Source organism: Rhodococcus sp. C26F (genome assembly GCF_053345925.1).
On sequence record NZ_JBKFBA010000011.1, the window covers coordinates 70,900 to 127,098 of the forward strand.

A 56,199-nucleotide genomic window follows, 5' to 3' on the forward strand; every position below is an offset into this window, starting at 1 on the left:
CGCTCGCAGGATCGGTTGTCGCTCGCAGGATCAGTAATCGTCCTCGCCGTAGAGGACGAGGCCGCGGAGGTTCTTGCCGGCGTGCATGTCGGCGTAGCCCTCGTTGATGTCCTCGAGCTTGTACGTCTTGGTGACGAGGTTGTCGAGGTCGAGCTGCCCGTTCCGGTACAGCTCGAGCAGCTTCGGGATCTGCGAGCGCGGGCCGGTGCCACCGAAGATGGCCCCCTGCAAGCGCTTCTGCAGCAGCGTCAGTTCGAACAGGCTCATCGTCACCTGCGTGTCGGTGGCGTGGCCCATGCCGACGACCACGACCTGGCCACCCTTGGCGGTGAGACCGAGTGCGGGGCCGATGATGTCGCCGGTGATCTCACCGACGGTGATGACGGTGACGTTGGCCATCTGGCCCCAGGTGATGTCGCCGATCACCGGTGCAGCCTCCTCGATCGACGCGAAGACGTGCGTCGCGCCGAACTCCTTGGCCTTCTGCCGCTTGAATTCGACCGGGTCGATCGCGACGACGAACCGCGCCCCGGCGTGTGCCGCGCCCTGGACGGAGTTGATGCCGACACCGCCGACACCGATGACGACCACGGTGTCGCCGAGCTTGGTGCCGCCGATCTCGGTGGCCGAACCCCAGCCGGTCGCGACACCGCATCCGAGCAGTGCCGCCTTCTCGAGCGGGATGTCCTTCTCGATCTTGATGACCGACGCCTCGTTGACCGTGACGTACGGCGCGAACGTGCCGAGCAGGCACATCTGCAGCACCGGGTCGCCGTTCAGCGTCGCGCGGTAGGTCTTGTCGGAGATCGCCTGGCCGGTGAGCAGGCCGGCGCCCTCGTCGCAGATGTTCTGCATGCCCTTGGCGCAGGCCCGACAGCGGCCACAGGCGGGGATGAACGCGAGGACGACGTGGTCGCCCTCCTCGAGACCCCGCACTCCCGGACCCACCTTGGTGACCACGCCCGCGCCCTCGTGACCACCGAGGACCGGGAAGGACGGAAGCGGTGTCGCCCCCGAGCGCAGATGCTCGTCGGAATGGCACAGACCCGAGGCCGCGAGGCGGATCTGCACCTCACCTGCGACGGGATCGCCGAGATCGATCTCCTCGATCTCCCACGGCTGGTTGATTCCCTTGACGACTGCTGCCTTCGTCTTCACCCGAGCCTCCTGAACCGAAAGTGTGTGACTTGCGTCACGGCATTCAAACACTTATCGGACGTTAGAGCAACGGGTTCGAACCTCTTCCGGAGCGCGCAGTTACCCGCTACATTGAGTAACAGACAACTTCTCGTGAAGGGCTCCAGCCATGATTCACGTCCGCCACAGCGCCGTCGCAGACATCCCTGTCGACCTCGCGTTCTCCTACGTCGACGACTACCGGAACGTCCCCGACTGGATGTTCGGGGTGGCCCGCTTCCAACCCGTGGGCGAGCAGGTCTCCGGCCTCGGTGCCATCTACGACTCGACCATGCGGATCGGCCCCAAGGATCTCGACTCGCGCGTGGAAGTCGTCGAATGGGAACGCAATCGCGTGATCGTCCTCGACTCGATCGCCGGATTCCGCGCCGCGTCGTCGTGGACCTTCACGGACCTCGGCGACGCGACGCGGCTCGACGTCGACTTCGGCTACCGGCTGCCCGGCGGGATCGCCGGCCGCACACTCGGCATGCTCATCGAACCGATTGTGGGAACGGCGATCCGGCAGACCGAACACGCGTTGTGCACGCGGCTCGGTCAGCTCGTCTAGGACCGCAATCAGAAGTTGCCGCGCGCGGCCTGCTCCCGCTCGATCGCCTCGAACAGCGCCTTGAAGTTGCCTTTGCCGAAGCCGAGCGAGCCGTGGCGCTCGATCAGCTCGAAGAAGACGGTCGGACGGTCACCGACGGGCTTGGTGAAGATCTGCAGCAGGTAGCCGTCCTCGTCGCGGTCGACCAGGATGCCCCGCTTCTTCAGCTCCTCGATCGGCACCCGGACCTCACCGATGCGGGCGCGCAGCTCCGGATCGTCGTAGTACGCATCGGGAGTCGCGAGGAACTCGACGCCCTCCTCGCGCAACTGGTCGACCGCCGTGAGGATGTCGTTGGTGGCCAGCGCGAGGTGCTGTGCACCCGGTCCGCGGTAGAAGTCGAGGTACTCGTCGATCTGCGAACGCTTCTTCGCGATGGCGGGCTCGTTGAGCGGGAACTTCACGCGGTGGTTGCCGTTGCACACCACCTTGCTCATGAGCGCCGAGTAGTCGGTGGCGATGTCGTCGCCGATGAACTCCGCCATGTTCGTGAAACCCATGACGCGGTTGTAGAAGTCGACCCACTCGTCCATGCGCCCGAGTTCGACGTTGCCGACGACGTGGTCGAGCGCCTGGAAGATGCGCTTGGGCGCACCCTCACGCTTGCGGTAGGTCGAGGTGCGCTCGATGTAGCCGGGCAGGTACGGGCCGTTGTAGCGCGACCGGTCGACGAGCGTGTGCCGCGTGTCGCCGTAGGTCGCGATGGCGCCGATGCGGACGGTGCCGTTCTCGTCGCTGATCTCGTAGGGTTCCTCGAGGACGGTCGCCCCCTGCTTGCGGGCGTGCTCGATGCACTTGTCGACGTCCGGAACCTGGAGCGCGATGTCGACGACGCCGTCACCGTGGAGGCGGTGGTGCTCGATCAGCGGGCTGTCCGGATCCACCGCACCCTTGATCACGAATCGCACGGCGCCGCTGCGCAGTACGTAGGCGTGATGGTCGCGGTTGCCGGTGGTGGGTCCGGAATAGGCGATGAGTTCCATGCCGTAGGCGGACTGGTAGTAGTGCGCCGTCTGCGTGGCGTTTCCGACCACCCACACCACGGCGTCCCAGCCGCTGACGGGGAAGGGGTCCCGTTCGCTGTCGTACTCCACGAGACCGACCAGGCGCCGGAGCTCCTCGGCGTCGAGCTGAGCGAGTCGTTCGCTGTCGGTCAGGGTGTATTCCAGAGTCATCGCTGCAACCTCCTGCCGCTCACTGCGGCACAGTCGTTGTGTCGTGTGTCACCAGGAGAAACCCACCCGTCGGTGCGACGCAACGTCGCCTTCGGCAACTGGTCCGACTGACTGGAATCTGCCGGAATCCGCGCGTTCACCTATACAATCGGGCTAGTTTTCGGCGCTCGATGGGAAGGAACCGCGATGCGCGAGCCCGTGCAGCTGGACGAATTGGATTTCGCTCTCCTCGAGGCCCTGCACGCCGACCCGAAGATCGGCGCGCTCGAACTGTCCCGTCGACTGAAGGTCGCGCGTGCCACCGTCTCGGCCCGACTGCGACGCCTCGAGGACACCGGGGTGATCGCCGGCTACGAACCCCGGATCAACCTCGCCGCAGCAGGTTTCGATGTACAGGCGTTCGTGACGATGGAGATCGTGCAGGGCGCGCTCGAAGACGTCACCGAGGTCCTCGAACGCATCCCCGGCGTCCTCGAGGCGTTCGCCACCACCGGCGCGGGTGACGTCCTGTGCCGGATCGGGGCCGAATCGCATCTCGGTCTCCAACAGACCCTCATCGAGCTGAACCGCTCCTCGATCGTCGCGCGGTCGACGAGCGTGATGGTGCTGTCGGAAGTGGTGCACTACCGGGCGATGCCGCTGCTCCGCACCCTCGAGCCGGAACGATCCGCGAAGGCACCGGCCTACCGCCGCTGAACCGATCACGTCCACAATCCGTCTCCGACTAGCCGGATTGCACAGAAAAAAGCGCTTCGGGCATCCGGACCCTCCGCACGCTGCACAGTTCGACGAAGCACAGTTGCGCGGCATTTGTTACTGCCGTCACAGTCTTTCGCCATGAAGAACCTGCTGACGCGATTCGAAGAAAAAGCCCCCGAGATCGTCTTCGAGTGGCACGACACCGAGACCACCGCCCGGGGCTGGGTCGTCATCAACTCGCTGCGGGGCGGCGCGGCCGGCGGCGGCACCCGCATGCGCCGCGGCCTCGACCGGCGCGAGGTCGAGTCGCTGGCGAAGACCATGGAGATCAAGTTCACCGTCTCCGGACCTGCAATCGGCGGTGCCAAGTCCGGCATCGATTTCGATCCGTCCGACCCCCGCAAGGAAGGCGTGCTGCGCCGCTGGTTCGCGGGCGTCACTCCCCTGCTGCGCGCCTACTACGGCACCGGCGGCGACCTCAACGTCGACGAGATGAACGAGGTCGTTCCCCTCACCGAGTCCAACGGCCTGTGGCACCCGCAGGAAGGTGTCGTCAACGGACACTTCGGCAAGGACGAGCGCCAGCGCATCCAGCGGGTGGGCCAGCTGCGACTCGGCGTCGCGAAGGTCGTCGAGGACGCGCGGTTCACCCCTGCCACCAGCACGAAATACACTGTCGCCGATCTGATCACCGGTTACGGCGTCGCCGAGTCGGTCCGTCACCACCAGCTCGTCTATCGGGGCACCGACCTCGCCGGCAAGCGCGTCGTGGTGCAGGGCTGGGGCAATGTCGGCGCTGCCGCTGCCTACTATCTCGCCCAGGCCGGCGCCTCGATCGTGGGCATCATCGACCGCGACGGCGGCATCCTCGCACCCGAGGGTCTCTCCTTCGACGAGGTCCGCACCCTGCTGCTCGAGCGCGACGGCAACGCCCTGCGCAGCGACCGCATGATCCCCTTCGACGAGGTGAACGCCCGCATCTGGGATCTCGGAGCCGAGATCTTCCTGCCCTGCGCCGCGAGCCGCCTCGTCACCCGCGAGCAGGTCGACCGCATGGTCGCCGCAGGACTCGAGTCGATCGCCTCCGGCGCCAACGTCCCGTTCGCCGACGACGAGATCTTCTACGGCCCCACCTACGAGCACGCCGACAAGTCCGTCGCCGTGATCCCCGACTTCATCGCCAACTGCGGTATGGCCCGGGCCTTCGCCCAGCTCATGGAGGGCGACGTGGAGGTCTCTGACGCCGCCATCTTCGGCGATGTGTCCACCACCATCGAGACGGCACTGCGCCGCTGCCACGACCGGTCGACCGAGCTCACCGGGCTCGCCGCGACCGCCTTCGAGATCGCACTGGACCAGCTGGTCCCGGCCGGGGAGCGCATCGATGACTGACACCCTGGCGACGACGACCGGCGCCCAGGGCACCGCCGCGACGACGACCGGCGCCCAGAGCACCGCCGGGACGACGACCGGCGCCCAGAACACCGCCGGCCTGCATCGCGCCATGCGGCCCCGCCAGCTCGTCATGATGAGCCTCGGTGGCGCCATCGGGGCCGGCCTGTTCGTCGGGTCGGGGGCGGGTATCGCCGTCGCCGGCCCGGCGATCCTGATCTCGTTCCTGGTGGCGGCCGTTCTCGTCGTGTTCGTGATGCGCATGATGGGCGAGATGGCCGCGGCCAACCCCGCCAGCGGTGCGTTCTCCGAGCACACCGAGAACGCGCTGGGCCCTGTCGCGGGACGGACCATCGGGTGGTTGTACTGGGTGCAGGTCATCATCGTGATCGCCGCGGAGGCCACCGGCGCCGCCGCGATCACCGCGGTGGCGCTGCCCGGCATCCCCCAGTGGGCGTCCGCGCTGTTCTACATGGTCGTGCTGACGGGCGTGAACCTCGTCGGCGTGCGCCGCTTCGGTGAGGTCGAATTCTGGTTCGCCGCAATCAAGATCGCTGCCATCCTCGGCTTCCTGGTGATCGGTGTCGCGATGATCGCCGGGTGGATGCCCACCTTCGAGACGACCGGTTTCTCCAACCTCACCGCGCACGGCGGGTTCGCTCCCACCGGCATCGCGGGTATCGCCGCCGGCCTGCTCATCGTGGTCTTCGCTTTCGGTGGCACCGAGATCATCGCGATCGCCGCCGCGGAGACCGCCGATCCCCGGCGCAACGTGGGCCGCGCGGTGCGCACCCTGGTGTGGCGCATCCTCGTGTTCTACATCGGGTCGGTGCTCGTGATGGTGACGATCCTGCCGTGGACCTCCGAGGATCTCGCGACCGGTCCGTTCGTCGCCGTGCTGCAGGCCGGGGCCGTCCCGGGCGCCGCCGCGGTGATGACCGTGATCGTCGTGGTCGCGCTGCTCTCGTCGCTCAACGCGATGCTGTTCAGCGCTTCCCGGATGATCTTCTCGCTGTCGCACCGCGGATCGGCGCACCCCGTCTTCGGGCGGCTGTCGTCCAACGGCGTTCCCCGCAATGCGGTGCTCGCCTCGGTGGCGTTCGGCTTCGTCACGGTCGGACTGAACTATCTCTACCCCGACCGGGTGCTGCCGCTGCTGCTCAACGCCGTCGGCTCCACGATCCTGGTGCTGTGGACGTTCGTCGCGGTCTCGCACCTCGTGCTCCGTCGTCGCGCACGCCGCAACGGCACCGAGGATGCACTGCCGCTGAAGATGTGGGGCTTCCCGTACCTGTCGTACGCGACGCTCGGTCTGCTCGCCGGCATCGCGGTGCTCGCCCTGTTCGACACCGCTGCCCGCACGCAGCTGCTCGCGACCGGCGCGTTGACCGCAGCGATCGCCGGTACCTGCACGGTGCTGGCACGGCGACGCGCTACGGCCGGGACGGCTCGGGTCGAGACGGTTCAGGAGCGCCAACCGTAGGGACGCGTGATTATCTCCATGAAGTGATCGGCGGGGTCGAGGAAGTAGGTTCCTCGACCCCCGTCGTTTCTGTTGATGCCGTGCGCCGACTGTCGGGGATCGGCCCAGTGTTCGATCTTCTGCTCGAGGATCCGGGCGTAGATCTCGTCGAACTCCTCCTCCGACACCAGGAATGCGTAGTGCTGCGGCGGATACTCCACATCCGGTGGCGGTTCGGCGAAATCGAGGGTGACGCCGTTGGCGAGTTCGACGGCGAGGAAGTGCCCGGCGGGCACCGGATCGGGCAGCCCGAACAGGGTGGTGAGGAAGTAGGCCGAATGCTGCTTGTCGTCGGCCGCGACGATGGTGTGGTTGAACGCAATACTCAAGGAGAACTCCTTGTGGTCCCGCGCCTCCATGCCTGACGCAGTCCGTCATCGACACGCGACGCTGCGTCCAGAGATACCTTCCGTGCCGGAGGGATGCAAGCGATGAGTTCTCCGCGCTTCCCGGGTCTGTACTCGGCGACAACCTTCGAAAGGGGACGACGATGAAGCTCACGGTGACGACCTTCGTATCGGCCGACGGTGTGGCCCAGGGACCGGGTGGCCCCGACGAGGACCGCAGCGACGGCTTCGACCGCGGCGGTTGGGTGGTGCCGCTGTTCGACGAGGACACCGGCAAGTTCATCGACGAGGTGTTCTCGAAGGTCGACGCATTCCTGCTGGGCCGGAACACCTACGACGTCTTCGCTGCGTCGTGGCCGAACTCGACCGATCCCGACGATCCGGTCGCCCGTGCACTCAACACCCTCCCGAAGTACGTCGCCTCCACGACGCTCACCGCCCCCGAGTGGCAGAACACGACGGTCCTCGAGGGCGACGTGCCCACCGCGGTCGCGGAACTGAAGAAGCAGCCGGGACGGGAACTGCAGGTGCACGGCAGCATCCGTCTGGTCCACACCCTCTTCGAACACGATCTCGTCGACGAGTACCGCCTCATCACGTTCCCGGTCGTCCTCGGTCAGGGGCGGCGGCTGTTCCCCGTCGGGGGTCGCGACACGAAGTTCGATCTCGTCGAATCGCGCACCACCTCGACCGGTGTCGTCATCACCGTGTATCGGCCTGCCGGACGACCCGAGTACGGACTCGCCGAAGTCGAGTGACCCGAAGTACGAGCCGATCTGTATCGAGAGCTGCTCCGGCTCGCCTGCCGCATCATCTGTTCGAGACGGCTACGGACCTCGTTCCGGAACGGTCGGCCGGGGCCCGCTCTTGGGGGCCGGTCAAGATAGCATCGGGGCGGGAACTAGGTCAGGACTGGAGATGCCCCGCAACAGACGTCCGCAGGATCGGGAAGAGAAACGCGCAGAGATCGTGGTGGCCGCCCGGCGGTTGTTCGTCGAGGAAGGATACGACGCGGCATCGATGACGCGGATCGCCCGTGACGCCGGAGTCGTGTCGAACACGCTGTACTGGTACTTCCAGGACAAGGACTCGATATTGATCGCGGTCCTGGATGCGGTTCTGGCCGACTCGATGGCCTCCTACAGCAAGATGCTGGGCTCGGGGCTGGCCGATCGACTCTTGTGGTTGGTCGAAGAATTGGAACAGCTGGGTCGGTTGGTGAGCACGGTGCACACACGCGCCGAGAAGTCCGCGTCCGTTCAGCAATGGCACCAGCAGTTCCACACGCTGGCCGAAGGGTTGTTCCGGGCAGAGCTGATCGCGCTCGGTGTGCCCGCAGACGAAGTCGATCCGCTGGTCTCGATCGGCGTTTTCGTGGTCGAGGGCTTGCTGATGCACCCGACGGATCAGGCTCAGCGGCGCGCGGTGATCGAGACGTTGCTCAACAGCGCTCGCAGTCGTGCCGCAGCCACCGGCTGAGCACCCGGTCTTCGTCCGCGAACTCGGAGCGACCTACTGTGTGGTGTGGTCGAATTGCCTTTCCAGGAAGGAGAGTTGGTCACACACGGCGCGTTCGAAGTGTTCACCGACGTAGATGTCGAAGTGGTCGCACACGTAGCTCTGAACCTGCACGTGTGCCAGGCCCTGTGCGTGACGCTTCGTGGTCTTCGCGGGCGCGGCCGCGTCGTTGTCGCAGACACACAGCAACGTCGGAGTGCTGAAACGAGCCAGCGCGCGACCAGGTCGATCGAGCGGAAGACTCAGCGCCAGCCGGGCAGCGAGGGCGTTGGCAGCCTCGAATTCGCCGTTCGGACCGCGCAGTACACCCCAGATGCTGTCGCGGCCGACCCCGGTCTCGGGTTCTTCCCTACCGTCGATCTCCGTCGGCTCGATGTTCTTCGACAGCTGAGCCCGCACCGACGGAAGCCGTTTCAACACCGTGCTGGTGCGCCGCGAGAGACGGGTCCCCGCGGGCAGGAGTGCGGAAGCGCCGGCGAGGGCGTCGGGTGAGGCCACGAACGCGGGCATCCAGGACGTCCCCGCCATCGGCAACAGGATCGGCTTCGCACCGAACCACGACCCGACCGTGTCGAGGATGCCCGCCACTGTCAGTGCCACCACGCTCAGCGGGCCGGTCCGTATCCGCGCGCGCAACGACGCCGGACCGTCGGTGAAGGGACACTGCGCCACGACCGCCGCGATACGGGTGTCCTCGGAGGCGACCTGAAGGACATGCCCTCCACCGAATGAGCTGCCCCACAAGGCAATCCGGTTGACATCGACCTCCGGGAGTGTGCGCACGAAGGCCAGGGCGGCGCGCCAATCGGCGCGTTGCCGGCCGATGTCGAGGATCTGGCGCGGCGCTCCGCCGCTGGCCCCGAGGTGACGGTAGTCGAACACCAGCACCGACCACCCCGCGGCGGCGAACCGTTCCGCGTAGGCATCCAGGCGCATCTCCCGCACCGCTCCGAGCCCGTGCCCCATGATCACCATCGGGCGCGGACCGTTCAGGTCGGGTGCGGTGTACAGCCATGCCGCGCACTCGTCCTGGCCGGAGACGAACGAGACCTCGCGCCGCTGCACCGCTACGGCCTCGCGCCGCTCGGCAGACCCACCGATTTCCATGACTTGCGCCCTCCCCGCTTCTCCACCACATTTCTTGGACGCCATTCAAGAAGGCGTCACGACTACGGTAAGGGCGTCTTGGATACCAGTCAAGAAGACGACAGGGGTACGAGTCCGCAGTTAGGCGCCCTGACCGCGCTCGCGTTGCGTGGCCTCGTACCCCGTGGTCAGCCAGTACACCGCGCGATCGATCGTCGGCATGATCTCGGCGAGTTCGATCCGCCCTTCGAGGCAGCGGCCGACGAGTCCGAATACGACGCTCGACAGGATCGACATCGACTCCTCGACGAAGACTGGGTCGGCATCCTCCAGAACGGCCATGCCGACGGGAATCACCTCGTCGAAGCCTCGCATGTGCAGCCCTTCCCAACCGGGTGCCGTTCGCACTCTGAAGTAGGCGAGGAGCATCGCGGGGTTCTTCTCCCACGGTTCGAAGATGGCGCGGATGACGCGCATCATCGCCGGATGCAGGCGCTCACCCGGCGCGCGCGGCTGCTCGACGAGGCCGGCATGGTTCTCCTTCATCCAGTGCTCGATGGCGGCGAGGATCAGTTCCTCGCGTGTCGCGAACCGTTTGTAGACGGTGGACAGCGACATGCGCGTCCGGCGCGCGACCTCGCGCAGCTGGACGGCGTCGTAGCCGCCTTCCTCCAGGAGTTCGATCACGGTCTCGAGCAGGCGTGATCGCGCCTCGTCCGCTTCGTTCGGGATAGCGGTACCACTCATTCCGAAAACATCCTTGCCGTCAAGCGGTAACCACGTTATCGTGACCCAGGTAACGCGGTTACACCCTACCCCGGTAGCGGCCACCCAGCCCGGCCGCACCGCCACCGTTCGAGCCCACATCCCCCTCCTGGAGCGCCGATGACGGGATCACCGAAGCGCCTGTACATCGATCGAGACCTGTGCGAAGCGCACGCGTTGTGCCTCGAGATCGCACCCGAGATCTTCGATCTTCCCGACGACGACATCGCGACCTGCGACGAGAACCCTCCGGAAAGCCTCTGGCCCAAGGCCTATTCCGCCGCCAGCGCCTGCCCTCGGCAGGCCATCGGCATCGTCGAGAACCTCCCTTCTTCCCCGAAAGGTCCGTGATCCGATGACCGATCTCGCATCCTCCGACTACTTCACCGACGGAGAGATCGCACAGAGTCCGTTCGAGTACTTCGACCACATGCGCAGTCGCAACCCGGTGTACCGGGAACCTCACTACGGCGTCGTGGTGGTCACCGGCTACCAGGAGGTGGTCGAAGGATTCAAGAACAGCGAGGCACTGTCGGCGGTCAACTCGATCGGAGGTCCGTTCCCGCCGTTGCCCTTCGAACCCGAAGGCGACGACATCACCGAACAGATCGAGGCCCACCGTCACCAGTTCCCGATCTTCGAGCACATGGTGACGATGGACCCACCCGACCACACGCGTGCCCGGTCGCTGCTCGGACGACTCCTCACCCCGAAACGACTGAAAGAGAACGAGGAGTACCTCTGGGGACTGGCCGACGACGTCATCGACGAGTTTATCGGCGAGGGCCGATGCGAGTTCCTCGGTGATTACGCAAAACCCTTCGCCACCATGGCGATCACCGACCTGCTCGGTGTGCCGGAAGAGGATCGCGAGGAGTTCCGGTGGGTGCTCGGCGCAGGTGAACGGCCCGGCACGCGGGTCGGCGCACTCGATCACGAACCCGTCGGGATCAACCCCCTCGAATTCCTCGACGGACGTTTCGAGAAGTATCTCGCCGACCGTCGTCGCGAACCCCGCAACGACATCCTCAGCGGTCTGGCCGCAGCGACCTATCCGGACGGCTCGATACCGGAATTGCTCGAGGTCGTCCGACCTGCGACGTTCCTGTTCGCAGCCGGCCAGGAGACGGTGACGAAACTCCTCAGTTCGTCGCTGCGGGTGCTCTGCGAACGCCCCGAGTACCAGAAGATCCTGCGCGAGGACCGCAGTCTCATCAAACCGTTCATGGAGGAATCACTGCGCTTCGACAGTCCCACGAAGGTGGACTTCCGACTCGCTCGCAAGACCACGACCATCGGCAACGTCGAGGTGCCGGCTGGGACGATCGTGATGCTGAGTCTCGCCGCCGCGAACCGTGATCCGCGTAAGTTCGAGGACCCGAACGAGTTCCGGCTCGATCGGAAGAACTCGCACGATCACATCGCATTCGGCCGCGGCCTGCACACCTGCGCCGGCGCCCCGCTCGCGCGCATCGAAGGGCACGTCACCCTCAACCGTCTGCTCGATCGGATGGAGGACATCCGTCTCAGCGAGCAGGCACACGGCCCGGAGGACGACCGTGTGTTCGCCTACGAACCCACCTTCCTCCTTCGTGGGCTCGTCGATCTGCACATCGAGTTCACCCACAGCACGCAGTAACCCGACAATCCCATGGCTCTGCATCGCCCGAACGGACGGTGCACGAAGTGAGAGGTGTTCAATGGCAGGAAGAGTCGAAGGCAAGGTCGCGTTCATCACCGGAGCCGCACGCGGACAGGGCCGCAGTCACGCGATCCGGTTGGCACAGGAGGGTGCCGACATCATCGCACTCGACATCTGCGGCCCGATCCGGGAGAACGCGCAGATCGAACCGTCCACCCCGGAAGACATGGCCGAAACGGTCGAAGCCGTCAAGAGTCTCAACCGACGGATCGTCACGGCCGAGGCCGACGTCCGCGACTTCGACGCGGTGAAGGCCGCCGTCGACAACGGCGTCGAACAACTGGGCCGTCTCGACATCATCGTCGCCAACGCCGGAATCGGCACGGGTGGCGCGATGCTGCACGAGACCGACGAGTTCGATTGGCAGGAGATGCTCGACATCAACCTGTCCGGCGTGTGGAAGTCGATCAAAGCCGGAGTGCCGCACATCATTGCGGGTGGGAATGGTGGATCGATCGTCCTGACCAGTTCGGTCGGCGGATTGAAGGCTTACCCCACCATGGGCCCATATATTTCCGCGAAGCACGGGATGGTCGGCATGATGCGCACCTTCGCCGTCGAACTGGGGCAGCACTCCATCCGGGTCAACACCGTGCACCCCACCAACGTGAACACACCGATGTTCATGAACGAGGGCGCCATGAAGATGTTCCGTCCCGACCTCGAGAACCCGGGACCGGAGGACATGAAGGCGGCCACGCAGTTCATGCACGTCCTGCCGGTGGGATGGGTGGAACCGGAAGACATCAGTAATGCCGTTCTGTTCCTGGCGTCCGACGAGTCCCGTTACGTCACCGGTCTCACGCTCACTGTTGACGCCGGTAGTACGCTCAAGTGATCGGGCAAGTGGCCGAGTGGGTTCTGTCGGGGAATCCGCTCGGCCACTCCGTTATTCCTCGTCGGGTACGAAGATGTCCTCGATGCGACGCCCGAACAGGCGCGCGATGCGGAACGCCAACGGAAGGGACGGGTCGAATCGTCCCTTCTCGATCGAGATGATCGTCTGTCGCGAGACGCCGAGTTCGTCGGCGAGCCTCTGCTGCGACCATCCGTTCTCCGCGCGCAGGGCCGCGAGCGAGTTCCGCACCCTCAGCCCTTCCGGCGCTGCACGCCGTAGCGCACACCGAACGACGCGAACGCCACGAGAATGACCGCCATCAGCGCGTGCAGGCCCTCGACCTCGATCGGAGCGAACGCCAGAGCGGTGCACCCCAGGCCCGTGACGAGAAGGATGTCGGTGAAAGCGCCCGAGGCGGCTTTCTCATACCAGGACGCCTCGACCGAATCCTCGGGGCGATCCGTGGCGCCTTCGAGGGTCGACCGATCCACGAGGAGCACCCACGACAAGGCCGACAGCGAGGGTGCGGTCGCCAGCGCGACCGCCACGCCGGCGGCCACGGGATAGTCGGGCACCAGCCCCAGAGCGGCTACCACCGCTGCCAGAACGGCTGTGGCCAGGATTCCGAGGGCGATCGCCGGCGGTACTGCGCTGATCCACCGCGACCCCACCCGCACCTTGCCCCACTTGCACCGCTCCACCGCCGATCCGGCACCCCCGCTGTCCATCACCGCTCCCTTCGCCGTAAAGCACGCTTTACATGTAAAGGTAACTTAACAGCGCTCTCGGCATAGCGGAAACAAGGGGTTCCGTTCGGCCGGGCAGGTGTCATGATGGATCGAGCAGATCGACACGCCACGAGGCGAAGGGACTGCCATGGGCCTCTACAACGATCACGTCGTACCGCGACTGGTGAACATCGCCTGTGCGCCGTCGTTCACCGAAGCGAACCGCAAACGAGTGTGCGCCGGCTTGAGCGGCCGCGTCGTCGAGATCGGGTTCGGATCCGGACTCAACGTTCCCTACTACCCCACCACCGTCGAATCGGTCAGTGCCGTCGAACCCGCCGACCTCGGATGGAAGCTCGCACGTTCGCGCATCGACGACTCTCCCGTGCGCATCGAACGATCGGGTCTGGACGGTCAGTCACTCCCGTTCGAGGACAACACCTTCGACAGCGCGCTGTCGACGTGGACGCTGTGCACCATCCCCGATGCCGACGCGGCTCTGCGCGAGGTACGTCGTGTCCTCGCACCGGGTGGCACCCTGCACTTCGTCGAACACGGACTCGCCCCGGACGAGAACGTCCGGCGGTGGCAGCACCGGCTCGAACCGATTCAGAAGCGCGTCGCGGGTGGCTGCCATCTGACACGACAAATCGCCGACCTCGTCCGCGGGGCGGGGTTCGAGATCCGCGAACTCGACACCTTCTACGAGGAGAAGACGCCGAAGTTCTTCGGCGCGCTGTCGCTGGGGGTGGCGGCACCGGCCGCGTGAAGGCTGATAACTGCACAGCAACGTTTGCACACCTCCGCGGACAGATGCGCGGTGTCGACATCGAGCATGTGTCCGCTATCTCCGCAAAGATTGCATACATGCCCTCGGACACCCTGCCACTCGCCACGCGCACGTTGCTGAAGCAACTCGACCTGGTCTGGCTCTTCGCGGAACAACACGTGCTGTCGCGGATCGACGAAGCTGCCGTGCACTGGGAGCCGTCGTCGAACTGCGTGGGCGTTCGACGGGTCGACGGTCGCCTCGTCGCCGACTGGCCGGACGAGACGGCCGAGGCCCTTCCCGAGCCTACGATCGCGTGGCTGCTCTGGCACATCGAGTGGTGGTGGACGAACACCGTGGCGGTCTGCAGTGGGGAAACTGCGGTCGGGCCGGACGCCTACGAGTGGTCCGGCTCGACCGACCGCATCCGGACTCTTCGGACCGAATGGGCTGCCCTTCTCGAGACTGCCGACATCGAGAAGACGATCGTCGGACTCATGCCCGAACCTTCACCTCTGTGGGAAGTAGCCGGGTGGGTCAACTTCGAACTGGCGAAGAATGTTTCGGAGATCAGTCAGGTACTGACGCGGAAGACGAACACGCCGGGCTGAGAATTCCGGCGCTTACGCTGCGACGATGCCCGCGACCGGAATACGCGCGTCGACCGCCTGCCGGAAGTTGATCATCGCGCGTTCGAGGTGGTCGCGGTTCGTCACGAGCACAGCGCCCGTCGCTCGCCGTTCAAGCAGAACGTCGTTGGTGAAGCGTGCGTTCTCGACGGTGGAAGTCGACTGCGATTCCTCGGTGATGCGCTCCGGCGGAATGCCCCGCGCGACCAGCCAGTCCTTCATGGCCTGAGCTTCGGTGACGCCGTTGCGCGGCACACCACCGGTGACGACGATCGGCGACTCCGGATAGCGTTGCGCTGCACGAAGAGCCGCTTCGAGCCGTTCTTCGAGCACCGGCCGGATCTTGCCGTCATCGGTGAGTCCGGCCCCGAGCACGACGAGATGTGTACCCCGCGGATTCAGGTCGAGCATCAGCGGGAAGTGTGGTGTCAGCTTCTCGAGCTCGGTGCACGCGATGATCAGCGCGTCGATGGTTCCCTGGCACAGCGGGGTGACGGACAGTGCACCGTTCACAACGGTGTCGATTGCAGGAGTCGCCGCTGCCTGCCCCGTCGATACACCTACCGCGGCTGTGGCCGCGACTGCGGTCGCCACCACCGTGCGTCGCACAGCTCCCACGCGAGTCCCCTTCTTCCCGGATGTCGGCCGTGCCGCACTGTGCCATCTCGAGGCGCACTTGTGGGAAGTTGGGACTCGACGCGAAGAAGTCTCACCATAGGCGGCGCCGGATTCGATGACGGCTGACAATCGGTTTTACATCCGAACCACTGGTCTATCCATGAACAAGCGCGACAATCGTTGTAAGAAACGCTATTCGGATGAATCGCTACGCTTCCCATGATCCCAGGGCAGGCAAGGGCAGAACGTGTGTTCGAGTTGACGACTTCGCACACCCGTGCGACCATCCCTCCACCGACCTGAATACAGGTCGACCCCGGCAGGTGCGCCAACACCGGACCGGGGTCTGGGCACACGACAGAAGGAACCTGTCATGCACCGTAGGGTGGAGTCTATCCACACGCCTTCGAGAGGCGTATTCCAGCAACGAGCCGCGAGCGCGTTCTTCCGCGCCGGCCGACACACACCCGCTCCCCCGGGTTCACACCTGACGTTCTGACTCCCCAGCCCTCCGATCCACCGTGATCGGAGGGCTCGAGGCGTTTCACCTGCATCGTCGCGTACGAGGGCCGTTCCGGTAGCCGAGGCGCGTCGACGCAGCTCGTCGCTCGTCTCCCACAGTCCGACGTCAGCGCGCCGACGCTGCGAGCCGGGGCCGTTCCCTGTCTCGAAACCGACTGGGCACCAGTATCCCTCGTCTCCACAGCTGGTGGTGGAGCACCCGATCGTGCGGGTCGACACGAACGACCGGGTCCAGTGCGAGCCGCACGTCCTCCGCGACGTGGGGCTATCCGTGCTGGCCGAGACGGTCTATCGGGGCATGGCGACCGGGCAGCCTTGGGGAAGGGGACGACGACTCAGGGACCCGAAGGGTCTCCGATCGGTCGAGGGCAGCCGCCCGCAGGGCGCCCGCTTCGTTCCTGATCGAATTCATCCTCGTTGCGCGAACCCCGTGTGGAGTGCTGTGATCGGAGCACGGGTCTACGGGAGGGGCCGACGTGACCGGCGTCGAAGAGTTCGAGAACCTGCGTCCTCTGTTGTTCGCCATCGCCTACCGCATCCTCGGGAGCGTGACCGAAGCCGAGGACGCGGTGCAGGACACCTGGGTGCGGTACGAAGCCTCCGGCGTCGAACCGGATTCGGCCAGAGCCTTCCTGTCCACCGTCGTCACCCGGGTATCGATCAACATGCTCGAATCGGCGCGGGCGCGGCGCGAACGATATGTGGGCGAGTGGCTGCCGGAACCGATACTCGAGGAGTCCTACGACGATCCGGCGCGCTCGGCCGAACTGCGAGAATCGATCTCGACAGCGGCGCTCGTGCTGCTCGAACGCCTCAGTCCGCTCGAACGAGCCGTCTTCGTGTTGCGCGAAGCACTCGGTTTCGGCTTCTCGGAGATCGCCGAAATCGTCGATCGCTCCGAAGCAGCGTGTCGACAACTCGCGGTGCGGGCGCGGCGCCACGTCGATCAAGGTTCGGCGCGGTTCGACACCGACCCGCAGGCCCACGAACAGCTCACCGCACGATTCCTCACGGCGTTCCAGGACGGCGACGTCGACGCCCTGCGCGACCTGCTGGCCGCCGATGTGCAGCTCGTCGCCGACAGCGGTGGCAAGGCACCCGCCATCCGCAAGGTCGTGGTCGGCGGCGAGAAGGTCATGCGGTTGCTGGCCTCGTTCGTCTCGCCCATGGGTCAGCTCGGCATGTCGCTCGAACTCCGCGAGATCAACAGGCTCCCCGGCCTGATCGTGCGGGACGCCGACGGCGCCATCGTGCAGGTCATGACATTCGACGTCACGGACGGGAAGATCGGCGCGGTCAGGGTGCTGATCAACCCGGACAAGCTCGCCCACCTGGGACGAGTGGCCGATGTGCGCGTACTCGCCCAGAAGCTCCGCGACCTGCAACGCCCCTGAATTCTGCCGATTGTTCGGCGCGGCATGTCACAAACGACGTGGCTGTCCGGTCCTAGATGACGAGGGCTCACCACAGAGCCAACGAACGGATCGGAGAAGCCATGTTCAATACACGCCCCCGTGTCGTCGTCATCGGCGGTGGATATGCCGGAACGGTCGCTGCCAACCGCATGAGCAGGAAGGCTGCGGTCACCTGCGTCAATCCCCGGCCGCACTTCGTCCAGCGAACCCGGTTGCACCAGTTCGCGGTCGGCAACCACCATGCATCCGGCGACTACCGCAAACTTCTGGCGAAAGGAGTCGACCTTCTGGTCGATACCGTGATCCGCATCGAACCCGGTACGCGCACCGTCCATCTCGCATCCGGCGGAACGGTCGGCTACGACTACCTCGTCTACGCCGTCGGAAGTACCGCCACGAGACGGTCCACCGTTCCTGGCGTCGAGGAATTCGCTTTCCCGGTGGCCGAATTCGAGTATGCCGAACGCCTGCAGTACGCGTTGAACAGCCTCGAACCCGATGCCATCGTCACGGTCGTCGGGGCTGGGCTCACCGGGCTCGAAACAGCCGGCGAGCTGGCCGAACAGGGACGTCGCGTGCGCCTCGTGTGCAGCGGCATCATCGGTCCGTTGCTTTCCGAGAAGGCCCGTGCCGCAACCTACGAACGGCTCGCGGACCTGCAGGTCGAGATCATCGAGAACGCGCGCGTCACCCGCGTCGGACCCGACGGCTTCACGCTCGACGACGACACCGTCCTCGAGAGTGCGATCACCGTCTGGACCGCCGGATTCGGCGTTCCCGAACTGGCCCGCTCCAGCGGCTTCAGGACGGATGAACTCGGCCGGATCCTCACCGACGAAACGATGACCAGCATCGACGACGAGCGCGTGATCGCCGCCGGTGACTGCGCGGCACCGTCGGGAGAGCCGGTGCGGATGGCATGCCAGTCCGCCCTGCCCACCGGCCTGGCTGCGGCCGATACGGTTCTCAGCCGTATCGCCGGTGAAGAACCCGCGAACCTCGATTTCGGGTTCAACGGCGTCGGTGTGAGCCTGGGCCGACGCGTCGGTGTCGTCCAGTTCCACGAACGGGACGACAACCCGAAGGAACAGGCGTATGCCGGCCGAATCGCCTCGACCATCAAGGATCTCGGACTGAAGGCCGCGATGGCGGGCCTGCGGGTCGAGGCCCTACGGCCGGGATCGGTGGGATTCCCGAGGGGCGGCCGACATCCGTCGAACACCGCCACCACCGAGGACCTCTCCCGCATGGAGCAGCCGATGGCCTAACACCCGCTGAATTCGTCCTCTTTCAGAACCGACAGCACTGGGTCGCCTTCACCGATCGATGCTCCCACCGAGGGAGTCTGGTCGACGACGACCCAGTTCCTGTCCCATACCTGCGCGCGTCCCTGACCGGTCGCGTCGACGCTCGTGGAGTAGAACACGCCCACAGCCTGGATAGCATCCTGTGCCGCTTGGAGATCCATGCACACGACATTCGGCATCACCGCGGTGGACGCGACCGCCGCGACCTGCGTGGTGGAGATCCTCGTCGCGGGAGTGGTTTCCGGAGCGACGGTCCGTGCGGTGGTGGCAGCCGACGTTGTGTACGGCGTGGTGGTCGTCGGTGCGGCAGCGCGAGGCGTGGTACTGGCGTCGTCCTTCGTGGGTGAGTCCAGCCCGTCCGAGATGTCGCCGATGATTCCCATGAGGACGATCAGTCCGGCGACGGCAGCGGCGATGATCACCCCACGGCGGATCCGCGGAGGCTTCGGCGGCTCGGGCGGCGGTGCCATCGCGGCCCGCACGTCCCCCGCGAGGAACGCACGGTGGCCGGCTTCGGCGCGTGCGGCGATCGCGTCCTGCTCGGTCTTGATGCGCTTGCGGCGGTCGCGCAGGGGCTTGCCGATCGCGAGATATCCCAGGCCGGCCGCGAATGCCACGAACAGGATCGCGTCGGCCCCGTTGCCGTTGACTACTTCCACGATCGCCAGCCACAGCGTGATGGCGGCGAACATCCCCGCTACGACGCGCAGGTAGGGGACGACGAACTTCATGTTTCTCCTTCAACCCGACACCAGGCCCCGTGTGCTGCTTTCCCGACCACACACGTGCTGAGCGCCTTCCTGAACTGGTGTCGGAGTACCACCCCGCGTCGTTACGACGCACGGATGCCGATTTCGGTGGATTCACCCCCGGAATCCGGGGTCAGATCCACCCAAGTCGCCGAAGCACCCATGTGACGGTTGACACACCCCTTTCGTGAATGTAGCTTCATGAGAAATGAATAGTCATTCACCCGCAGGGAATGGCTGTTCGATCAGGCTCCTACCTGCAGCGATGAAGGGGATCCCATGACCGACTTCGAGGACATCACCTACGAGATCGACGGCGCAGCCGGCATCATCACGATCAATCGGCCCGAGCGCTACAACGCCTTCCGGGGCAAGACCGTCGAGGAACTGATCAAGGCGTTCCGATCGGCCTGGGCCGACAGCCGGGTCTCGGCCATCATCCTCACCGGCGCCGGCGAGAAGGCCTTCTGCACCGGCGGCGACGTCAAGCAGCGCGCCGAGACCGGCGACTACGGGCCCACCGAGAGCGGCATGTTCGAGATCGGCTACCTCCACAAGCTGATCCGCGACATCCCCAAGCCGGTCATCGCCGCCGTCAACGGTGTCGCCGTCGGCGGCGGACACGTCCTCCACGTGCTTTGCGATCTCTCCATCGCGTCGGAGAACGCCCGGTTCGGCCAGGCCGGACCCAAGGTCGGTTCGTTCGACGCCGGTTTCGGCTCCGCCTTCCTCGCCCGCGTCGTCGGCGAGAAGCGCGCCCGCGAGATGTGGTACCTGTGCCGCCAGTACGATGCCGCCACCGCCGAGCGCTGGGGACTCGTCAACTGGGTTGTCCCGCAGGAGAAGCTGCTCGATGAAGCCAAGGCCGTCGCCGCCGAGATTGCCGAGAAGAGCCCCACTGCGATCAAATTCCTCAAGCAGTCCTTCAACGCCGACACCGACCACCAGGCCGGTCTGAGCAACCTCGCGATGTCGGCGCTCGACCTGTTCGGCAAGTCCGACGAAGGGCTCGAAGGCGCCAAGGCTTTCGCGGAGAAGCGGCCAGCCGACTTCGCGAAGTACGTCAAGGCCTGACCCGAGTTCCCTCAGACCGTAAGGACCTCCCATGAGCAACATCGCACTGGTCACCGGCGCCGGTTCCGGCATCGGCAAGGCCATCGCTCTCGGCTTCGCCGCGCAGGGTGATCGCGTCGTCGCCGCCGATCTCGATCTCGCGGCCGCCGAGGCCACCGCCAAGGAGTACCCCCAGCTGATCACGGCACTCCCGGTCGACATCTCCGACCGCGCGCAGGTCGACGAACTCCGCGACCGCACCCATGCCGAGGTGGGCGTGCCCAACGTGATCGTCAACGCCGCCGGCTGGGACCGCACCGATCAGTTCCTCAACGCCACACCGGAGTTCGCCCAGAAGGTCGTCGCGATCAACTATCTCGGCCCGGTGAACATCTGCAGCGCCTTCCTGCCCGGCATCATCGACGCCGGAAACGGCGGTCGCGTGATCAACCTCGCCAGCGATGCAGGTCGTGTCGGCAGTTCCGGCGAATCCATCTATGCGGGAGCAAAGGGCGGCGTCATCGCCCTCACCAAGTCGCTCGCCCGCGAGATGGCCCGGCACAACATCAACGTCAACTGCGTGTGCCCCGGCCCCACCGACACCCCGCTGTTCCAGGCCCAGGAAGAGAAGCTCAAAGCTGCTCTCATCAAGGCCATTCCGTTCCGGCGGCTCGCGCGACCCGAAGAGGTCGCCGCACCGGTCCTGTTCTTCGCATCCGAGTCCGCATCGTTCATCACGGGTCAGGTGATCAGCGTCAGCGGCGGCCTCACCATGGCCGGCTGACCGACATCGTCAGGGGAGATCGAATCATGAGCGCGTCGTACAACGCCCGGGCCTACCGGGAGTACTTCGAGAACGACTTCACGTATCTCAACGGCTTCCGGCGCAACCTGGGACGGTACGGGAACCGCGTTGCCATCACCGATCCCGACACCGGGACCCGGTTGACCTACGCCGAACTCGGCGAGCGCGTCGACCGGGTCGCCACGGGTCTGGCCGATGCAGGTGTGCAGGCCGGGGATGTCGTCGCCTATCAGCTGTTCAACAGTGTCGAGTTCGCCGAGCTGTATCTCGCCACCCAGGCCGTCGGCGCGGTGGGTTCGCCGATCAACTTCCGGCTCGCCTCCGGCGAAACGTCGTTCATCCTCGACAAGTCCGCACCCACGGTCTTCGTCTACGACACCGAGCTCACCCCGATGGTGACGGAGGCGCTGGAACGCTCGGCGCACACACCGAAGGTGATCGTCGCGGTGGGCGACGGCGACCCTGTCTCCGTTCCCGGCGCCACCGTCGTGCGGTACCGGCACCTGGCGGCCGATCGGGTCGCGCTCCCGCCGCTGCACCGGACGGTGTGGGACGAGACCACCCGCCTCTATACCTCGGGCACGACCGGCATGCCGAAGGGTGTGCCGCTCAACAGCATGATCGAGATCTTCAGCGCGCACGACGTCATCATGCACTTCCCGTTGAGCCCCGAGGACAAGACGCTCAACATGACGCCGTGGTTCCACCGGGGCGGCCTGTACTCCGGAGGACCCAACCCGGTCTTCTACATCGGCGGAGAAGTGGTGCCCCTGCGCACCTTCGACGCCGACCGTGTCCTCGACCTCGTCGCCGAGCACGGCCTCACCTTCCTCATCGGAGCGCCCACCAACCTCGCGATGCTCGCCGCCGCGCAGGAGGCCCGTCCGCGCGACCTGTCGTCGCTGCGCGGCATCGTCACGATGGGTGCGCCGCTCGAACGTGAAGCGGCACTGCGATACCAACAGGTCCTCAACCCGCGGATCTTCAACGGCTACGGCAGCACCGAAGGGTTCTGGAACACCTTCCTGCGCCCCACCGATCTGCCCGAACATGCCGGCACCGCGGGTCGCGCTTGCACCGACGACGACGTGCGCGTGGTCCACATCTACGAGGACCGGCTCGCCCACCACGACGACGTCGTCGCCAAGGACGGCGAAGAGGTCGGAGAAGTGATCGTCCGCTCCCCCAAGGGTTCGAACGCCTACTTCGACTCCCCCGACCAGGAGAAGGCCAAGTTCAACAACGGATGGCTGCACATCGGCGACCTCGCCACGTGGGACGCCGGGGAGTTCGTCACCATCGTCGGGCGCAAGGACGACATGCTCGTCTGCGGTGGTGAGAACGTCCATCCGGTGCAGGTCGAGGAAGCGCTCAACTCGCATCCGGATGTGTCCGACTGCCTCGTCGTCGGCGTGCCCGACGACCGGTGGGGACGCATCGTCGTCGCGTACATCGTCGCCGGCAGCCCGGACGTCACGGCCGACGTCCTCGACGCGCATTGTCGCGAGCACCCGATGCTGTCGACCTTCAAGCGGCCGCGGGCATATCGCTTCGTCGAGTCACTGCCGGTCTCGGCCACCGGAAAGAAACTGCACTACAAGGCAACCCGAACGGCAGCCGACGAATTCGCCGCAGGGTTGTTCACCGCACCCACCGACTCGAGGATCACACGATGAACGCACGCCTCGAATACGAGACCGAGCACCAGCAGTTCCGGGAGGTCGCTCGCGACTTCGTCCGCGACAAGATCACGCCCGTGCACGAGGACTGGGAGCACGCGAGCTGCCTCGACCGGTCGTTGTTCACCGAAGCCGGCAAGCTCGGACTGCTCGCCTTCTCCGTCGACGAGAAGTACGGCGGACCCGGAGTGGACGACTTCCGGTACAACGCCATCCTCATCGAGGAGGTCAACCGCGCCGGCAACGCCGCGGCAGGCATCGCGTTCTCCCTGCAGAACGACGTGGTGCTGCCCTACCTGACCGAGCTGACCGACGACGAACAGAAGGCACGCTGGCTGCCCGGCGTCGTCAGTGGCGAGACCGTGCTGGGTATCGCCATGACCGAACCCGGCACCGGCAGCGACCTCACCGGCATCCGCACCTCCGCGGTGCGCGACGGCGATCACTACGTCGTCAACGGAGCCAAGACGTTCATCTCCAACGGTCAGAACGGCGACCTGTTCGTCGTCGCGACCCGCACCTCCGACGACCCGCACAAGGGACTGACGCTGCTGGTCGTCGAGGCCGACACCCCCGGCTTCTCCCGCGGACGCAATCTCGAGAAGATCGGCCTGCACGCCCAGGACACCAGCGAGCTGACGTTCACCGACATGCGGGTGCCGGTCGCGAACCGCCTCGGCGACGAAGGTCGCGGCTTCTACCAGCTGGTGCACAACCTCCCGCAGGAACGGTTGTCGCTGTCGATCGGTGCGGTCGCCGCAGCCGAGGGGGTCCTCGCGCAGACCCTCGACTACGTCCGCGAACGGAAGGCCTTCGGGAAGCCGGTGTCGAGCTTCCAGAACACCCAGTTCGTGCTCGCCGAGCTGGCCACCGAGCTCGACATCGCCCGCACCTACCTCGACGACTGCATCGCCGAACACGTCGCCGGGCAGCTCACCGCCGCCCGCGCCGCCCGCCTGAAGTGGTGGGCCACCGAACTTCAGGTGCGTGTCGCCGACCGGTGCCTGCAACTGCACGGTGGCTACGGCTACATGCGCGAATACGGCGTCGCACGCGCTTTCGTCGATGCCCGCATCCAGACGATCTACGGCGGAACCACCGAGATCATGAAGACGATCGTCGCGAAGGATCTCGGGATCTGACGACCGTCCCAGCTGCACGATTCACACCGCTGAGCACTCGGTACTGTGAATCGGACCGAAAAGCGACGAGGAGCCCCTATGACCACCGACCACGATGCACTTCCCGTGGAAGAGGCCGTGCGGGCAGTTCGCACCAGTTCCCGCCGCAAGCAGGTCCTCGACGCCGCCGTGCAGGTCATGCAGCGCACCGGTTTCCACCAGATGTCCATGCAGGCGCTGGCCGACGAGGCCGGCGTCAGCGTCGGACTGATCTACAAGTACTTCGGCGGCAAGGAGGAGATCCTTCTCGCCACCATCGTCTCGATCCTCGACACCTTCCGCGACCAGATCGAACCTGCGATGGAGGCCGCCGGCGACGNGCTCGCCGCCGGCATCCGCCGCTACATCGAGATCGTCGACGAGAACCTCGACGCCACCGTCCTCACCTACCGAGAAAGTCGCACGCTCGACACTGCCGGTCGTGCCCGGATCAAGGAGCTGGAGGTCGAGACGTCGGCACCGCTGCGCTCCGCCCTCGACGACGGCATCTCCGCCGGAATCATGGAGCCCATCGACGTCGACCTGATGGTGTTCGACATCCTGTTGCTCGCCCACGGGTGGGCGCTCAAGCACTGGCACTTCGGATCCATCTACACCCTCGACGACTACATCCGCCTCCAGACCCGCCTGGTGCTCAACACGACGCTGAAGGCGGAGCGGCGCGGAAAGTACGCGCACTTCCTCCGGTAACCACCCTCGACCGAAAACAGCGGAGCGCGAAGTGGTCATAGGTGCGCGTTATTGCGCGCTCTGCTGACCGTTTCGCGCTCCGCTGTCGGGGAGACTGAAACCGAGTGGCGTCAGGCGGTGACCCGCGCCGCCGCGCCGGCGTCGACGGACATCACGGTTCCGGTGATGTGTGCACTCGCCTCGGCCGCGAGGAACAGCACGGCGTGGGTCATCTCTTCCGGCTCCAGGAACGGCACGGGCTGTCCGTGGAGACTCGCGAAGATCGGTTCGATGTCGGCGCGCGTCGGGTTCTCGAGATCGGGACGCATCATCCGGTACAGCGCGTCGTTGTGCACCATCGGGGTCGAGATATTGCCGGGAGCAACGGCGTTGACGGTGATGCCGTGCGGGGCCAGGTCGAGCGCCGCGCTCTTGGTCATCCCGATGACACCCCACTTCGACGCACAATAGGCGGCCTGGGCCGGAGCTGCTGCACGGCCGAGCATCGACGCGATCGTCACGATCCGTCCGTATCCACGCTCGATCATCCCGGGCGCGACGGCGGCCACGGTGTGGAACACACCCGTCAGATTCGTGCCGATGACCTCGGACCACTGGCTGTCGGGAAGGTCCTGGACGGGAGCGGCCGCCGAGACCCCGGCGTTCGCGATGGCGATGTCGATTCTTCCGAGTTCCTCCTCGGCCCGACGGACCAGAGCCTCGACGGCCGATCGGTCTGCGGTGTCGGCCTGAACCGAGATGCACCGCCGGCCGGTCGCTTCGACCAGGCGCACGGTCTCCTCGAGATCGTCCTTGGTGCTCAACGGGTATGCGACCGCGTCACTGTCCTCGCAGCGATCGCAGATGACGATGTCGGCCCCGCGTTCGGCGAGCGCGACGGCATGCGAGCGGCCCTGTCCTCGCGCAGCGCCGGTCACCAGGGCAACCCGGTTCGTGAAGTCGGTCATCTCGTCTCCTCAGTTAGCTGAATGTGGACTGCTCATCTGCACGTGCCCGCACGAACCGGGCGCACGACTCGATCGACGCGACGGAGACGCTGTGATCGGGCTGGATCAGCGGCCACGTGTGTCCTTGCTCCGCAACCACTTCCAGCGTGCAGGTGACGTTCGCGTTCGCGAGCGATTCGGCCAGGCCGAGAGCGTCGCCGACCAGCGCCTCGTTGCCGCCGACCTGGATCAGCGTGGGTGGGAATCCCGCGTGGTCGGCCAGCAACGGCGAGGCCAGCGGGTCGCTTGCAGGGGCACCCTGCAGGTAGTCCTCGCGCGCCGACTCCGCCGTCGCCAGCGGGAAGAAGACATCGGGGGCGGTCTCGTAGAACGGCGACGAGCAGTGCAGGTCGAGCCACGGTGACAGCAGCATCAATCCGTCCGGCCGCCGGATGTCGCCGGCGGCGGCTGCGACGATCACCGCCGCGGCCATCCCGGCGCCGGCCGAGTCACCGGCAAGGACGATCGGCGCGTCGGTGCTCGACGCGAGCTCCTCGTAGACCGCCACCGCGTCGCGCAGCCCGGCCGGGAACGGGTTCTCCGGCGCGAGCCGGTAGCGGGGCAGGACGACCGTGGCGTCGGCGCCCGCCGCGATCTTCCCGGCGTAGGCGTTGTACGCCTCGGGGCTGCCCATCCGGTAGCCGCCGCCGTGCAGGTACAGGACGGTGGCGGTGTCTCCGGCACGGATGGTGCGGCAGGGCACACCAGCGAGATCCGTCGCGTCGGCGGTGACCCCGAGGGCGGGGTCGATGTCGGTCGCGGAGAACAGCGCGCGTTTCTGCTGCAGCTCCGGGCCGGCGGGGGTGCCGGTCCGTTCGGTGGGCAGCGCGGTGTGCAGTGTCGTCGTCATGTGGTCTCCCTGATGGCGGTCTACGAGGGGATGCTCACGAGTGGGCGGGCTCGACGAGCTTGTCCGGATGGCGAACGGCGATCGTCCGACGGATGCCCTCACGCCAATCCACCGTGCACGGTCCGGTGATGGAGGCACGCAGCGTGGTGTCCGCAATGGATCCGCGCAGCGTTCCCTCGATCGGAGCCACGTCGACGACGGGCTCGACCCCCATCAACTCGCCGGCGTAGGCCGCCCACTCCTGCACGCTCACCGGTTCGTCGCCTCCCCAGTTGACGATGAGCGCAGGTGTGGACGCCGCCTCGAGCAGAGCACCGACCTGGGCGTTGATGTCGTCCTCGTAGATCGGGCTGTACATGCACGGATCCCAGCGGGTGGTGATGGGCCGGCCGTCGGCGATGGCGTCGACGTGCATGGCCGGCAGTCCCCCGTTGGGGCCGTACGAGGCGTTCATCCGAGCGATCGTCACCGGGACACCGAAGGCGCGTGCAGCGAACCGCGCGGTGGCTTCCTGGCTGATCTTCGACATCGAGTAGGTCGGGGTGTGGGTGCTGTTGCACTCGCCCAGCGGCGACTGTTCGGTGAACACGTACATCGGGTCGTCCTGCGGGCGGTAGACCGAATGGGTCGACATCACGAGGACGCCCTTGGCGGACCGGCAGTGCTGCAGGAGAAGTCCGGTACCTTCCGCGTTGGCGCGGATCGCGGCGTCGTAATCCCATCCCGGAGCCAGGCTCGCCGCCAGATGCACGACGTACGTAAAATCGTCCGGTACACCGTCGAAGTCGCCGTTTCCGAGATCACAGGTGATCGGGACGATTCCCGCGTCGGTCACCCGCTGCCGGTCGTCGGGGCGGCTGTATCGCGCCAGCCCCCACACTTCGTTCTCGGCCGCGAGTGTCCTCGCGATCGGGAACGCGATCTGACCGGTCACGCCGGTCACCAGGATCTTCTCACCGCTCAACACGGGTCTCACCACAATTCGTCGGTGTACTTGTCCGTACCGACGACGGTCGGAATGAACGGCGAGGCGAAGGTGACGTGACCGGCACCCGAGTTCTCTATGTTCTCGGCGTAGTCGACGATGTGCTGCCAGCTCTCGGCGGGATTGCCCTCGAGGAAGCACATCTGCAGGATGCGCTCGGTGGATCCGCCGTCGTTACCCATCTTCATCGGCACGTTGTGGTCGGCGGGCCACGGCTTCATGCGCCAGTTGCTCACGAGATCGACGGCACCGGTGGCGAGGAGCTTCTCGACCGGACCGCTGTTGATGGTGTCGAGCGCGGACGCGCGGTCGACGCCCTCGGCCGGCTCGATCATGACGGTGACGAGTCCGCCGTAGTGATGATCGTGTGCGAGCTCGAGCGGGACACCGTCCTCGTGTGCCGAGATGGTCGAGTCCGGCAGGTACTGGCCGGTGTGGACGTGCTCACGCTCGGCGAAACCACGTCCGGCAGCGTAGAGTTCGCCGACCTGCTTCTGGGCCCAGGCGTCGGCGACCTCCGCATCGGGCTCGTGAACCCAGTAGATCGCCAGATACGAACCGTCCTCGGTCCTGGTCGCGACCGGTCCGGTCTCGGGGAAGCGCAGGTCCTTCAGAGCCTTCGTGGCGACCCAGCGGCTACCGGCGAACCAACCCGGACCGACCATGCAGCCCGAGTAGCGGTGGTCGCGTTCGTACCAGCGGTTGTACTCGGCCTCGTGGCCGCGCGACGGATCCACCATGGTGAACAGTGCGTAACCGAGTCGCACCGGAGTCAACGTCATTACTCTCTCCTACTTTCGTGAACCGGACGCGCGGGCAGCCGGAAGGTCGGCTGCCCGCGGTCCTCGAGAATTCATGCCGGTATGCCGCAGGCTCAGCGAGTCGTGGCGATGCCGTCGAAAGTGTCGTCCTCACGCCACTTCTCGAGCATCTCGAAGTACTCGTAGCCGGGCCCGTACAGACCGCCGACGAGCGTGCTGCGCTTGTCGTCGACACGGCCCTCGTTGTTGTAGTGGCCCGGCGTGCACGTCAGGTTCCAGTCCCGTCGCATCTCCGCATGCTCGGCGAGGACGGCGTTCCAACCGGCCTCGGCCTCGGCAGTCGGCTCGATGGCCCGGATGTCTTCCTTCAGGCACTTGCCGACCATGTAGACCATGTGCCGGGCCTGGTTGTCGATGAGGTTCGAGATGTTCGAAACCTGCGTCGACTGAACGAATCCCAGGAAGAACAGGTTCGGGAAGTCCTTACTGAGGAAGCCGTGGTAGGTGCTGGCACCCTCGGCGAACTTCTTCGACAGCCGGTTGCCGTTGCGGCCCAGCACGTCGTAACCGGCCTTGTCGGTCCAGGTGCGTCCCTGCTGGAAGCCGGTCGCGTAGATGATGAGATCGACCTCGTACTCGCGGTCGCCGACGACGATCCCCTTTTCGGTGATCCGGTCGATCGGCGTGGAGGAGGTGTCGACGATGTCGACGGACTCCTTGTTGAAGACCGGAAGGAAGTCGTCGCTGAAGCCGGGCCGCTTGCACATGGTGCGGTAGTAGGTCTTCAGCTTCTCGGCCTTGACCGGATCCTTGACGATGGCGTCGACTCGGTCGCGGAGCATCTCGTTCCACTCGTAGTCCGAGCGCTCCATGGCGTCCATGTACTGCTCGAGGGTCGGCTCCATACCGCCGGCCTCGTAGATGGCGCGCAGCTGGTACTTGGCGAACTTGATCCAGCCGTCGTCGACGTCGCAGTCGGCGGTGGCGCGGTCCATCGCGCACTTGTCGAAGGAGACACGACGCTCCTTCTGCCATCCCTCGGGAAGGGACTTGAACCAGTCGACGTCGGTCGGCGCGTTCTCACGGGGCGCGATCTGGCTGGGGGTGCGCTGGAAGACGACCAGCGACTTCGCATGCTCGGCGAGGTGCGGGATTGCCTGGATACCGGTGGCGCCGGTGCCGATGATGGCCACACGCTTGTCGCGGAGCCCGGACAGGTTTCCGGTGGTGTCACCGCCGGTGTAGTCGTAGTCCCACCGGCTGGTGTGGAAGCTGTGGCCGGCAAACTTCTCGATGCCGGGGATGCCGGGCAGCTGGGGGCGGCTGAACAGACCGCTCTGGGTGGAGACGAAGCGGGCACGGAAGACGTCGCCGCCGTCGGTGCGCACCGTCCACCGCGCGGTGTCCTCGTCCCATTCCATCTCGGTGACCCGGGTCTGGAAGAGGGCGTTCTCGTACAGGCCGAACTGCTTGCAGAGGGACTGCGTGTAGGCGAAGATCTCGCTGCCGCGGGTGTACCGCTCGGTGGGGACGTAGCCCGTCTCCTCGAGATACGGCAGGTAGATGTACGACTCGATGTCGCAGCGCACGCCCGGGTAGCGGTTCCAGTACCAGGTACCGCCGAAATCTGCTGCGACGTCGAGGATCTTGAAGTTCGTGACGCCGATCTTCTTCAGCTCGATGCCGGTGCTGATACCCATGAAGCCGGCGCCGATGACGAGCATGTCGAGATCGGCGCTCTGCGGCGGCGTGGTGCGCGGGCCCTCGGCGTGGGGGTCGGCGTCGAAGTCCGCGAACCTGCCTTCGAAGTCGATCGCCTGGAAGGTGTCGGCACCGGTGTTCGGCAGACGCTTGTCGCGCTCTTCGGCGTACTTCTTGCGGAACCATTCGAGGTCGTCGACCTTGCGCTGGGGTTCCCAGAGGTGTGGATCGCGTGTGGTGTCGGGGGCGGTCATGAAAGTCCTTTGGTCGTCACTGCGTCGGAATGTGCGGTCCGGCGACGGAGGGGATTCGTCGGCCGTGACGCATTCAGCGATGTATCGAGGGGATGCCGTGATCCGGCGCAGGTCCGGTCACCAGGGGGTGCCGGCAGGGATGTACATGAGCTCGACGCGGTTGCCGTCGGGGTCGGCGACGAACACGAACTGCGGTGCGGTCGGGTCGCCCAGGCCGGCGCGGGTTTCCGGCACCAGGGTGCCGCCGTATTCGCACAGCGCGTCGGCTGCGGCGTCGATGTCGTCGGCGAAGAACGACAGGTGGGTCATGCCCAGATGGTTACGACGGGTGGGCGGGGTGCCGATTACGCCGGGCTGCCGGTAGGACAGCAGTTCGATGCGCAGGCCGTCCTTCTCCAGGAAGGAGGAGGTGAGGCTGCACGGAGCATCAACCTCGGGGATCTGCTCGTCGATGTCGTATTCCATGATCTTGGTGAAACCCAGTCCGTCGCAGTAGAAGCGAAGGCTCTTGGCGAGATCGGAGACACACAGTCCGACATGGGAGGTGCGGTACGTGTGTACGGCAGCTTCGGTGTTCGCAGTCATCCGGGGGTCCTGTTCGTGTGAGGGGGGTTCGGTCAGCCGACGGCGACGGGGGTGACCGGGCTCGCCGTGCCGCCGGTAATCTTCAGCGCGCCGATGGTCAGCAGGAACTCGTAGCACCGGTCGGCGGCGAGTTCTGCGAGGTTCATGTTCTCGACCAGGTAGATGCCGTGCTCGACGAGCAGGATGATGTGTCCACCGAGGTAGACGTTCTGGTCGAACGGGATGGGCTCGATCGCGGCGTTGTCGGAGCCGACCAGCGCGACGTCCTTCTCGGCGAGGAACGCGGCAGCTTCGAGGCCGATGCCCGGCTGCGGCATCATCTCGCCCTGGTTGGCCAGGTAGTCCTCGAGCCATCCGGTGCGGATGAGCACCAGGTCGCCGGTCTGCAGTTCGACACCCTGGTCGTCCAGGGCCTTCTGCAGGTCGGCGACGGTGATGACGTAACCGGGCTCGAGCAGGTCGACACCCTTCGACGCCGCGACGTCGATGAGGACGCCACGGCCGGCGATGCCACCGACCTTGTCGATGCTGCACTTGGCCGCACCCGAGTACGGGGTGACCTGGTCGGCGGGGTAACCGTTGTAGATCTTGTTCTCGGAGTACACATGACACAGTGCATCCATGTGCGTCGAGGTGTGCGACGGCATGACGAGCTGGTCCTCGTTGGCGCCGACGCCGGGGACACCGCCGTTGGCGAGGGCCATCGCCTCGTCCTGATGGTTGGTGAGGGTGAGACGCTGCGGAATGCCGCGGTATTCGAGGTTCGGCACGCCCGATCGCTGGATCGGAATGCTGAGGCTGTAGGTCTTGCCCGTCTTGGGCAGACGGAGGGCGGCGAGGACCCGCTCCGGCGTGAGGTGGTTGAGGGCGCCCAGCTCGTCCGCTTCGCCCCAACGGCCCCAGTTCGACTTACGCGTGCTCAACATCGACTCCTCAACATCAGGTCCTCGGTAACGAGGTGCGGGGGTGGTTGTCGGTCGTTCTCGGGACATGCCGGACGACGAGCGAATCGGATTCGTGAACGACAACATCTACCCGTACGACTTGTGACCGGACTCACTGTAGCCATCGGCTACGTTTGCGTCAACAACTCTGCCGAATTTTCGGTTGCATTCGATCCGGTCCTGGAAGTGACGATCAACCCGCGGTACGGGCCCGCGAAATCGCGACGGCAGGTGAGCATTTAGGAACCATCCGGTTTCATCGAGTGAAAATTTTCCATTGACAATGCCGGATCGGCGTGAGCACGTCGGACCGGTCGGGAACGCTCGACGTCGGCCACCGGCGTCAACCCGCCGGCACACAATCGGCGTCAACCCCACAGCGGCCGGAGGATCTGCTCCCCGAATCCCGCGACGAATTCCGACGCGGCCTCGAGCGACCGGGCATCGGCATGCACACACAGGTTCGTGACACCGACCTCCGCCAGTTCGTCGGCGCGTTCGACGAACCGCATCACGGAGCGGGAGTCGGCGACATCGACCGGCGGGGCCTCCACCTGGATCGAGATCTGCGCCGGGTCCCGGCCGGCACGCAACAGTTCGTCCCGCAGGCGCCCCACGGCGCGACGCAGGTCGTCGACGCCCGTCATCGATGCCGTCCGAACGGAGGAGGTCATCTGCTCGGAGCCGACGACCGGGCACCATCCCTCCCCCGCCGTCACCACCCGCCGGATCGCCGCACGGCTGTTCCCACCGATCCACAGTGGTGGATGCGGTTGCTGCACAGGGGCGTACAGACGCATCTCCCCTGTCCCACCGAATCTTTCGCCGGTCACCGGTGTGGACGGCGACATCCAGATCCGGCGCAGGGCGTCGATCGCTTCGTCGAACAGTGCGGCGCGGTCGTCGAAGTTCACGCCCAGTGCTGCGAACTCCGACCGCAGGTATCCCGCCCCTACCCCGACGACCAGGCGTCCCCCGGACAGCAGATCCAAGGTCGTCAACGCCTTGGCGGCGAGATACGGATTGCGGAAGGGCAACACGTAGAGGTTGGTCATCAACTTCAGCGACGTGGTGGTCGCCGCCGCGTACGCCAGCGCGACCGCAGGCTCGAAGCTGTCGTGTCCGCCGGCGTCGAACCACTTCGCGCACGGTGCCGGATGATCGGCGAGACACAGTGCTTCGAAACCGTGATCCTCTGCGTCCCTTGCGATCCGAGCGAGCGCGGCGCCCTCCCGGAAGCAGGGCGCCGCACCCGCGACGTCGCCGGGATACTCCAGAGTGAACTTCACTTCGGAGGAGAGTGCGTTACTGCGCGTCGGTGAAGTCGTAGTGCGACTCGTCCGGCTTCTCGCACAGCTCGTAGTACTTCTCGCCGTTCCACGGCGCGTTCATCTGCAGCCGACCGAACTCGTTGACGTAGTAGTTCTTCTCCATCGCCGAGTTCGGCATCAGGTAGATGAGCTTCTTGGCCTCTTCGTGCAGCTGCTCGTTGTACTCGTCGAAGGCGTCCTTGCGTATGACCATCGACGCCCGGCCCTTCTCGAGCATCCCCACGATGCACTCGGCGATGTAGCCGGTCCAGACCTCGAACCACACCGGCAAACCCGCACCGCTGGCCACCGGTTGCGAGTTGGGGCCGTACAGCATGAACATGTTCGGGAAACCGGGCACCGTCATGCCGAGGTGCGCCTGCGCGCCCTGCGCGGTCCAGACGTCCTCGAGGGTCACACCACCGAGGCCGAAGTACTGCGTCGGCCAGATGTACTTCTCGGTCTGGAAACCGACCGCGGCGATGACCAGTTCCGTCTCGCGGGCCTCCCCGTCCGCGGTGACGATCGCGGTGTCGGTCATCCGCTCGATCGGAGTCGTGACGAGTTCGACGTTGTTCCTGGTCAGCGAGGCGTACCAGTTGTTGTCGACCACCGGGCGTCGCGTCATCGGCGGGTAGTCGGGGATCAGCTTGTCGATGAGATCCTGCCGGCCGTCGACCTGTGCCGAGATATAACCGACGAGGATCTCGCGCAGCATGTCGTTGCGCTTGCTGACCTGCCCGCCGTTCGCGATCCACTCCTCATCCGGCATGAGCACGTTGCGCAGGTCGATGGTGGCCAGGCCGGCAACGTACTTGTTCCAGTTCCAGTAGAACGGCATCTTCTGGATCAGCCACTGCAGCTCGTCGGAGATCGGCACGCCGTAATTGGTTCGCGGCGAGATCCACTGCGGCGTGCGCTGATACACCGTCACGGATTCGGCCTTCTCGGCGATCTTCGACAGCAGCTGCACGCCGGTCGAGCCGTTGCCGATTACAGCGACCTTCTTGCCGGCGTACTCGACGTCCTCGTTCCACCGGGCGGTGTGCACGACCTGGCCGGTGAAGTCGGAGACGCCCTCCACCGAGAGCTCACGCGGTGTCGCGAACACACCGCTGGCGGCGACGACCACGTTCGCCTCGACCTCGGTGACGGACTCCTCGCCCTGCACGGTCAGCGTCCAGCGCTGCGTCGGCTCGTCGAAACGAGCCTCGGTGACGTCGGAGCCGAACCGGATGTGCTCGTACACACCGTACTTGCGCGCCACGTGATCAAGGTACGCGCGCACGTCGGACTGACGGGCGAAGTACTCGGTCCACGGGTACTTCTTCTCGAAGGCGTACTCGTAGGTGAAGCTCACCGTGTCGACGCGCACGTCGGGGTAGGTGTTGATGCTCCACACCCCGCCGACCTCGGCGCGACGCTCGTAGATCGTGAAGGGGACACCGAGAGTTGCCAGTTGCACACCCATGGCGATACCGGCGAAGCCGGCACCGACGATCGCGACGTGGTAGCCCTCCGGAATCACCTTCTCCCCGTGCCATTGTGCCTGATAGGGCAGGTCGGGGAAGGCCGGGAGCTTGTGCCGCATGATCAGATCGTCGGGTCCGAGAGTGCGGGCTTCCGCCACCTCCAGCAGCTCGATGATCTCGTCTCGCGACGGGACCGGCAGCGTCGACTCGTCCGGCTCCGAGAGCAGGTATTCGACGGCCTTCGCCCGGATGAGCGCGGTGTCCTCGTCGGAGAACACGATCGCGTCCGTCGTCGGACCGAAGACGCGTTCGGGGGTGATCGCCGCGATCTCCGCGTCGCGGGTCGCCTGGTACAGCGCCATCCGCAACGCATTGGTGTCGGCGCACTCGACGGCGCGCTCTATGAAGCTACGTCCTGGCATGGGAACTTCCAATTCTCGGATTCGGGGGCGGGCACGGGGGCCGTGTCAGTCGACGGCCGCGCCGGACAGTGCCCGCTGGTCGATGACGGACTGCCGGAGGTGCTGCTTACGGATCTTCATCGTCGGGGTCTTCGGCATCTCCGAGACGATCACGACGTCCTCGGGGAACTTCGCCGGCGAGATACCGGCCTCCCGGCAGTACGCGCGGATCTCGTCTACGTCGAGGTCGGTTGCACCGTCGTGCAGTTGCAGGACAGCGCAGATGCGCTCACCCGACCGGTCGTCGGGAAGGCCGATGACCGCGACATCCGCGACGGCGGAGTGCGCCGCGAGCACCTCTTCGATCTCGGTGGGGCTGATCGATTCGCCCTTGCGGATGATCAGGTCCTTCTCCCGGCCGACGAGGACCAGATGACCCTCCGCCTCGAGCCTGCCGGTGTCGCCGGTGAACATCCAGCCGTCGGCGTCGAAGGGACGGATGATCTCGCCGTCGGCGCGATACTCCTTGAACAACATCGGGCCGCGCAGCCACACCCGGCCCACCTCGCCGGTGGGCAACACGTCGTCCTCCTCGGTGCGGATCTGCACCTCGCAACCGAGCACGGGACGACCGGAGGTGGTGGCCAGTTGCTCGATGCTGTCGCTCATCCGCGCCGAGGTGATCATCGGGCACTCGGTCATGCCGTAGGCGTGCAGGATCGGGATGCCCATCTCGGCGAGCACGTCGCGGAACAGCTTCTCCGGCATGGGCGCTCCGCCGCCGGTCAGCATGCGCAGGGTCGGAACCACGCGAGCGCCCGGGTTCTTCCGCTGCTCCTCGAGCAGCAGTGCGTAGTGCGGGGTCGAGCCACCGGTGATGGTCACGCCCGCACGACGCATCAGGTCCACTGCGGCACGCGGCTCGTAGACCTCCATGAGCGTCAGCGACATGCCGGTGGTCAGCGAGGCGATCAACAGGTCGGGGCCACCGATGTGCGCGTACGGGAAGAAGATGGTACCGACGTCCTCGGCCGACGCGCCGATCGCATCGGCGAGGGAGACGCCGCCGGCGATGAGCGTGCCGTCCGTGTGGCAAACACCCTTGGGCGCCGACGTCGTTCCGGAGGTCGTGTAGATCCAGCGCACCTCGTCGCGGCCGACCGGCGTGGGAGGAAGACCGGCCGGGTCGTCGTCGGGCAGCTCGGAGGAGACGATCAGCAGGTTCAGACGGTCACCGCTCGCCGCACGCAGCTCCTCGGCCATGGCGCCGTGGTCGAAGCCGCGGAACTCTCCCAGGGTGATCAGCCATTCCGACTCGCATTGGGCGACCATCGCCCCGACCTCGCGTGCCCGGTAGAGCGGGATGATCGGGTTCTGGATCACGCCGAGACGCGACAGCGCCAGGCTGAGCACGACGGTCTCGATGCGGGTGGGCAGCTGCCAGCTCACCGTGGAGCCGGGTTCGATGCCGCGGGCCAGCAGGCCGGCCGCGACGCGTTCGGCTACGGAGACGACCTCGGCGAAGGTCATGCGGCGATCGTGCTCGTCGATGAGGGCGACGGCGTCGCCGGTGGTCTCGGCCCGCAGGGCCAGCAGATCCCACAGGGAGACTGCGTCGTTCGGCGCGATGTCCGAGTTCACGAGTTCTCCTCCTTCGTCTTCGAGGAAAGCGGGCCGGGCGTCAGGAGCGGATATCCGGTGCGCAACAGGGCATTCGCGTGCCCGTGCCAGTGGATGTCGAAGGCCGACTGCAGCGCCGCCTGCTGGCCCATGATGTCGAGGGTCTGGTTGACGGCACGCTTGGCGGTGGCCAGCCCCCACGGGTCCATCTGTGCGATCTCCCGCGCGAGGTCCGTGGTCTGCGTGTCGAGTTCGTCGAGCGGGACGACGCGGTTCACCATGCCGGCATCGAACGCCTCGGCCGCGGTGAGCTTCCGGGCGGTGAACAGCATCTCCTTGGCACGGCGGGCACCGAGTTCCCAGGTGTGCGCGTGGTACTCGACGCCACCGACACCGAATTTCACGACAGGATCGCTGAAATAGGTGTTGTCGGCCGCGACGATCAGGTCGCACGGCCAGATGACGTTGAGAGCCCCGGCGACGCAGGCACCCTGGACCGCCGCGATCGACGGCTTCGGTACGTCGCGCCACTTGCGGGAGAAACCGAGATAGTGCTCGGTCTCCCACCCGTAGGCGCTCTCGAGGGTCGTCTTACCCTCCTTGAAGTACCCCGGGGCCACGGTCTTCAGGTCGTGGCCGGCGGAGAAGTTGTCGCCGTTGGCACGCACGACGATCACCTTGACGTCGTCGTCGCGGGCGGCCTCCTGCCAGCGGGCGTCGAGGTCCTGCAACAGCGATGCGTCCTGCGCGTTGTGCTGGTCCGGACGGTTCAGGCTGATGACGGCGACGGCGTCGTCGACGCGGTAGTCGATGTAGCTCATCGGCCGGTCCCGGTGTAGATGCGGTCGAGAGCCTCGACGATGTCGGCGTCGTTGCGTGCCGCAGAACCGAAATCGAACTGCCAGCGCTTGGCGGCGTCGGTGAACAGGTGCACGTTCGACTCGAACATGTACCCGATGCCGGCGTGGACCTCGTGCGCCGAGTGGACGATCTCCTGCGCGGCCTTCGCCGCCTGCTTGCGCATCAGACCGATGTGCGGCTGCGGATCGAGGCCGGCGTCGAGGGCGGTGGCTGCCGACCGGGCGTGCACCGAGGTGAAGTGCGCAGCGATCGCGAGGTCGGTGCACAGGTACTGCACCGCCTGGAAGCGTCCGATCGGTCCACCGAACTGGTGCCGCTGCTGCGCGTACAGCACGGTGATGTCGAGCAGCTTCAGCCCGGCGCCGTAGAGCTGTGCCGCGCGCAGCACCGCGCCGCGCTGCTCTGCGATCTCGACGGCACGGTCGGCGTCGGCGCCGCGGGCCAGCACGGCAGCGTCGGCCACCTGCACCTTGTCGAAGGTCACCGCGAACATCGGGTACCCGCCCATGTTGGGCATCGCCTCGACAGCGGTCGCGGAGCTCGCTTCCACCACTGCCACAACGTTTTCCGCACCGGATGCGTACACGAGGAAGCTGTCGGCGTCACCCGCGTGGTCCACGGCCAGCGCGACCCCGTCGAGCGTGCCGTTCTCGTAGGTCACCGCCGAACCCCATTCGGGGGACGGCAACACCGGGACCACCACGGACTCACCGTTGCCGATGCGCTTGGCGAGGCCGATCGCCTCGTCGGTGCCGATCACCAGCGCGGCGTCGCGGGACATCGTCAGTTCGAGCAGCGGAGTGGCGGCCAGCGCCCGTCCCGCCTCGACGAAGATGCCGGCGATCGTCGCGAGCGACGGGCTGTCGGCGTCGGCGCCGGTCGGGTCACCGAGCTGCAGCCAGCCGAGTTCGGCGAACTGCGCGACCTGGTCCGCGAACGGAACCGTGTTGGATCGGTCCTCCAGCGGCGAGTACCGCGCGAACACCGACTTGCTCACATCTGCGAGGGCAGCGAAGTCCTCGCCCCATGCCAATTCCATCTTCAGCTCCTATCGGGGCAGGCCGAGGCCCCGCGTCGCGAGCACCATCCGCTTGAGTTGGGACGTTCCTCCGGCGTGGTTGGCGAAGGACTGCCGGTACCACGCCTCGGGCTTTCCGTTGAGGGGGGCGTACGACGATCCCGACCGCAGCTGGCTGGTCGGGCCGAGCACCCGGTCGTAGATCTGCGCGAACAGCGGTTCGTACTCCTTCGCGGCGACCTGCTGGACGCCACCGCCCCACGGGGTCTGGCGACCGTGCGCGTTGTCGCCGATGATCTCGTAGGCGAGCAGACGCTGGGTCTGGACGATGCCGGCGAGTTCGGCCAGGTCGGCCTTCACGTGCGGGTCGTCGAGCTTGCCGGGGATCGCCTTGCAGTACTCGAGCAGCTCGCGCAGCCGCGCTTCCTGCATCGCGTAGATCGGTTCGACCGTCCCCGACGCGTAGAAGGCACGCATGATGTACTGCCAGCCCTTGCCCTCCTCGCCGATCAGCGAGGACGCCGGCACGCGGACGTGGTCGAGGAAGGTGCTGGACTGGACGCCGCCGCCGTAGTTGCGCATCGGATGCAGGGTGACACCGGGGCTGTTCAGGTCGACTACGAAGATGCTGACGCCGGCGCTCAGGCTCGCCTCGGGATCCGTGCGGGCGGCCACGTACAGCACGTCCGACATCGGTCCCCAGGAGGTGTATGCCTTCTCCCCGGTGATGACCCAGTCGTCACCGTCCTTGACGGCCTTGGTCCGAAGGGAGCCGAGGTCGGAGCCTGCGCTCGGCTCGGTCAGCCCTTCGGCCCAGAGGGTGCGCATGTTCGCGATGTCGGGCAGGAGCCGCTTCTTCTGTTCCTCGGTGCCACCCACCAGGATGGTGCCGGCGGCGAGGAAGATACCGACGGAATTGATCAGAGGCGCGTCGGCCGCGTACAGCTCCTCGAGGAAGATCTGATTGAAGATCGGGGTCAACCCCTTGCCGCCGTACTCCTTCGGCCAGGTCAGGCCGATCCATCCCTTGGCGGCGATCTTCTTGCTGAATTCGACGGCGATGGCCCACTGTTCGGGCGCGTCGTCGAACTCGGGGTTGAAGGCGTGTTCCTTCGGCAACTCGGCGTCGAGGAACTCGCGGATCTCGGCGCGCCAGGCCTCGTGCTCTTCTGTCAGGGTCGGTCTCATGAGGCGTTTCCTGCCTGGAATTCGTCGGTTCCCGCCGTCTGCTCTGTGGCACCGCTGCCGAGGTGACCTTCAGGGTAGAAGCGGCGGGCCCACTGACGGATGTCGCGGAAGCCCGCAGCCTCGGCGGTCGCGAGGCCCGGGGGCTCGGTGTAGCGCTGGTGCTCCCAGATGGCGATATCGGCCTTCAGCTGTCCGACGGCGTTCCGCTGTCGCTTGGCCACTCGTGTCTCGTCCTCGCCGTCCTCCTTGCTCGCCCACGCGGAGAACCGCAGGATCGAGCGCTCGTCGTCGACGGGGGTGACCGCGGTCAGCGAGCAGATGGAGCCGACGCCGTCGGCGTGGGAGAAACCGAGTCCGAGGCCGAGGAGCGAGGCGCGGGTACGGCCTTCGACGAGTTCGTACGAACCGTCGGCACCGCGGCGCTTGAAGTTCAGGGCCAGTTCGGTCTTGAAGTCGGTGTCGCCGAACTCGCGGTGGACGACGGTCGGGATTTCGTCGGCGCGATGGACGTACTTGAAGTGCGCGAAGTCGACACCGTTCTCCGCGGCGTACTGCGGGTGGATCGGCAGTTCGTCGCTCCGGAAACGGCCGGCTTCCCCGAGATCGTGGTAGTCGTCCGCCGTACCGCAGGTCGGGAACAGGTCGAAGATGCTGGGAACGTCGTACTGCGGGTCGCGGCCCTCGGCGTCGTGCCAGAGGTACATGATTCCGTCGTGTTCGGCGGTGGACCAGGTACCGATCCTGCGAACCCGGTTCGTGGCTTTCTGGTACGGGATGCAGGTGTTGCGACCTTCCGGGCTCCACTGCCATCCGTGGAAGGGGCATCGGATGTCGTCGCCGGCCACCGTGCCACCATGGCCCATGTGGGCGCCGAGGTGCTCGCAGTACGCGTCGAGAACCACCAGACGGCCGCTCTCGGTGCGGTAGGCGACGAGGTCGTGGCCGAAGTACCGCATCGGCTTGACGTCGCCGACCTCGATGTCGGTGGACCAACCGATCTGGAACCACCCCGTCGGCTTCATCGATAAGGCCATGGGTGACATTTCATCCTCCTGAAATGTTGCAACAGAAGCTCTTTCGGCACCTGCGCAGAAGACTTTCCACGACGAGGGTGTTCACGGATCGCAATGGACGGGCATGTGTGGGCACACCTGTTCATCCGGCGTCCGGGCACATTTCCTCTGCTCGATCGCCGAGGTCACTGCAACCCCGTGTCGTGACTGGCATCACTGTAGCCATTGGCTACGCCTGCGTCAACAAGTCGAGGAATTTGCGTCGTTTCACCAGTTGGAGGCGGCGTTGACGCCATGCTTGACGGCCGGACCCGTCGGCCATAGCATCACCGACATCGATACAGGTGCCACCGCGGTGGCCCCGGATTTCCCACCACCCCTTCGTTTCCCACCGCATCCCGCTGCGCTTCCGCGTACCGCCCCGGTTGGGTTCCATTGACAGCGAGGTCGAGAATTGAAAGCGATCGTCTTCGACGGCACCGTCAACAAGCTGGTCGACGGTGTCACCGTCCGCGACCCCGGCCCCGGTGAAGTCCAGGTCCGCATCGTCGCGAGCGGCCTGTGCCAGAGCGACTTGAGCGTCGTCAACGGCAAGATCCCCTTTCCCACACCCGTCATCCTCGGACACGAGGGCGCCGGCATCGTCGAGGCCGTCGGGCCGGGCGTGAGCACGCCCGCCATCGGCGACCACGTCGTGCTGTCGACGCTCGCGACCTGCGGTCAGTGCACCGCATGCACCTCCGGACGCCCCACGATGTGCCGCGCCTCGTTCGGCAATCGAGAGACCCCCTTCGAACTCGACGGCACCCCGATCCACAACTACGCAGCGCTGTCGACCTTCACCGAGCGCATCGTCGTCAAGGCCGGACAGGCAGTGCCGATCTCGAAGGAGGTCCCGCTGTCGACGGCATGCCTGATCGGTTGCGCGGTGCTCACCGGCGCCGGGGCGGTGTTCAACCGTGCCCGTGTCGCTCCCGGCGACTCGGTGGTTGTCATCGGTGCCGGTGGCATCGGCCTCAACGTCATCCAGGCCGCCTGCATCGCCGGGGCCACGACGATCGTCGCCATCGACACGAACCCCGACAAGGAGGCGAAGACCAGTCTGTTCGGTGCCACCCACTTCGTCGACGCGACCGCCGGCGACACCGTCGCCGCGATCCGTGAGCTCACCGACGGCGGCGCCGCCCACGTCTTCGACTGCGTCGGCGGTGAGGCCATCACCAGCCAGGCGATGGAGATGCTCAACTGGGGCGGGCAGCTGATCATGCTCGGTGTCGCCGGACCCGAGACCAAACTGTCGGTCCCGGCCACCACCTTCTACATGGACCGCTCGGTGCTGGGCTGCCGCTACGGCTCCTCACGCCCGGGCTCGGACATCCCCAAGTACGTGGAAATGTATCGGTCCGGCCGGCTCCTCCTCGACGAGCTCGTCACCAAGACCTACGAGCTGGAGAATTTCGAGTCCCTCGTGGACGACGCCCGCGCCGGGAAGCTCGACCGCGGCGTGCTGCTGATGCCGTCCTGATACCCCCACGACAAGAACAGGCGGAAGACCTCGCGGGTCTTCCGCCTGTTCCGATTCACATCGATGCGCGGAGCGTCCTACCTGTTGGGCCGGGATGCGTAGACGAGAAGCTTGAGCAGCTCGGTGACTTCCTGCCGAACATCTTCCCGACTACGCCATGGATGGTCGGCGAGTTCGGTGAGGTACGGCTCGTACAAATCCCAGACCGAGGCGACGAGACCGATCAACGCGGCCAGCACGCTCGAATCGAACTCGGGCCGCACCTGCGGCTCGACCGGGTTCTTCCACAACGCGTCTATCTGCGACAGATAACCGCCTGAACGGGCGCCGCCGAGCAGACGATCCGGGGCGATTCCTTCGAAGATCGACCACATCAGCATCCGGCCGAACTGACCTGAGTCGATATCCGCGCCGAAGGAGTTGTCGATGGCGGCGTAAGCGTCCTCCTCGCTGGACAGACGCTCGCCGCCATAGCTGACCAGCAGCTCCATCACCGCCACCAAAAGGTTTTCCTTGGTGCGGTAGAACCGATGGATCAATCCGTACGACACGTCCGCCGCGGCCGCGACCTCCCGGAGCGTCACCTTCGCAGGGCCCTTGCGCGCGAAGAGGTCCGCGGCGGCGAGAAGGATGGACTCCTGCGCTCCGGACGCTCCCGGGCGGGTGGGCCTCCACTCGGCGACCTTCTTCTCCACGATCTCGGGGTCGGGCTCAGCCTGCAGTGCGGGATGTTCCTCGATCGAGTCGGTCGTGCAGGTGCCGGCCAACCGCAGCGCGTCGTTCCTGGTCTGGGGATCGAGCAGCAACTCGGCCGGGGTCCGATCGAATCCGTCGACCTTCGTGATCGCCCACAGGGCGATGGCAGCAGGTTCGATGTCCTCGTCGAAGACCGCGAGGAACTCGGGGATCTCGGGATGGATCGTGTGGGTCTCGGTGTCGAACTGCCACACCGGAAAGAGCGTCACCCCGTCGCCTGCATATCCGAGCATCTTCCGGCTCCGGACACGCTTGTTGATCGCCTGACGACTGATACCCAGGAAGCTCGCCACCTGTGGCGTAGTCCAGACGTCGTCGGCGACAGCGGCGGTCTCACTGAGGTGCTCCATTATGGCGCAGACCCTATCATGATCGGCGACAGCGGGATTCGCGTGCCGGATCCGCTCGCCGGTGCAGACGACGACGGATCGGTGTTCCGATGTCGCATCCCATCTTTGCGAATCCCCTACGCCTTGTCATCCCGCTCGACGGAACAACGTGCCGACACGTATTGACGCAAGCGTAGCCAATGGCTACTGTGACGACAGTCACTGGGTCGGTGGTGGTTCCTCACGACCGCAGACGGTCGTCGGGTGCCGGGTGCGGTCGCGTCGGCGAACGCTGCGAGGACCGCCGAATGTCGTGTCGACAACCGTTTCCGCCGACTGCGACGCATCTCGACCTTCGTCGTGGGTCGTTTCGTGCGCAATGTCGAATTTTGCCGATGTTGTCCCAGTTCAGGAGGAAGAAGTGCCACCCACCACGTTGCACGGAAGCGCCACGGACAGCGAGTACAGGATCCGGGCGATGGAGGATCGCCTGGCGATCCTGGAGCTGGAGGGCCTCTACGCGCGTTCCTTCGACGATCGAGACGGAGCGACCTGGTCGTCACTGTTCACGCCGGACGGGATCTACCGGTCACGCGATGTGGGTCCGGAACTGTCGAAGGGGACGTTCGTCCAGGGCCGGCAATCCCTCCGCGCATTCTGCGAGGACGCTCCGTTCACCGGTATCCATCTGATGCACCTCCCGCAGATCACCATCGACGGCGATCGCGCCACGAGCCGAATCCACATGGAATGGTTCGGCTCGTTCGACGCTCCGGGATCAGCGTCGCAGCGGCTCGTGGGTTACTACGACGTCGAATACGTGCGGTCCGGATCGGCTGCCGCCTGGCAGATCTCCGACCGCGTCACCACTCCGTTCGTGTCGGAGGCCCGGACGCTGCTCGGCTACGTGCCCGGTAGCGGCCTGGACGAGACCGGGACACGTCGAGTGTGAATCGGAACCGAACCTTCCCCGGTGAGCACACCGGACACAACCGAACAGGATCGATATGAATTCACCCGAGATCGCGCCGTCACCGGGCCTGGCTCGTAGGGCGTCGCTCGCAGGCTTCTTCGGAACTGCCGTCGAGGCCTACGACTTCATGGTCTTCACCTTCCTCATCGCCTACCTGTCGCCTCTGTTCTTTCCCAGCGACAACCCGACGGCCGGAATCCTGAGCTCGCTCGCAGTTCTCGGCACCGGGTTCCTCGCGCGCCCCATCGGTGGCGTCGTCTTCGGCCGGATCGGTGACCGATACGGTCGCCGCTTCGCGCTGATCGTCACGATCTCCGGAATGGGCGGGGCAACCATCCTCATGGGCCTGTTGCCGACACACGCCACCGTCGGGATCCTGGCCCCGGTCCTGCTTGTACTCACTCGCATGCTGCAGGGCTTCTTCGCCGGCGGCGAGCAGATGGGCTCGGCCACGTTCGTCTCCGAGCACGCCTCCGCCAAGAACTACGGCATCCTGAGCGCGATGACCCCGGTGGGATTCGCATTCGGTGGCGCCCTCGCTCCCCTGGCCGTCGCACTCACCACCACCCTGACGTCCGAGGAGACGATGGCGAACTGGGGCTGGCGGATTCCGCTCCTGATGTCGCTGCCGTTGATGCTGTACGTGCTGTATCTGCGCAAGCGACTGGAGGAATCGCCCGATTTCCAGGAACTCGCCGGTGCGCACAAGGTCCAGTCCTCCCCCGTGCGTTCGGTCGTCACGCGGTACCCCGCGACCCTGCTCCGGGTGATCGCACTCAGCACCTCGGTCCTCGCGATCGGGTATGTGGTTCCGGCGTACATGCCGTTGTTCCTGCAGCAGCAGGTCGATATGGCCCCCGGCGTCACCGCCTGGATCGCCACCGCCGGATCGACCTTCGCCGTGGTCATCGGCTTCGGTGCCGGCTTCCTGATCGACAGGGCCGGCCGCCGGAACACCATGGTCATCGGCCTGGGCATCATCCTGGTCTCGATGTTCCCGATCATGTACTTCATGAAGGCCACCGGCGGAAACCTGATCGTCACCGCCGGCGGGCACATGCTTCTCGTCGGCCTGGCCGGAGCATCCGCCGTCCCCGTCTACGCGACGCTCACGTCGGCATTCCCCGCCGCGGTCCGCTACACGGGCGCTGCCATCGGATTCGGTCTCGGCTCGGCGATCGGTGGAGGCCTCGGCCCCTATCTTGCAGGGAAGTTCACCGCGATCACGGGCAATCCCTACGCCGCCTCCGGCGTCGTCGGCGCTGCAGCACTTCTGGGCATCGTGGTGATCGCCACCATGCCGAACAGCAACAGCAGCGCAGCACCCGAAGCCTCGCTCATCACGGGCGACACCGAATCCGTCGATGCGGATCCGGTCGAGGAGTCTTCACCGGCTCCGAAGATGGTCTGACACGTACCGATCGTGGCCCCGATGCATCCGTACGCATCGGGGCCACACCCATGACCCCACGGCCCGAGGCCGCCTGTTCTCCCGATCGGAGTACCCATGTCCCAGCATTCCGCACCGTCGCACGGTCCCGCCGACAGCGACCGGATCATCGACTACCGCAGTCGATTCGACCTCTCACAACGCCGCTACCTCGTGCTCGGCGGTGGGCAGGGAATGGGACGGCAGGTCTCCCACGCCCTCGCCCAGCTCGGTGCCGAGGTGATCGTCGTCGACGTGGACCGGGATCGCGCCGACGCGGTGTGCGCCGAGATCGGCTCCCGGGCCACCTCGGAGCAGGTCGATGCCACCGACAACTCCGACATGGCCGCATTGGCCGAACGGGCGGGTGAGCTCGACGGCGTCGTCGACGTCATCGGCATGGCGCGCTACGGCCCCCTGCTCGACATCAGCGACGAGGACTGGAGCTGGGAGGAGTCCATCGTCCTGCGTCACGCGGTGCTCGCGCTGCGGCATTTCGGTCGTCGGCTGCACGACCGCGGCGACGGGTCCGTCACGTTCGTCTCGTCGGTCTCCGGTATCGGCAGTTCTCCGGTGCACGCCGCCTACGGCGTCTACAAGGCAGCGCTCGGCTCACTGGTCAGGTCCGCGTCGATCGAACTGGGGCCGTACGGTGTTCGCGTCAATGCCGTAGCTCCAGGATTCGTCGTCACACCGCGGATCTCGGCACTGCTCGACTCCGCCGCACTCGAGAACACCCGCACCCAGATTCCGCTCCAGCGGTTGACGCTGCCGGCCGACGTCGCGAGCGCTCTGGCATTCCTCGTGAGCGACCTCGCCCGGACGATCACCGGCCAGGTGATGATCGTGGACGGAGGAGCCACCAACAAATACCCGTACGACATGTCGGGCTTCTGAGCCGGTGCGCACCTGCTCCGGAAAACGTCACAATTGACGGTTGACGAGAAAGTAGCCAATGGCTACAGTTCTCTCAACCGCAGTGATCGCGGTCACGTCACACAGTTCCGGTCGCGGTCGACCGGAGCACTCGTTCCTAGCGCACAAGGAGAGGAATCGATGTCCTACGCCGTCGATCCCGAATACCGGCCGATGATGGGATTCCTCCCCGAACTCGACGTCGCCGACGCCGAAAAGGCGCGCGCAGTCATCCGGTCCATGAGGACCGAAGACCCGATGACGGCCGTACCCGCAGGCGTCGCAGTGCACCACCGGACCGCACCCGCAACCGACGGATCGAACATCGGCCTCGTCGTGTTCGAACCGGAAGAGCGCACCGCGCAACCACTCCCGTGCGTCGTCTACTTCCACGGCGGTGGGTTCGTCTTCGGCGACGCCGCAACCGATGTCCGGGTTCCGTCGGCCCTGGCCGCGAGCCTGGACGCGGTGGTGGTCTCCGTCAACTATCGACTCGCTCCCGAGCACCCCTTCCCCACACCGTTCGACGACGCGTTCGACGCCCTGACCTGGGTCGCCGGCGACAACGATCTGGGGATCGACCCGACCCGAATCGTCCTCGCCGGAATCAGCGCCGGCGCCGGACTCGCCGCGGCGGTCGCGCTCGAGGCCCGCGACACCGGTGGCCCCGCGGTGATCTTCCAGGCGCTGGACTCCCCCGTCCTCGACGACCGCCTGCTCACGACCTCTGCCACCGAGTACATCGATTCCCCGTTGTGGAACCGGCAGAACGGAATCAACAGCTGGCACCACTACCTGGGAGCCGACGCCGACCGGACCGCCACCTCGGCATACGCCGCCCCCGCGCGGGCCACCGACCTCAGCGGGTTGCCCCCGACGTACATCGCGGTCACCTCCTTCGATCCGCTCCGCGACGAGGGGATCGAGTACGCCCAGCGGTTGACGCAGGCAGGCGTGGCCACCGAACTGCATCTCTACCCCGGAACCTTCCACGGATCGTCCGGAGTGTTCCCTCAGGCTGCGATCTCCCAGCGGATCGACGCCGACTACACCGCCGCCATCCGGCGAGCACTGACCAGCTGAACCACAAGCATCCCGGAATCGGAGAATCATGCCGCACCGCTTCGAAGGAAAGGTCGCGATCGTCACCGGTGGCGCACGCGGACAGGGCGAACGGATCGTCCGGACGCTCGCCCGCGAGGGTTGCTCGGTCGTGATCGGTGACGTCCTCGACGACCTGGCGAAGACCGTCGCCGACGACCTCGGGGACTCCGTCGTCCACACCCACCTCGACGTAACCTCCCCGGAGGACTGGGCCGCCACCGTCGCCCTGGCGACCTCGACCTTCGGCGGCCTCGACGTCCTCGTCAACAACGCGGCGATCTACCGCAAGCAACTGCTCGAGGACGAGACCGTCGCCGACCTCGACAAGGTCCTCGCCGTCAACCTGCGCGGACCGTTCCTCGGCATCCAGGCCGTCGCCCCCGCGATGCGCGCCCGCGGTGGCGGTTCGATCGTGAACGTCTCGTCGCTCGCCGGAACGACCTCCTATGCCGGGCACGGCTCGTACAGCATGTCGAAGTGGGCACTGCGCGGACTGACGCGAACCGCAGCGATCGAACTCGAACCGGCGAAGATCAGGGTGAATGCGGTGCTGCCCGGCAACCTTCGCACCGACATGTCGCCGACCATCGGTTCCACCGAAGCCCCGACCGGCCTCAAGCGCCAGGCCGACCCGCAGGAAACCGCCAACGTCGTGGTCTTCCTCGCCTCGGACGACGCGTCCTTCGTCAACGGCACCGACATCGTCGCGGACGGCGGCTCCCTGCTCGGGTAGCAGTCTCCACCCCCGAATTCCTCAGCAGGCCGCCTCGCGCCGCTGAAGCAGATCCGATCCTTGGAGGAACATGTCCACCTCGACCCCGGAAGCCGGCCGTACCGCCGAACGCTTCGACGTCGTCGTCATCGGCGCGGGCTTCAGCGGAATGTATGCGCTTCACCGTCTCCGTCAGCAGGGCCGTCGGGTCGTGTGCCTGGAGGCAGGCGACGGTGTGGGCGGCACCTGGTACTGGAACCGCTACCCCGGCGCCCGCGTGGACATCGAGTCCATGCAGTACTCGTACTCCTTCGACGACGATCTCCAACAGGAATGGTCGTGGTCGGAGCACTTCTCGCCGCAACCGGACCTCGAGGCATACGCGAACCATGTCGCCGATCGCTTCGGCCTGCGTGAGGACATCCGCTTCGAGACCCGCGTCGACGAACTGACCTTCGACGAGTCCGCGGACGAATGGCATGTCGGTACCGCCTCCGGCGACCGCTTCGTCGCCCGGCACGTGATCGCGGCGACCGGCAGCCTCGACGTCTCGAACGTCCCGGACTGGCCCGGACTGGATCGCTTCCGCGGCGAGGCGTACCACACCTCGCGGTGGCCCAAGGAGGGCGTCGACCTCGCCGGCAAGCGCGTCGGTCTGATCGGTACCGGTTCCACGGGCATCCAGATCACCCCCGAGGTCGCTGCGGTCGCCGAGCACCTCACGGTCTTCCAGCGGACCCCGAACTTCAGCCTTCCCTCGCGCAACCGGAAACTGGATGCGGAATACCAGCAGGAGTGGAAGGCCGACTATCCCGAGCGGCGCAAGCAGATCCTCGGCACCCACGGCGCGGTGCTCATGAGCAATGTCGCCGAGCAGCGTTCGATCTTCGACTACACCGAAGAAGAGCGCGAAGAGGTCATGGAGCGGGCGTGGAACGCCCGGAACGGACTCGAGTTCATCCGGACGTTCACCGATACCTCCAGCGATCCGAAGGCTAACGAGATCCTCGCCGAGTTCGTGCGCAACAAGATCCGGTCCATGGTCCACGACCCGGAGACCGCAGAACTCCTGTGCCCGAAGACCTATCCGATCGGCGGCAAGCGGATCTGCATCGATTCCGGCTACTACGAGACCTTCAACCGCGACAACGTGAGCCTGGTCGACGTACGGACCCATCCCATCGAGGAGGTCACCGAGTCGGGCCTTCGCACCAGCGAGTCCGAATACGACCTCGACGTGATCATCTTCGCCACCGGCTTCGACGCAATGACCGGTTCGATGTTGAGGATGAACGTGACCGGCGTCGACGGAGCACGACTCGCCGATCACTGGGCCGACGGACCGAGGACTGTCTTCGGTCTGATGACGGCCGGTTTCCCCAACCTGTTCATGGTGCACGGCCCCGGCAGCCCGTCCGTCCTGGCGCAGATGATCACCACGGGTGAGTGGCAGGTCGACTGGATCCTGCGGACCATCGATCATCTCGAGGAGAACGAGATCTCCCGCTTCGGCGCCACTCCGGCGCAGGAGAGTGAGTGGGCGGCCGAAGTCGAGACCGCTGCCTCGCGCACGATGCACTCCCGTACCGACTCCTGGTACACGGGTGCGAACATCCCCGGCAAGCCGCGGGCCCTGCTGATGTACGTCGGTGGTTTCCAACGCTATTCCGACTGGTGCACCCGCGCCGCGGACGAGGGGTACACGGGGTTCGAGAAGAAGCAGCGCGTACCCCTGTCCTGAGTCCGGATTCCGGATCACACAGTCGAATTCACGAGAACAACGTAGTCAACGGAGAGCGCAGGCGACCGAGAGTGAGTACCTTGCAGACCGTCGGTGTCGGATACGAACTGACCGTCATCGACGTCATCGAAGAGACCCCCGATTCGAAGTCGATCGTCCTGAGCACGCCGGAGAACTCTCGTGAACTGTTCGTGTACCGACCCGGCCAGTTCCTGACCGTCCGGATACCGAGCGACCGCACCGGACATGTCGCCAGGTCGTATTCGCTGTCGAGCGCTCCCGGCATCGACGACGAGTTGAAGGTCACGATCAAACGCACCGCCGGCGGATACGGCTCGAACTGGTTGTGCGACAACGTCGAACCGGGCAATTCTCTCACCGTCCTACCGCCCTCGGGCCGCTTCACACCGGCGGATTTCACGAGCGATTTCCTGCTGTTCGCGGCAGGGAGTGGCATCACGCCGATCATCTCGATCCTGAAGACGGCCCTGTTCCGGTCCGATCGGTCGGTCGTTCTCTTCTATGCCAACCGCGACCGTGATTCGGTGATCTTCCACCGCGAACTCGAGGACTACGCCGCGAAGTTCGACGACCGTCTGACGATCCACTACTGGTTCGACGACGTGCACGGCATCCCTTCCCGTGAGAGGTTTGCGGCACTGGCGGCGGAGCACCCCTCACGTGAGGTGTTCGTCTGCGGCCCCGGCCCGTTCATGGACGGCGTCGCCGAAGGGGTGCGAGCGCCGGATGTTCCCGCGGAGCGCTTCCATCAGGAAGTGTTCGTCTCGCTTTCGGGCGACCCCTTCGAAGCACCCGCGCCGCTCGTCGACGACAATCCCGCCTCGGCGGTGGAGACGGTCGTGCACCTGGACGGCGAGTCGCATCGGTTCGACTGGCCGAGCGGCAACACCCTCGTCGACGTGCTGCTCGACCGCGGGGTCGACGTGCCGTTCTCCTGCCGATCGGGCGAGTGCGGATCGTGCGCGTGCACAGTGGTTTCGGGAAAGGTCGTGATGGAGAAGTCGGACATCCTCGATCCATCGGATATCGCCGAGGGGTACATCCTCGGATGCCAGGCACGTCCCGACTCGGGCCCGATCGAGATCGAGTTCTGACCCGTTCACTCGACGGGCCGGATGTGTTGACGCTGTCGCAGCCAAAGGCTACAGTGATCTCCATCACGGCCCGTGCAAGTGAAATCTGTTTCACTCCATTGTTTTTCGTAAACAATCCGTCGCGTTTCGATCTCCGGGCACCACGACCCGATCGAGTTCCGCGCCGCGGCCGTGAACAAGAGTCGTAGACCTCCTCCAGAAAAGAGACAGCGTTGACTCGGTTGTTCGACACCCATCGGCTCGGCGGACTCGTCCTCGACAATCGTCTCGTGATGGCGCCCATGACGCGGGCACGGTGCATCGACACCATCCCGACCGCGGAGACGGCGGAGTACTACCGCCAGCGGGCGACCGCCGGACTGATCGTCACCGAAGGCACACCGATCTCCCCGGAAGCGCAAGGCTACGTGTACGTCCCGGGGATCTGGTCGCCGGCGCAGGTCGCCGGATGGCGCACGGTCACCGACGCCGTCCACAGCGAGCGCGGACGGATCTTCGCCCAGCTCTGGCACGTCGGCCGGTTGTCGCACGCCTCCCTCCAACCGGAAGGCGGACAACCCGTCAGCGCAGGCGCCGTGCCCGCTCCGGAGAGCAAGATCTTCGCGTTCGACGACGACGGGAACGTCGGCTTCGTCGACGTCGGTAATCCCCGCCCGCTGAGCACCGAGGAAGTCGGTCGCGTGATCGACGACTTCGCAAGCGCGGCAACCAATGCCAAGGTCGCCGGCTTCGACGGTGTCGAGTTGCACGGCGCCAACGGCTACCTGTTCGAACAGTTCCTCAACCCCGCGACCAACACCCGATCCGACCGGTACGGCGGCTCCTACACCGATCGCGCCCGGTTCCTGCTCGAGACGGTCGACGCCGTGGTCGAGGTACTCGGCTCCGCTCGGGTCGGGATCCGGCTCTCCCCCTTCAGCGAACTGTTCGACATGCCCGCCTATCCCGAGGCCGCAGAGACCTATCTGTACCTGGCCTCGGAACTGTCGCACCGCGACCTCGCCTACATCCACCTCATCGACCAGCGGCCTGCTGGCGGTCGGCTTCTCGACACCGACTTCCTCACGGCCTTCCGTGCCCGGTTCCGGGGAACGATCATCCTTGCCGGCGGAATGACGCAGGAGTACGCCGACGAACTGTTCGAGCGGGACCTGATCGACCTCGCAGCCTTCGGGCAACCGTTCATCGCGAACCCCGACCTCGTCGCACGCCTGCAGAACGGGTGGCCGCTGACGGCACCGGACCCGGGCACCTACTACGGCGGGGGCGCCGAGGGCTACCTCGACTATCCGCGATTCACCCCGGCGCGCGTGTGACACGGCAGAGCCACCACACGCGCCGACAACACCAGAAGGGATCTCCATCGATGACCGAAACGACGTCGACCCCCACCCGGTGGCGTGGCCTCGACCTGGGCACCCGAGTGGTCGGCTACGACGAGCGCGACGCCGTCCTGTACGCGCTGGCGGTCGGCGCCCACGCCACCGACCTCGACCTGGTCTTCGAGGACCGGCTCTGCGTCCTGCCGACCTTCGCCCTGACCCTGGCACAGTGGGCACCCGATGCGCTGGGCGCTCTCGGGGCGTTCGACACGAAGACCGCTCTCCACGGTTCCCAGAGTCTCGACGTGCTCGCTCCCCTACCCCGAGCCGGCGAGATCTCGATGTCGGCGCGGGTCGGCGAGGTCTGGGACAAGGGCCGAGCCGCCGTCTTCGAGGTGGTCGTCGAGAGCGACTACTTCGTGGCCACCTGGTCGCTGTTCGCCCCCGGTGCAGGCGGATTCGGTGGCGATCGCGGACCATCGGCGCCGTCCGCACCCGAGGGGGACCCGACCGTGGTCGGCACTCTGACGACCGATCCCGATCAGGCCGCGCTCTACCGCCTCACCGGCGACCGGCACCACATCCACATCGATCCCGACGCCGCAGCACGCATCGGGCAACCACGTCCGATCCTGCACGGACTGTGCACCCTCGCTGCGACCACCCTGCCTCTCGCAGACATGCTCGGCACCCACCCGGCCGACCTGAAGACCCTGTCCGGCCGGTTCGCGGCACCCGTCTTCCCGGGCGACACCGCGCAGGTCCGCGCCTGGGGCGACGCCACGGGCGCGCGCTTCGACGTCACCACCGACGGCGGTGCCGTCTTGAACGGTGGACACGCGTCCTTCGCGTGACCCGGACTCCAACCATTTCCTCTCCGAACGGAACATCATGACGAGCACACGCCGCTTCGACGGCAAGATCGCATTCATCACCGGAGCCGCCCGCGGCCAGGGCCGCGCCGAAGCAGTCCGGCTCGCGAGCGAGGGCGCCGACATCATCGCCGTCGACATCTGCAAGCCCCTCGAATACCCCGCATATCCCGGCGCCACCCCCGACGATCTGGCCGTCACCGTCAAGGAGGTCGAAGCGCTCGGCCGGCGCATCGTCGCCCGCGAGGTCGACGTCCGCGACTTCGACGCGCTCCAGCAGGCACTCTCGGAGGGCGTCGCCGAACTCGGCGGCCTCGACGTCATCGTCGCCAATGCCGGTGTCTGCACCGCCGCCACCACCTGGGAGCACGCCCTCGAGCAGTGGAAGGAGACCATCGACATCAACCTGACCGGGGTCTTCCACACCGCCAAGGCGGCCGTGCCGATCCTGCTCGAGCAGGGACGTGGTGGCGCCATCGTCATGACGAGCTCGGTGGCGGGCCTGCGCGGACTGCCGTTCGTCGCCGCATACTCGGCCAGCAAGCACGGGGTCGTCGGCTTGTGCAAGACGCTGGCCAACGAGCTCGGACAGCACCGCATCCGCGTCAACACCGTTCACCCCGCCGGGGTGACCACCGACATGCAGCCCGTCGAGATGCAGCAGATGATCGCCGACCACGCCGCCATCCTCGGTCCGATCTTCATGAACGCCCTGCCGGACGAGGCGACCGACGCGGACGACATCGCCGGCACCGTCGCCTGGCTGCTGTCCGACGAAGCCCGTCACATCACCGGAGCTCAGATTCCGGTCGACCTGGGAACCCTCATCCGCTGACCAACGGAGAAACGATGACCGAACTGTCCATCCCCGAATACGATTCCGCCACCACCGTTCGCTCCGTCGAGGTCGAGATCGACGCGCCCGCGAGTGTCGTCTGGGAGGTCCTCACCGACCTCGACAACTACCCGAACTGGAACCCCTTCTGCATCGCGGCGGAATCGACACTGGAGCTCGGCGCGCCGGTGAACATGACACTGGCCGACTACTCGGGAGCGACGGAGACCTTCCCGTACACCGAATACGTCTGTGCCGTGGTGCCGGAACGCCTGCTGTCGTGGGAGCTCCGTCCCACCGAGGTTTCCGCGCAGGCCGCGCGACGCGATCAGGTCATCGAACCGATCGACGAGAACAGGTGCCGGTACTACTCCACCGACGCCTTCCTCGGCGAGGAAGCACACCAGATCATGGCCGACAGCGGTGCGTGGGTGAAGCGTGCCTTCGACGACACCGCCGTCGCACTGAAGGAACGCAGCGAGGCCCTCTACGCCCAGCGCGGCGCCCGGACGCACACCGCGTAGCGCACACCACTCTCATTCCCGGCACGACCACTCGAAAGGCCGACAAATGGCACATCGTATGCAGGACAAGATCGTCATCATCACCGGCGCCTCCTCCGGCCTCGGCCGGGCGACCGCCGAACTGATGGTCGCCGAAGGCGCTCGGGTGGTCATGGCGGACATCAGCCAGGAAGCGGGTGAGGCCGCAGCGCAGGAGATCGGTGCCGACTTCATCCGCACCGACGTCGGCAACCCGACCGAGGTCGACGCTCTCGTCAGCAAAACCGTCACCCGGTACGGACGGCTCGACGTGATGTGCAACAACGCCGGAGTCCACGCCGGCGGCCCGCTGCTCGACACGACGAACGACGACTTCGAACGCGTGGTGGCCGTGAACTTCGGCGGCATCTTCTACGGCACGCGAGCGGCAGGTCGCGTCATGGCAGAGCAGGGATCCGGCGTCATCGTCAACACGGCCTCGAACGGCGGCTACCTGCCCACCGAGGGCATGGCCGTCTACTGCGGCACGAAGGCGGCCGTGGTCGCGATGTCCAAGGCGTGCGCACTCGAACTCGCACCCAAAGGTGTTCGAGTGAACACGATCTCACCCGGAACCATGCTGAGCGGCATGGTTCCGGACGTGGAGGGCATCGTCGACGCCCTCCACAAACTCCAGCCCATCGGATACGCCGCGAATCCTTCTCAGATGGCCACGGGAATCCTGTATCTCGCCTCGGACGACGCGAACTACGTCACCGGGCACGATCTGATCGTCGACGGTGGGGCCACCGCGGGCCGCGTCGCGGCCGGACTCTGACATCTCCCTGTAACTCTGCACGAAGGAAGCGAGTCGATGAGCCGATTCGAGAACAAGGTGGCACTGGTGACCGGCGCGGCGAGCGGAATCGGTCGTGCGGTCGCAGAACGCATCGCTTCGGAAGGGGGCGCCGTGGTCGTCGCCGATATCCAGGACGACCTCGGCACCGCTGTGGCGCAGTCGATCGTGGACGGTGGCGGTCGAGCCGTCTACCAGCACCTGGACGTCTCCTCCGAAGCGGAGTGGCAGGAGACGATCGCCGAGACGGTCGACACCTTCGGGAGCCTCGGGATCCTGGTGAACAACGCCGGAATCGCTCATCCGGAC

The 56,199-nt window shown here is 66.1% G+C and carries 56 protein-coding genes (1 of these 56 only partly in view); 32 read left to right on the top strand and 24 right to left on the bottom strand.

What is annotated here, in order from left to right; genetic code table 11:
• Positions 1-30 precede the first annotated feature (30 nt).
• On the bottom strand, positions 31-1,158 hold the full coding sequence (locus tag ACLBYD_RS14420; protein WP_447816977.1) for an NDMA-dependent alcohol dehydrogenase: 1,128 nt from the start codon (positions 1,156-1,158) through the stop codon (positions 31-33).
• Between the two features lie 148 nt (positions 1,159-1,306).
• On the opposite strand from ACLBYD_RS14420, the gene ACLBYD_RS14425 reads away from it, so the two are divergent.
• Positions 1,307-1,747 carry an SRPBCC family protein gene (locus ACLBYD_RS14425; protein WP_447816978.1) on the top strand — a complete coding sequence of 147 codons (441 nt, stop codon included), beginning with the start codon at positions 1,307-1,309 and terminating at the stop codon, positions 1,745-1,747.
• 8 nt (positions 1,748-1,755) lie between these two features.
• On the opposite strand, the gene hppD is transcribed toward ACLBYD_RS14425, so the two are convergent.
• Positions 1,756-2,961, bottom strand: coding sequence for a 4-hydroxyphenylpyruvate dioxygenase (gene hppD, locus ACLBYD_RS14430; RefSeq protein WP_006554688.1), 1,206 nt, complete (start codon positions 2,959-2,961; stop codon positions 1,756-1,758).
• A 186-nt stretch (positions 2,962-3,147) separates the two neighbouring features.
• Between hppD and ACLBYD_RS14435 the strand changes: the two genes are divergently transcribed.
• The 3 genes from ACLBYD_RS14435 (at position 3,148) to ACLBYD_RS14445 (ending at position 6,535) form a co-directional block, all read left to right on the top strand.
• Entirely contained in the window at positions 3,148-3,657 is a 510-nt protein-coding gene (locus ACLBYD_RS14435) for an Lrp/AsnC family transcriptional regulator (protein WP_016692536.1), read from the top strand.
• A 141-nt stretch (positions 3,658-3,798) separates the two neighbouring features.
• Entirely contained in the window at positions 3,799-5,052 is a 1,254-nt protein-coding gene (locus ACLBYD_RS14440; RefSeq protein ID WP_447816979.1) for a Glu/Leu/Phe/Val dehydrogenase dimerization domain-containing protein, read from the top strand.
• On the top strand, positions 5,045-6,535 hold the full coding sequence (locus ACLBYD_RS14445; protein ID WP_447816980.1) for an amino acid permease: 1,491 nt from the start codon (positions 5,045-5,047) through the stop codon (positions 6,533-6,535). Before ACLBYD_RS14440 ends, ACLBYD_RS14445 begins: the two co-directional genes overlap by 8 nt.
• Here the strand turns inward: ACLBYD_RS14445 and ACLBYD_RS14450 are convergent.
• Entirely contained in the window at positions 6,517-6,933 is a 417-nt protein-coding gene (locus ACLBYD_RS14450; protein ID WP_447816981.1) for a VOC family protein, read from the bottom strand. The genes ACLBYD_RS14445 and ACLBYD_RS14450 overlap by 19 nt on opposite strands.
• Positions 6,934-7,064: 131 nt before the next feature.
• Between ACLBYD_RS14450 and ACLBYD_RS14455 the strand changes: the two genes are divergently transcribed.
• Both ACLBYD_RS14455 and ACLBYD_RS14460 read left to right on the top strand, forming a co-directional pair.
• On the top strand, positions 7,065-7,679 hold the full coding sequence (locus tag ACLBYD_RS14455) for a dihydrofolate reductase family protein (protein WP_447816982.1): 615 nt from the start codon (positions 7,065-7,067) through the stop codon (positions 7,677-7,679).
• Between the two features lie 160 nt (positions 7,680-7,839).
• On the top strand, positions 7,840-8,400 hold the full coding sequence (locus ACLBYD_RS14460) for a TetR/AcrR family transcriptional regulator (protein ID WP_447817047.1): 561 nt from the start codon (positions 7,840-7,842) through the stop codon (positions 8,398-8,400).
• Positions 8,401-8,433: 33 nt separating this feature from the next.
• Here ACLBYD_RS14460 and ACLBYD_RS14465 read toward each other — a convergent pair whose 3' ends face one another.
• Positions 8,434-9,546, bottom strand: coding sequence for an alpha/beta hydrolase (locus ACLBYD_RS14465; protein WP_447816983.1), 1,113 nt, complete (start codon positions 9,544-9,546; stop codon positions 8,434-8,436).
• Between the two features lie 120 nt (positions 9,547-9,666).
• Positions 9,667-10,272 carry a TetR family transcriptional regulator gene (locus ACLBYD_RS14470; RefSeq protein WP_447816984.1) on the bottom strand — a complete coding sequence of 202 codons (606 nt, stop codon included), beginning with the start codon at positions 10,270-10,272 and terminating at the stop codon, positions 9,667-9,669.
• Positions 10,273-10,410: 138 nt separating this feature from the next.
• Between ACLBYD_RS14470 and ACLBYD_RS14475 the strand changes: the two genes are divergently transcribed.
• From ACLBYD_RS14475 to ACLBYD_RS14485, 3 genes are all read left to right on the top strand, one after another.
• On the top strand, positions 10,411-10,641 hold the full coding sequence (locus ACLBYD_RS14475) for a ferredoxin (protein WP_447816985.1): 231 nt from the start codon (positions 10,411-10,413) through the stop codon (positions 10,639-10,641).
• 4 nt (positions 10,642-10,645) lie between these two features.
• Positions 10,646-11,929, top strand: a complete 1,284-nt coding sequence (locus ACLBYD_RS14480) for a cytochrome P450 (RefSeq protein ID WP_447816986.1) — start codon at positions 10,646-10,648, stop codon at positions 11,927-11,929.
• Between the two features lie 61 nt (positions 11,930-11,990).
• Positions 11,991-12,830, top strand: a complete 840-nt coding sequence (locus ACLBYD_RS14485; protein WP_016694157.1) for a mycofactocin-coupled SDR family oxidoreductase — start codon at positions 11,991-11,993, stop codon at positions 12,828-12,830.
• A 51-nt stretch (positions 12,831-12,881) separates the two neighbouring features.
• Here the strand turns inward: ACLBYD_RS14485 and ACLBYD_RS14490 are convergent, their stop codons facing one another.
• Both ACLBYD_RS14490 and ACLBYD_RS14495 read right to left on the bottom strand, forming a co-directional pair.
• Positions 12,882-13,079: a helix-turn-helix transcriptional regulator gene (locus ACLBYD_RS14490; RefSeq protein ID WP_059382773.1), complete on the bottom strand. Its 198-nt coding sequence runs from the start codon at positions 13,077-13,079 to the stop codon at positions 12,882-12,884.
• Between the two features lie 2 nt (positions 13,080-13,081).
• Positions 13,082-13,558, bottom strand: a complete 477-nt coding sequence (locus ACLBYD_RS14495) for a hypothetical protein (RefSeq protein ID WP_447816987.1) — start codon at positions 13,556-13,558, stop codon at positions 13,082-13,084.
• A gap of 148 nt (positions 13,559-13,706) precedes the next feature.
• Here ACLBYD_RS14495 and ACLBYD_RS14500 point away from each other — a divergent pair, with 148 nt between their 5' ends.
• Both ACLBYD_RS14500 and ACLBYD_RS14505 read left to right on the top strand, forming a co-directional pair.
• Positions 13,707-14,327 (top strand): class I SAM-dependent methyltransferase, encoded by a 621-nt coding sequence (locus ACLBYD_RS14500; protein ID WP_447816988.1) that lies wholly within the window; start codon positions 13,707-13,709, stop codon positions 14,325-14,327.
• Positions 14,328-14,425: 98 nt separating this feature from the next.
• On the top strand, positions 14,426-14,938 hold the full coding sequence (locus ACLBYD_RS14505; RefSeq protein ID WP_447816989.1) for a DinB family protein: 513 nt from the start codon (positions 14,426-14,428) through the stop codon (positions 14,936-14,938).
• Positions 14,939-14,950: 12 nt separating this feature from the next.
• Here ACLBYD_RS14505 and ACLBYD_RS14510 read toward each other — a convergent pair whose 3' ends face one another.
• Positions 14,951-15,565, bottom strand: a complete 615-nt coding sequence (locus ACLBYD_RS14510; protein WP_230825105.1) for a YdcF family protein — start codon at positions 15,563-15,565, stop codon at positions 14,951-14,953.
• A 1,007-nt stretch (positions 15,566-16,572) separates the two neighbouring features.
• On the opposite strand from ACLBYD_RS14510, the gene ACLBYD_RS14515 reads away from it, so the two are divergent.
• Together ACLBYD_RS14515 and ACLBYD_RS14520 are read left to right on the top strand one after the other, a co-directional pair.
• Positions 16,573-17,490, top strand: a complete 918-nt coding sequence (locus ACLBYD_RS14515) for an RNA polymerase sigma-70 factor (protein ID WP_447816990.1) — start codon at positions 16,573-16,575, stop codon at positions 17,488-17,490.
• A 101-nt stretch (positions 17,491-17,591) separates the two neighbouring features.
• On the top strand, positions 17,592-18,779 hold the full coding sequence (locus tag ACLBYD_RS14520; RefSeq protein ID WP_447816991.1) for an NAD(P)/FAD-dependent oxidoreductase: 1,188 nt from the start codon (positions 17,592-17,594) through the stop codon (positions 18,777-18,779).
• Here the strand turns inward: ACLBYD_RS14520 and ACLBYD_RS14525 are convergent.
• Positions 18,776-19,549 (bottom strand): PASTA domain-containing protein, encoded by a 774-nt coding sequence (locus ACLBYD_RS14525; RefSeq protein WP_447816992.1) that lies wholly within the window; start codon positions 19,547-19,549, stop codon positions 18,776-18,778. The genes ACLBYD_RS14520 and ACLBYD_RS14525 overlap by 4 nt on opposite strands.
• 297 nt (positions 19,550-19,846) lie before the next feature.
• On the opposite strand from ACLBYD_RS14525, the gene ACLBYD_RS14530 reads away from it, so the two are divergent.
• The 5 genes from ACLBYD_RS14530 to ACLBYD_RS14550 all read left to right on the top strand — a co-directional run bounded on the left by ACLBYD_RS14530 (position 19,847) and on the right by ACLBYD_RS14550 (position 24,975).
• Positions 19,847-20,641, top strand: coding sequence for an enoyl-CoA hydratase-related protein (locus tag ACLBYD_RS14530; protein ID WP_200358871.1), 795 nt, complete (start codon positions 19,847-19,849; stop codon positions 20,639-20,641).
• Between the two features lie 31 nt (positions 20,642-20,672).
• On the top strand, positions 20,673-21,404 hold the full coding sequence (locus tag ACLBYD_RS14535; protein WP_106201075.1) for an SDR family NAD(P)-dependent oxidoreductase: 732 nt from the start codon (positions 20,673-20,675) through the stop codon (positions 21,402-21,404).
• Positions 21,405-21,430: 26 nt separating this feature from the next.
• Entirely contained in the window at positions 21,431-23,101 is a 1,671-nt protein-coding gene (locus tag ACLBYD_RS14540; RefSeq protein ID WP_447816993.1) for a class I adenylate-forming enzyme family protein, read from the top strand.
• Complete coding sequence (locus ACLBYD_RS14545; RefSeq protein ID WP_160874547.1) at positions 23,098-24,246, top strand: acyl-CoA dehydrogenase family protein; 1,149 nt, start codon at positions 23,098-23,100, stop codon at positions 24,244-24,246. The genes ACLBYD_RS14540 and ACLBYD_RS14545 overlap by 4 nt, the downstream gene beginning before the upstream one ends.
• Before the next feature lie 78 nt (positions 24,247-24,324).
• Positions 24,325-24,975, top strand: coding sequence for a TetR/AcrR family transcriptional regulator (locus tag ACLBYD_RS14550; RefSeq protein WP_447816994.1), 651 nt, complete (start codon positions 24,325-24,327; stop codon positions 24,973-24,975).
• Positions 24,976-25,085: 110 nt separating this feature from the next.
• Here ACLBYD_RS14550 and ACLBYD_RS14555 read toward each other — a convergent pair whose 3' ends face one another.
• From ACLBYD_RS14555 to ACLBYD_RS14620, 14 genes are all read right to left on the bottom strand, one after another.
• Entirely contained in the window at positions 25,086-25,922 is an 837-nt protein-coding gene (locus tag ACLBYD_RS14555) for a mycofactocin-coupled SDR family oxidoreductase (RefSeq protein ID WP_447816995.1), read from the bottom strand.
• Between the two features lie 13 nt (positions 25,923-25,935).
• Complete coding sequence (locus tag ACLBYD_RS14560) at positions 25,936-26,811, bottom strand: alpha/beta hydrolase (RefSeq protein WP_447816996.1); 876 nt, start codon at positions 26,809-26,811, stop codon at positions 25,936-25,938.
• 34 nt (positions 26,812-26,845) lie between these two features.
• Positions 26,846-27,787, bottom strand: coding sequence for an NAD-dependent epimerase/dehydratase family protein (locus ACLBYD_RS14565; protein ID WP_447816997.1), 942 nt, complete (start codon positions 27,785-27,787; stop codon positions 26,846-26,848).
• Entirely contained in the window at positions 27,784-28,578 is a 795-nt protein-coding gene (locus tag ACLBYD_RS14570; protein ID WP_447816998.1) for a hypothetical protein, read from the bottom strand. The genes ACLBYD_RS14565 and ACLBYD_RS14570 overlap by 4 nt, the downstream gene beginning before the upstream one ends.
• Positions 28,579-28,670: 92 nt before the next feature.
• Complete coding sequence (locus ACLBYD_RS14575) at positions 28,671-30,512, bottom strand: flavin-containing monooxygenase (RefSeq protein ID WP_447816999.1); 1,842 nt, start codon at positions 30,510-30,512, stop codon at positions 28,671-28,673.
• Positions 30,513-30,629: 117 nt separating this feature from the next.
• Positions 30,630-31,097: a VOC family protein gene (locus tag ACLBYD_RS14580; RefSeq protein WP_447817000.1), complete on the bottom strand. Its 468-nt coding sequence runs from the start codon at positions 31,095-31,097 to the stop codon at positions 30,630-30,632.
• 32 nt (positions 31,098-31,129) lie between these two features.
• Positions 31,130-32,023 carry a cyclase family protein gene (locus tag ACLBYD_RS14585; RefSeq protein ID WP_120280674.1) on the bottom strand — a complete coding sequence of 298 codons (894 nt, stop codon included), beginning with the start codon at positions 32,021-32,023 and terminating at the stop codon, positions 31,130-31,132.
• 386 nt (positions 32,024-32,409) lie between these two features.
• Positions 32,410-33,330, bottom strand: a complete 921-nt coding sequence (locus ACLBYD_RS14590) for a TIGR03619 family F420-dependent LLM class oxidoreductase (protein WP_447817001.1) — start codon at positions 33,328-33,330, stop codon at positions 32,410-32,412.
• 16 nt (positions 33,331-33,346) lie between these two features.
• Complete coding sequence (locus ACLBYD_RS14595; protein ID WP_447817002.1) at positions 33,347-35,245, bottom strand: flavin-containing monooxygenase; 1,899 nt, start codon at positions 35,243-35,245, stop codon at positions 33,347-33,349.
• A 45-nt stretch (positions 35,246-35,290) separates the two neighbouring features.
• On the bottom strand, positions 35,291-36,865 hold the full coding sequence (locus ACLBYD_RS14600) for a class I adenylate-forming enzyme family protein (RefSeq protein ID WP_447817003.1): 1,575 nt from the start codon (positions 36,863-36,865) through the stop codon (positions 35,291-35,293).
• On the bottom strand, positions 36,862-37,665 hold the full coding sequence (locus ACLBYD_RS14605; protein ID WP_447817004.1) for an enoyl-CoA hydratase: 804 nt from the start codon (positions 37,663-37,665) through the stop codon (positions 36,862-36,864). The genes ACLBYD_RS14600 and ACLBYD_RS14605 overlap by 4 nt, the downstream gene beginning before the upstream one ends.
• Positions 37,662-38,744, bottom strand: a complete 1,083-nt coding sequence (locus ACLBYD_RS14610) for an acyl-CoA dehydrogenase family protein (RefSeq protein WP_447817005.1) — start codon at positions 38,742-38,744, stop codon at positions 37,662-37,664. The genes ACLBYD_RS14605 and ACLBYD_RS14610 overlap by 4 nt, the downstream gene beginning before the upstream one ends.
• A 9-nt stretch (positions 38,745-38,753) precedes the next feature.
• Positions 38,754-39,911 carry an acyl-CoA dehydrogenase family protein gene (locus ACLBYD_RS14615; RefSeq protein ID WP_447817006.1) on the bottom strand — a complete coding sequence of 386 codons (1,158 nt, stop codon included), beginning with the start codon at positions 39,909-39,911 and terminating at the stop codon, positions 38,754-38,756.
• Positions 39,908-40,945: a Rieske 2Fe-2S domain-containing protein gene (locus tag ACLBYD_RS14620; RefSeq protein ID WP_447817007.1), complete on the bottom strand. Its 1,038-nt coding sequence runs from the start codon at positions 40,943-40,945 to the stop codon at positions 39,908-39,910. The genes ACLBYD_RS14615 and ACLBYD_RS14620 overlap by 4 nt, the downstream gene beginning before the upstream one ends.
• Before the next feature lie 433 nt (positions 40,946-41,378).
• Between ACLBYD_RS14620 and ACLBYD_RS14625 the strand changes: the two genes are divergently transcribed.
• A complete protein-coding gene (locus ACLBYD_RS14625; protein ID WP_447817008.1) occupies positions 41,379-42,449 on the top strand; it encodes a Zn-dependent alcohol dehydrogenase in 1,071 nt (356 codons plus the stop codon).
• A gap of 77 nt (positions 42,450-42,526) precedes the next feature.
• Here the strand turns inward: ACLBYD_RS14625 and ACLBYD_RS14630 are convergent, their stop codons facing one another.
• Entirely contained in the window at positions 42,527-43,555 is a 1,029-nt protein-coding gene (locus tag ACLBYD_RS14630) for a TetR/AcrR family transcriptional regulator (RefSeq protein WP_447817009.1), read from the bottom strand.
• 400 nt (positions 43,556-43,955) lie between these two features.
• Between ACLBYD_RS14630 and ACLBYD_RS14635 the strand changes: the two genes are divergently transcribed.
• From ACLBYD_RS14635 to ACLBYD_RS14695, 13 genes are all read left to right on the top strand, one after another.
• Entirely contained in the window at positions 43,956-44,486 is a 531-nt protein-coding gene (locus tag ACLBYD_RS14635; RefSeq protein WP_447817010.1) for a nuclear transport factor 2 family protein, read from the top strand.
• A 55-nt stretch (positions 44,487-44,541) separates the two neighbouring features.
• The gene (locus ACLBYD_RS14640) at positions 44,542-45,918 is read left to right on the top strand and encodes an MFS transporter (protein WP_447817011.1); all 1,377 of its coding nucleotides are present in this window, start codon (positions 44,542-44,544) and stop codon (positions 45,916-45,918) included.
• Between the two features lie 96 nt (positions 45,919-46,014).
• Positions 46,015-46,833, top strand: a complete 819-nt coding sequence (locus ACLBYD_RS14645) for an SDR family NAD(P)-dependent oxidoreductase (protein WP_447817012.1) — start codon at positions 46,015-46,017, stop codon at positions 46,831-46,833.
• 159 nt (positions 46,834-46,992) lie between these two features.
• The gene (locus tag ACLBYD_RS14650) at positions 46,993-47,934 is read left to right on the top strand and encodes an alpha/beta hydrolase (protein ID WP_447817013.1); all 942 of its coding nucleotides are present in this window, start codon (positions 46,993-46,995) and stop codon (positions 47,932-47,934) included.
• A gap of 28 nt (positions 47,935-47,962) precedes the next feature.
• Entirely contained in the window at positions 47,963-48,688 is a 726-nt protein-coding gene (locus ACLBYD_RS14655; RefSeq protein ID WP_447817014.1) for an SDR family NAD(P)-dependent oxidoreductase, read from the top strand.
• Positions 48,689-48,758: 70 nt separating this feature from the next.
• A complete protein-coding gene (locus tag ACLBYD_RS14660; RefSeq protein WP_447817015.1) occupies positions 48,759-50,408 on the top strand; it encodes a flavin-containing monooxygenase in 1,650 nt (549 codons plus the stop codon).
• A 71-nt stretch (positions 50,409-50,479) separates the two neighbouring features.
• Positions 50,480-51,523 (top strand): 2Fe-2S iron-sulfur cluster-binding protein, encoded by a 1,044-nt coding sequence (locus ACLBYD_RS14665; RefSeq protein WP_447817016.1) that lies wholly within the window; start codon positions 50,480-50,482, stop codon positions 51,521-51,523.
• Between the two features lie 212 nt (positions 51,524-51,735).
• Positions 51,736-52,839: an alkene reductase gene (locus tag ACLBYD_RS14670; protein WP_447817017.1), complete on the top strand. Its 1,104-nt coding sequence runs from the start codon at positions 51,736-51,738 to the stop codon at positions 52,837-52,839.
• A gap of 50 nt (positions 52,840-52,889) precedes the next feature.
• Complete coding sequence (locus tag ACLBYD_RS14675; RefSeq protein WP_447817018.1) at positions 52,890-53,699, top strand: MaoC/PaaZ C-terminal domain-containing protein; 810 nt, start codon at positions 52,890-52,892, stop codon at positions 53,697-53,699.
• Positions 53,700-53,736: 37 nt separating this feature from the next.
• Complete coding sequence (locus ACLBYD_RS14680) at positions 53,737-54,552, top strand: mycofactocin-coupled SDR family oxidoreductase (RefSeq protein WP_447817019.1); 816 nt, start codon at positions 53,737-53,739, stop codon at positions 54,550-54,552.
• 14 nt (positions 54,553-54,566) lie between these two features.
• A complete protein-coding gene (locus ACLBYD_RS14685) occupies positions 54,567-55,076 on the top strand; it encodes an SRPBCC domain-containing protein (RefSeq protein ID WP_447817020.1) in 510 nt (169 codons plus the stop codon).
• A gap of 46 nt (positions 55,077-55,122) precedes the next feature.
• Positions 55,123-55,872, top strand: coding sequence for an SDR family NAD(P)-dependent oxidoreductase (locus tag ACLBYD_RS14690; protein ID WP_447817021.1), 750 nt, complete (start codon positions 55,123-55,125; stop codon positions 55,870-55,872).
• 36 nt (positions 55,873-55,908) lie between these two features.
• A protein-coding gene (locus tag ACLBYD_RS14695; protein ID WP_447817022.1) for an SDR family NAD(P)-dependent oxidoreductase crosses the window boundary here: on the top strand, positions 55,909-56,199 show its beginning. It continues 450 nt past the right edge of the window; the window shows 291 of its 741 coding nt (coding positions 1-291); the start codon lies at positions 55,909-55,911; its stop codon lies off the right edge, out of view.

Bases quoted from the DNA above. Each gene is read 5' to 3' on its own strand.
- ACLBYD_RS14425 (WP_447816978.1), top strand. From the start codon at position 1,307: ATGATTCACGTCCGCCACAGCGCCGTCGCAGACATCCCTGTCGACCTC.
- hppD (WP_006554688.1), bottom strand. From the start codon at position 2,961: ATGACTCTGGAATACACCCTGACCGACAGCGAACGACTCGCTCAGCTC.
- ACLBYD_RS14435 (WP_016692536.1), top strand. From the start codon at position 3,148: ATGCGCGAGCCCGTGCAGCTGGACGAATTGGATTTCGCTCTCCTCGAG.
- ACLBYD_RS14440 (WP_447816979.1), top strand. From the start codon at position 3,799: ATGAAGAACCTGCTGACGCGATTCGAAGAAAAAGCCCCCGAGATCGTC.
- ACLBYD_RS14445 (WP_447816980.1), top strand. From the start codon at position 5,045: ATGACTGACACCCTGGCGACGACGACCGGCGCCCAGGGCACCGCCGCG.
- ACLBYD_RS14450 (WP_447816981.1), bottom strand. From the start codon at position 6,933: ATGGAGGCGCGGGACCACAAGGAGTTCTCCTTGAGTATTGCGTTCAAC.
- ACLBYD_RS14455 (WP_447816982.1), top strand. From the start codon at position 7,065: ATGAAGCTCACGGTGACGACCTTCGTATCGGCCGACGGTGTGGCCCAG.
- ACLBYD_RS14460 (WP_447817047.1), top strand. From the start codon at position 7,840: ATGCCCCGCAACAGACGTCCGCAGGATCGGGAAGAGAAACGCGCAGAG.
- ACLBYD_RS14465 (WP_447816983.1), bottom strand. From the start codon at position 9,546: ATGGAAATCGGTGGGTCTGCCGAGCGGCGCGAGGCCGTAGCGGTGCAG.
- ACLBYD_RS14470 (WP_447816984.1), bottom strand. From the start codon at position 10,272: ATGAGTGGTACCGCTATCCCGAACGAAGCGGACGAGGCGCGATCACGC.
- ACLBYD_RS14475 (WP_447816985.1), top strand. From the start codon at position 10,411: ATGACGGGATCACCGAAGCGCCTGTACATCGATCGAGACCTGTGCGAA.
- ACLBYD_RS14480 (WP_447816986.1), top strand. From the start codon at position 10,646: ATGACCGATCTCGCATCCTCCGACTACTTCACCGACGGAGAGATCGCA.
- ACLBYD_RS14485 (WP_016694157.1), top strand. From the start codon at position 11,991: ATGGCAGGAAGAGTCGAAGGCAAGGTCGCGTTCATCACCGGAGCCGCA.
- ACLBYD_RS14495 (WP_447816987.1), bottom strand. From the start codon at position 13,558: ATGGACAGCGGGGGTGCCGGATCGGCGGTGGAGCGGTGCAAGTGGGGC.
- ACLBYD_RS14500 (WP_447816988.1), top strand. From the start codon at position 13,707: ATGGGCCTCTACAACGATCACGTCGTACCGCGACTGGTGAACATCGCC.
- ACLBYD_RS14505 (WP_447816989.1), top strand. From the start codon at position 14,426: ATGCCCTCGGACACCCTGCCACTCGCCACGCGCACGTTGCTGAAGCAA.
- ACLBYD_RS14520 (WP_447816991.1), top strand. From the start codon at position 17,592: ATGTTCAATACACGCCCCCGTGTCGTCGTCATCGGCGGTGGATATGCC.
- ACLBYD_RS14525 (WP_447816992.1), bottom strand. From the start codon at position 19,549: ATGAAGTTCGTCGTCCCCTACCTGCGCGTCGTAGCGGGGATGTTCGCC.
- ACLBYD_RS14530 (WP_200358871.1), top strand. From the start codon at position 19,847: ATGACCGACTTCGAGGACATCACCTACGAGATCGACGGCGCAGCCGGC.
- ACLBYD_RS14535 (WP_106201075.1), top strand. From the start codon at position 20,673: ATGAGCAACATCGCACTGGTCACCGGCGCCGGTTCCGGCATCGGCAAG.
- ACLBYD_RS14540 (WP_447816993.1), top strand. From the start codon at position 21,431: ATGAGCGCGTCGTACAACGCCCGGGCCTACCGGGAGTACTTCGAGAAC.
- ACLBYD_RS14545 (WP_160874547.1), top strand. From the start codon at position 23,098: ATGAACGCACGCCTCGAATACGAGACCGAGCACCAGCAGTTCCGGGAG.
- ACLBYD_RS14555 (WP_447816995.1), bottom strand. From the start codon at position 25,922: ATGACCGACTTCACGAACCGGGTTGCCCTGGTGACCGGCGCTGCGCGA.
- ACLBYD_RS14560 (WP_447816996.1), bottom strand. From the start codon at position 26,811: ATGACGACGACACTGCACACCGCGCTGCCCACCGAACGGACCGGCACC.
- ACLBYD_RS14570 (WP_447816998.1), bottom strand. From the start codon at position 28,578: ATGACGTTGACTCCGGTGCGACTCGGTTACGCACTGTTCACCATGGTG.
- ACLBYD_RS14575 (WP_447816999.1), bottom strand. From the start codon at position 30,512: ATGACCGCCCCCGACACCACACGCGATCCACACCTCTGGGAACCCCAG.
- ACLBYD_RS14580 (WP_447817000.1), bottom strand. From the start codon at position 31,097: ATGACTGCGAACACCGAAGCTGCCGTACACACGTACCGCACCTCCCAT.
- ACLBYD_RS14585 (WP_120280674.1), bottom strand. From the start codon at position 32,023: ATGTTGAGCACGCGTAAGTCGAACTGGGGCCGTTGGGGCGAAGCGGAC.
- ACLBYD_RS14595 (WP_447817002.1), bottom strand. From the start codon at position 35,245: ATGCCAGGACGTAGCTTCATAGAGCGCGCCGTCGAGTGCGCCGACACC.
- ACLBYD_RS14605 (WP_447817004.1), bottom strand. From the start codon at position 37,665: ATGAGCTACATCGACTACCGCGTCGACGACGCCGTCGCCGTCATCAGC.
- ACLBYD_RS14610 (WP_447817005.1), bottom strand. From the start codon at position 38,744: ATGGAATTGGCATGGGGCGAGGACTTCGCTGCCCTCGCAGATGTGAGC.
- ACLBYD_RS14615 (WP_447817006.1), bottom strand. From the start codon at position 39,911: ATGAGACCGACCCTGACAGAAGAGCACGAGGCCTGGCGCGCCGAGATC.
- ACLBYD_RS14620 (WP_447817007.1), bottom strand. From the start codon at position 40,945: ATGGCCTTATCGATGAAGCCGACGGGGTGGTTCCAGATCGGTTGGTCC.
- ACLBYD_RS14630 (WP_447817009.1), bottom strand. From the start codon at position 43,555: ATGGAGCACCTCAGTGAGACCGCCGCTGTCGCCGACGACGTCTGGACT.
- ACLBYD_RS14640 (WP_447817011.1), top strand. From the start codon at position 44,542: ATGAATTCACCCGAGATCGCGCCGTCACCGGGCCTGGCTCGTAGGGCG.
- ACLBYD_RS14645 (WP_447817012.1), top strand. From the start codon at position 46,015: ATGTCCCAGCATTCCGCACCGTCGCACGGTCCCGCCGACAGCGACCGG.
- ACLBYD_RS14650 (WP_447817013.1), top strand. From the start codon at position 46,993: ATGTCCTACGCCGTCGATCCCGAATACCGGCCGATGATGGGATTCCTC.
- ACLBYD_RS14655 (WP_447817014.1), top strand. From the start codon at position 47,963: ATGCCGCACCGCTTCGAAGGAAAGGTCGCGATCGTCACCGGTGGCGCA.
- ACLBYD_RS14660 (WP_447817015.1), top strand. From the start codon at position 48,759: ATGTCCACCTCGACCCCGGAAGCCGGCCGTACCGCCGAACGCTTCGAC.
- ACLBYD_RS14675 (WP_447817018.1), top strand. From the start codon at position 52,890: ATGACCGAAACGACGTCGACCCCCACCCGGTGGCGTGGCCTCGACCTG.
- ACLBYD_RS14680 (WP_447817019.1), top strand. From the start codon at position 53,737: ATGACGAGCACACGCCGCTTCGACGGCAAGATCGCATTCATCACCGGA.
- ACLBYD_RS14685 (WP_447817020.1), top strand. From the start codon at position 54,567: ATGACCGAACTGTCCATCCCCGAATACGATTCCGCCACCACCGTTCGC.
- ACLBYD_RS14690 (WP_447817021.1), top strand. From the start codon at position 55,123: ATGGCACATCGTATGCAGGACAAGATCGTCATCATCACCGGCGCCTCC.